Raw genomic sequence first — 56285 nt, forward strand, 5'->3', positions numbered from 1 at the left:
TCCGATCTCTCGTCAGCGGGAGGCGAATTCTACAGCGTTACACGCTGCTGTCAACACCTCTTTTTCAACTTCCTTTTTGGCTTCGATGAACTGAAGCAACTTACCATCAAAACCTACATAACTCATTGTTTACCAAGGAGTTTTCCGTTTCGACTGCGCCGGAAGTGGGGCGAATTATAGACTTCTGAAATCGCCCGTCAACCCTTAATTCAACTTTTCTATCAACCCACACCAAATGTCCGAAAAGCGCCTATATAAAGAGGACACTCAGTATTGCTGAGCAATATATTGCTCAACGCCAAGCAGTTAAGCATCATAGCGGCTTCTGCTCCTCTACCAAGACTTCGGACGAACATCCCCAATGACCACCTCCCCCCGCAGCCTGGCTTCTGCGCTGTTTCCAGTCGGCCTGCTCCTGATCGCCATGGCTTCCATCCAGTCAGGCGCCTCGCTGGCCAAGAGCATGTTCCCTATCGTCGGCGCACAAGGCACCACCACCCTGCGCCTGATATTCGCCAGCGTAATCATGCTGCTTCTATTACGCCCATGGCGCGCCAAGCTGACGGCCAAGTCCCTGCGCACCGTCATCGTTTATGGGATGGCACTGGGCGGGATGAACTTCCTCTTCTATATGTCCTTGCGCACGGTCCCTCTGGGCATCGCCGTAGCGCTGGAATTCACCGGCCCGCTCGCAGTGGCCATCTATGCTTCCCGCCGAGCAGTCGACTTCCTGTGGATTGCCCTCGCAGTCGCAGGCTTGCTTCTATTGATCCCCACAGGCGAAGCCAGCAGCGGTATCGACCTGACAGGTGCTGCCTACGCCCTCGGCGCCGGTGTCTGCTGGGCGCTCTACATCCTGTTTGGCCAAAAGGCTGGCAATGATAATGGCGTCCAGACAGCCGCCCTCGGCGTCATGATCGCCGCACTGTTTGTCGCGCCGATTGGGATCGTGCACGCAGGCACGGCGCTTCTGACACCCGCCTTGATCCCCATCGCCATCGGCGTGGCCATTCTGTCCACCGCCCTCCCCTACACATTGGAGATGGTTGCCCTCACCCGTCTTCCCGCCCGTACCTTCGGCACCCTGATGAGCATCGAACCCGCATTCGGAGCGCTCTCTGGTCTGTTTTTCCTGCAAGAGCACCTGTCTTTCGCACAATGGATGGCCATCACCTGCATCATTCTGGCGTCCGTAGGTGCCACCCTGACCATGCGCAACGAATCCAAACCACTGGTGCCGGCAGATTAATCATCTTTAAAAGTAGCTCTAGTATTTGCCGTTCATTTAGGCCATGTTTATGTCGTAAACGAATGTCATTCATGGAGAATTTCGACAAGGACAGCACGAACGCTACACTCGAGAGCGAGTAGAGCCTGCTTCGAGCCTTTTTGGCGAAGCGGCTATTAAGGATAGGAATGAAGCGAATTTTGATACTGTTAATGGTCGTGGCCATGGCTGGCTGTGCCGCGACCACCAAGACAGAAGTGAAACGGGGCAAAAAAGGGCTGCATATCAACTGTTCCGGCCTGTCCTCATCCTGGGATCAGTGCTACACCAGTGCAACCAATTCATGCGGCGCCAAGGGTTATCGCGTTATCGCTAAGTCCGGTGACAACTCGGAAGAGCCAGGGGACTACCCTTTCGGCCTCAACCCGGCCGGCTACACAAGCCGCAGCATGATTGTCATCTGCAAATAACCGCCTGAGCAGTCCTCTTCTGACTGCTCACATTAATTTCTTCAGACAACCCCGGCATTCGCAACGCGACGTCTAGACTCCTGCTCGATAATCGAGCCTATGGAGTCCCCATGACACACAACAAGAAAATCGTATTGGTAGTGGGTGCCGGTGATGCCACCGGCGGCGCCATTGCCAAACGCTTCGCGCGCGAAGGTTATGTGGCCTGCGTCACCCGTCGCAGCGCTGACAAATTGCAGCCTCTGGTCGACAGCATCCAGTCAGCGGGTGGCGAAGCCCACGGCTTTGCCTGTGATGCGCGCAAGGAAGACGATGTCATCGCGCTCATCGAACAGATCGAGACTCAGCTGGGCCCCATCGAAGCCTTCGTCTTCAACATCGGCGCCAACGTACCGTGCAGCATCCTCGAAGAAACCGCCCGCAAGTATTTCAAGATCTGGGAGATGGCCTGTTTCTCAGGTTTCCTGAATGCGCGGGAAGTGGCCAAGCGCATGGTCACCCGCAACCGCGGCACCATCCTGTTCACCGGCGCCACCGCAGGTTTACGTGGCGGCGCGGGCTTTGCCGCGTTTGCCGGCGCCAAACATGGTATCCGCGCCTTGGCGCAAAGCATGGCGCGGGAGCTTGGGCCCATGAACATCCACGTGGCCCACGTGGTGGTCGACGGCGCCATCGACACCGACTTCATTCGCGACAATTTCCCGCAGAAATACGCCCTTAAAGATCAGGACGGCATCCTCAATCCCGACCACATCGCCGACAACTATTGGTACCTGCACAGTCAGCCACGCGACGCCTGGACCTTTGAATTGGACCTGCGCCCCTGGAACGAGCCCTGGTAAACACCCCATAACAATAAGCAGCGAGCACCGACCATGAGTAAAACCCTGGAATTCTTCTTCGACCTCGGCAGCCCCGCCACCTACCTGGCCTACACCCAATTGCCTGCGCTGTGTGCTGAAACCGGCGCGCAACTGGTCTACCAACCCATGTTATTGGGCGGCGTGTTCAAAGCCACCGGCAATGCCTCTCCCATCACCGTTCCCGCCAAGGGCCGCTACATGTTCGATGACCTGGCGCGCTACGCCCAACGCTACAACGTGCCCCTCACGTTCAACCCGCACTTCCCCATCAACACCTTGGGGCTGATGCGGGCCGTCACCGGCATTCAGATGCACCAACCACAACGCTTCCTCAGTTTTATTGATTGCCTGTTTAAAGCCCTGTGGGTAGAAGGCCGCCATCTGGGCGACCCCGCTGTGGTAGCGCAGGTCCTGACCGAACACGGTTTTGACCCGGAGGAAGTCCTGGCCCTGGCCAACGATGACGCCGTAAAGGCCGCACTCAAGGACAAGACCGAACAAGCCGTGCAGCGCGGCGTGTTCGGCGCCCCCAGCCTGTTTGTAGGCAACCGGCTGTTCTTCGGTCAGGACCGTCTGGATTTTGTGCGCGAAGCCCTGCGCTAGATCTCGATCGCCAAGCGTCCTTGAGCACCGCTTGCGAGCAAATCGTAAGCGGCATTGGCATTCAGCAGATCGAAATGATGCGGGTCCATGATCGGCTTCAGCTTGCCGGCGTCGATCAAGCGGGCCGCCTCGGCCAATATCTGCCCGTGGTGCTCGCGGCCCTTGCCTGTCAACAACGGCAACAATGTAAAGACACCCGAATAGGTCGCCCCGCGAAACGACAAAGGCGCCAGGCTATGCTGCCCCCAACCAAGGCAGCTCACCACATGGCCGTGATAGGTCTTGGCCGCGCGAAACGAGGCATCCAGCGTCGCGCCGCCAACGGTGTCATACACAATGTCGAACCCCTCACCCTCGGTGTAGAGCGCCACATACGCTTCCACCGTGTGTTGCTGATAGTCGATAAAGGTGGCGCCCAACCCTTCAATGGCCGCCCGGTGTTTCGCAGACCCCGTCGCATAAACGTCTGCGCCATAAGCCAGGGCCAATTGCACCGCGATATGCCCCACACCCCCAGCGCCACCTTGAATCAAGACTTTTTGCCCCGGGCCTACATGAGCACGGTCAACCAAGCCTTCCCAGGCCGTGATCAGCACCAGCGGCAATACAGCGGTTTCACGCATGCTCAAGGACGCCGGTTTTCGCGCCAACAAACGCGCATCGACCACCGCGTATTCAGCCAACGCGCCTTGCGCACCGCCAATCCCTGCCCCTAACGCGTAAACCTCATCGCCTACCTGCCATTCACCCGCCAACGCACCCACCGCTTCGACAGTCCCCGTCAGGTCCATGCCCAGGATCGCAGGCAACGGTTGTTGAGCATGTGCCGCCTGGCCTGCGCGAACTTTCGCATCCAAAGGGTTGAGGCCGACGGCGTGTATACGCACCAGCACTTGCCCAGCGCCCGCCACCGGCTTGGCGATGGCCATCAGGCGAAAAGGTGCGTCGACGGAATCCACCACCAGCGCCTGCATTTCAGTCGTATCGGTCATTTCGGTAATCTCGGTTCATTGAAAGTGAGGCCAATGATCCACCCGCAGACTCATGCCGATAAGACGCTAAAACGCTATAGTACCCATGCGCATACGGCATGAATGAGGCACTTCCATGGACAAGCTCCACGCAATGGCGATTTTTGTGCGAGTAATCGAGCGGGGCAGCTTTTCCGCCGTCGCCCGGGAACTGCAGACCACCCAGCCCACCATCAGCAAAGTGTTGCGCGCCCTGGAACAAGAACTGGGCGGCAAACTGATCTCCCGCAGCACCCGCCACCTGTCCCTGACCGACGAAGGTCAGCGGTACTACACCCATTGTCGAGAAATCCTCGCCGCCGTGGATGCTGCGGAACACAGCTTCCAAACCGGCAAGGAAAGCATCGCCGGCCCCCTGCGCATCGGCTCATCAGTAAGTTTTGGCCACCTGCATATCGCCTCACGGCTGAGTGGCTTCCTGCAGCAATACCCCGACGTGCAGGTGGACCTGCAACTCAGCGATCAACTGCAAGACCTGGTCAGCGAAGGCCTGGACGTCACCTTGCGCATTGGCGAGTTGCGCGACAGCGGCCTGATCGCCCGGCAAATCGGCACCACCCATCGCGTCACCCTGGCCAGCCCGACCTACCTGGCCCGACACCCCGCCCCGCAAACTCCAAAGGACCTCGCCCAGCACAACTGCCTGCTCTTCAACCTGCTGAGCAGCCAGAACCAGTGGACCTACGAAAAAGAGGGTACGCGACACACCGTGCGCATCACCGGCAACGCCCAGAGCAATAGCTCCGAAGCGGTGCGGGAGATGGTGTTGACGGGGCTCGGCATTGCGCTGTCGCCCCTGTGGCTGTTCTACGACGACTTGAAAGCTGGCCGCGTGGTAGCGCTGTTGCAGAATTACACCCCGCAGTCACTGCCGATCCATGCGGTGTCGGCCCCCAATCGTCGCCAGTCGGCCCGGGTCAAGGCGTTCGTCGATTACCTCGCCGACGCCCTGGCCCAGGCCCCCGAGCTGCAACCGATCAAATAGCTGCCGTACGCACCTGCAACCACTCAAGCCCCGCGCCACTGAGCAATGGGCTCAGGCGCTCACGCACTTCTGCGTGATAGGCGTTGAACCACTCACGCTCCTCTGCCGTCAGCAACGAAGGCTCCAGGCAACGGGTATCAATCGGGCACAAGGTCAGAGTTTCAAACTTGAGGAACTCCCCAAACTCAGTCTTGCCCGCTTCACGGTTCAGCACCAGGTTTTCGATTCGCACCCCCCAACGACCCGGGCGATAAGTCCCCGGCTCAATCGAAGTGATCATCCCCGCTTGCATCGCGGTTTGTGGCGCGGTCGCCGCCTGGTAGGCAATCACTTGCGGGCCTTCATGCACATTGAGGAAATAACCTACCCCGTGCCCGGTACCGTGGCCGTAGTCCACGCCTTCGGCCCAGATCGGCGCGCGCGCAATCGAATCGAGCAAAGGCGACAGAATGCCTTTGGGGAAATGCGCACGGGACAAGGCAATCACACCTTTCAGCACGCGTGTGCAGTCACGCTTCTGCTCCTCACTCGGCGTACCGATAGGCACCATCCGCGTGATGTCAGTGGTCCCCCCCAAGTACTGGCCACCCGAATCGATCAGCAACAAGCCGTCACCTTCGATCACCGCGTGCTCTTCTTCGGTCGCGTGGTAGTGCGGCATCGCGCCATTGGCGTTATACGCCGCGATAGTGTTGAAACTCAGCGACACGTAACCCGGGCGACGGGTACGGGCGGCGGTCAGGTGCTCATCAATGGTCAGTTCAGTGATGCGTTCACGGCCCAGCGCGCCGTCCAGCCAGGCGAAGAACTCGCACAGGGCTGCGCCGTCTTGCTCCATGGCCTGGCGAATGTGTTCCGCGTCCGCCAGGCTCTTGCGGGATTTAGCCAATGTAGTCGGGTTCAACCCTTCGATCAGCTTGACGCCGGTGTCGAGATTCTCCAGCAAGCCCGCAGTGACGCGAGCCGGGTCAACTTGCAGGCTTACACCCGACGGCACAGCGCGCAACGCTTCGGCCACTTCGCTGTAATCGCGCAGGATGACGCCATCTTGCTCCAGCACGGCGCGCAACTCGGCATCGACCTTGCTCAGCGCCACAAACAAAGTGGCCTGCTGTTGGTTGATCAACGCAAAGGACACGAACACCGGGTTGAACGACACATCACCGCCGCGCAGGTTGAACAGCCAGGCGATGTCATCCAGGGTGGCGATGAAGTGCCAATCGGCGCCCTTCTCTTTCAAACTCGCCCGCAAGGCGGCGAGCTTTTCAGCACGGCTGATGGTGGCCTGGGGCGGCAAGTGCTGATAGATCGGTTGGTTCGGCAACGCCGGGCGGTCCTTCCACACCTCATCGAGCAGGTCGATATCGGTACGCAAGCGTGCACCACGCTCCGCCAGTTTTGCCCCCAAGGTGCGCGCCGACGCCACCGCCATCACCGCGCCGTCCACTGCCACCACACCGCCTTCCGGGGTCTGCTCCGCCAGCCATTCCAGCGGGCCGGGTTGGCCAGGCTGCAATTTCACCAGCTCGATGCCACTGCCCTTGAGTTCCTTGGTCGCCTGTTCCCAATACCGGCTATCGGCCCAGACACCGGCGAAATCGGCGGTGACAATCAATGTCCCCACCGAGCCATGAAACCCCGACAACCATTGGCGCCCCTGCCAGTAACCCGGCAAGTATTCCGACAAGTGCGGGTCCGCCGACGGCACCAGGAGGGCGTGGACGCCCTCGCGGCTCATCAGTTCGCGGGTATGCGCCAGGCGCTGGGGAACCGTTCCATGGGTCAAAGGCTGCGTACTCATTGTGTCTCCTGCTAACCACGAATAATTGTTATGTGTTGCGATTGGAAATTCAGACCGCCCAGAACGCCGGTGCACTGGCCAGGGCCGCCTTGATCAGTTGTACCGCCTGGTCGACGTCCTGCTCGGTGGTAAACCGGCCCAGGCTCAGGCGAATGGTGCGCCCGGCGCTGCGGGCATCGTGGCCCAGGGCCAGAAGCACGTGGGACGGGGCGTTGCTCGCCGAATTGCAGGCCGACGTGGCCGAAAAGGCAATCCCTGCGCTCAACGCAGCGGAGTTGAACTCACCCTCGTCGAACGTAAGACTCAGGGTGTGGGGAATGCGTTGGGTGGGGCTGCCATTCAGGCGCACGCCTGCGACAGACGCCAATTGATCCAACAGACGCTGACGCAGGGCGATAATCGCGGCCTTCTCTGCAGCGAACGACTGTGCCGCCAAGGCAAACGCGGTGCCCATGCCGGCAATCTGGTGAGTCGCCAGGGTGCCGGAGCGCAAGCCGCCCTCGTGGCCACCGCCGTGAATCTGCGCCAACACTTTCTGCTGCGCCCGTGGCCCAACGTACAGCGCGCCGATCCCCTTGGGCCCATACAACTTGTGTGCGGAAAACGACATCAGGTCCACCGGCCACTGGGCCAGGTCGATCGCCACCTTGCCCGCCCCTTGCGCCGCGTCCACATGCAGCAGCGCGCCATGCTCACGCACGCGCGCGCCAATCGCAGGGATGTCGTTCAGGGTGCCCAGCTCGTTGTTGACCAGCATCAGCGACACCAGGAAGGTGTCTTCACGCAACGCTTCGCTCACCGCATCGGCGCTGATCAGGCCCTGGGCATCCGGCACCAGGTAGGTCACGGCCACGCCGGCCTCCTGCAACTGCCGCGCAGTGTCCAGGGTTGCCTTGTGCTCGATCTGGCTGGTGATGATATGCCCACCCGCTATACCGCGCGCCTGGGCGACGCCCTTGATGGCAAGGTTATTCGATTCGGTGGCACCGGAGGTCCAGACGATCTGCTCAGCCTGGGCCCCCACCAACTCGGCCACCTGGCGACGCGCCTGCTCGACCGTTTGCCGGGCCGCCTGGCCAAACGCATGGGAGCTGGACGCAGGGTTGCCGAAATTGGCATTGAAACCCAGGCACTCGACCATCACCTGGATGACCCGCTCATCCACCGGAGTGGTGGCGGCGTAGTCGAAATACAACGGACGTTTATTCATGACATTAAAGACTCGCAGAGCATGTCCCGAGAGTGACGCTCCCAGGGGCATCGACCAGAACAAGGGCCGTCAGGTTTACCCGACTGGATGCCATAAAAGAAAGACCACGTTATTGCAGATAGGCGTAGGAACGCTCCTGATTTTCAGCTTAACAGCCTGAACGATGGGGCCGTTAGAACGATTGGGCCTAAATAAAAAAAGCCGAAAAGTCGATCCCACAGACTTTTCGGCATTTTGTCGTATTGGCGGCGGTTTAAACGTTGGTGAAAATCCCCGTCACCGGTTCCACATTCCCGCCGTATGGCACGGTTGTTCCCGCGGCCCTGGCGATAGTGGCCCAGATGCGCTGCATATCGACCATGGTATTGCCGATCACCGGGTTGCCTTCCTGATGCCGGTCGCCCTGTGCCGTGATATTGAAATAACGCCCTGCGCCGTCCCCACTCTTGAGCAAATTGCTCGCGCCACCCATCAACACCAGCGGCATGTCCTTGGTATGTTCCGGCGCACCATCAGCCATCTCGCTGGTGAACACCACCAGCGTGTGCTTGAGCAAACTGTCACCGGGAACATCAGGATCTGCCTGACGTGCCAGCTCATCCATAAATAGCTTGGCCCGTTGGGTGTACCACTGCCGGGATTTTTTCCACACTTCCAGTCCAGCATAACGGTGCGCACAATCATGGGGGTTGGTCACGTCGCTGACATCCAGGATATTGAGCGACTCCGCCGAACGCCCCACCTGAATCGTGGCAACACGGGTGATGCCGCACGCCAATGCCGTCGCAACCACTTGATGATGACTGCTTTGTACCTGATTACGAAACTGCGCAGACTTGAACGGCACCTCGTCCAACGCCAGCGGTGAACACTCACCAATCGGCGGCAGCGTTTCCTCCATGTCCTTCATGGTTTGCTCTACAGAATCAAGCTGCGTGTCGAGCTTCTGTTTTTGCGCACCGGCGAGCTTGCTTCGAAGTTCGTTGATGTCAGCCAGTACCGGGTCGAACACATGCTTGTTGCGCGTCAGTTGATCGCGCAGGTCACGACTGACGGAGCCAAAGATCTTCTCGTACATCAACACCGGATCCTGCTCAGGCCTGCGCATCGCGCCCCCACTTTCCGGTCCTTCCCACGAGACCTGCCAGGCAGTGCCATCAATCCCCGAGTGCGGCCCGGAAAAAAGACTGCGCTGGGACGGGTCCGTACCCGGCATGTGCCGTCCCAGCAACACATCAATGGAGGCCATTTTCTTCTCACGGTCGCGCAAGGCCCATGTCCAGCCGTTGTGGCCTTCATTGCCCGGCCCAAGAATGATGCCACGCGGATAAAGGGACTGGCTTTTATACGCAGCGAGTTCCTGGCTGACTTCATTGAGCTGAAAGTCGGAGGTATCCAGAGCACTGGCACTGGGATGCCAAAGGCCTCGTCCATCGCTGGAATAAGCCGACGCAGAGTCCACCGCCAAGCCATCCGGCACCACAAAAAACACGACCTTGAGCTTGGCTTGCTGGGTTTGCCCCGCCAAGGCCATGCGTGCCAGGCCACACTGCGTGAGCGGTGCAAACACGCCCATGGCGGCCAGCCCGGCCAGGAAACGACGACGGCTCTTCAAGATATCCATGATCAATCCCTCTGCGTCTTGAATTGGAACGCGTTGGAAGTGCCCAGCGTTCGCAACATCGCGGGCAACGAGCCGGTGCCCTTCAACCCGTCGGTAATCGCCTTGACCGTTGCGGACGTGGACTCGTCGGATTTGTTACCCGAGGCAAAACGGAAGTAGCTGTCTGCCATGCAAAACATCGATGCCGAGTTGTGTGCGATCAACTTGGAGATGTCTCGCACATCCTCGATAGGCACCGTCCCGTCGACGCCAATGAACGGGCCAGACGACTTGATCGGCAACTGCACAGGAAACTGCGCGTAGTTGTAGGCTTGCTCCTGCAGGCGATAGCGCCCAGTGGCGTCGTAGTGCTCCATCGACGAACCGGTGTCGTTCATATACTGATGGCACTGCCAGCAGCGCCCCCCCGAAGCCTGCTCACCGTTCACCAGGTCCCAGCGTTCACGGGTCGTGATGGCGCGCGGCGGATAAGTGGGCTCCGTCGGCTCGGCTTCGACGGGCGCACCAAACTCCCGGCAGAACAGGTTTTCGCGAATCGCGATGCCACGTTTGACCAGCGAGGTGACCTTGTAGTCAGAAGTCGCCGCCTGGAACAGTCCCAAATGCAGCAAGCCACCGCGCTTCTCATCCACGGCCACCTTCTGCATCGCATCGCCCGTGACCCCACTGATACCGTAGTGCTCGGCCAGTGCCCGGTTAAGGAACGTCACACCAGGGTTGAACAACTCATCCAGCGTGCCCCTGCCGTCACGCATGACATGGCGGGTCAACAATGCTTGCTCCTGAGTCATCAGTTGGATCATCGACGCATCCAATCCCGGTTTTTCCTGCACGCCGCGCTGGGTCTTGATGTAGTAACTGATGAACCGATTGAAATGTTCCAGGCCACGTTCGGTGTGCAGCATCCGGTCGATCTCGGCCGCTATTTGCTCCTGGGTCTGCAATTCATTGCGCTCAGCCTTGGCCAACAGTTGCGCATCCGGAGTAGTGCCCTGGTAGGTGTAGGACAACGCCGTCGCCACCTCGTAAGGGGTCAGCTTGTAGACGCCGCCTTGCCCTGCCACTGCCTGACCCAGCTCAGAGCGATACAGGAAGTGGGGGGACAGCAACAATGCCGTGACCAGCGCCGGCTCCCCGTGCTCATCGAGTACAGCCTGATAACGCGCCAGCTCTGCCTCGGTCAGATGGCGACGAAACAGCCTGTAACCCAGCGCCCCCACCGACTGGCTATTGGTGGCGGATTCAAGCCGTTTGACCTGCTCGGGCGACACCCGCTCGGCGATGGAGACGGCCATGTCATACAGTTGCCTGATGTCTTCAGCCTGCAGGAATCCCATGCTGGCTTCACCCGGGTACTTGAAGTCTTTTTCCGATTTATCTGCAGGCAACTTTTCGGTGTTAACCGCCACCGCCAAAACATCCCAGACGCTGTTGGCGTATTCATCACGGGTCAACAGCCGCACCTGCCGCAAGCCATACGCATCGTTCGGGCTCAGGTAGGGCGCCCACACCACGTCAAACAAGTGCTTGCTGATCTCGGTGGCACAGGTGGTATCACAATGCCCGGCGACCGGCATGCTCTGAATCTGCCTTACCAGCGCATCCTGGCCCGCAGCGCTCCACGCAACGGCCATGCGCAGGTTCTTGAAGAACTCCACCGCATGGCATTTGGTGCACGCCTCGGCCAGCACCGTTTCGCCCAGCTTCGGCTCGTGGCGATAGGCAATCGGCGTGAGTTGTTCGTCCTGGCTTTCTTCGTTGATACGCAGGGGCACGCGCTCAGGCTGCGGTTTCTCTTGCGGATAATAGGGGTAGAGGATGTCGTACTCCCCATAGTCGAAAAGCCGGGTGACGTTCTCCCCCCAAGGCACCTCCACCACCTCCGGTGCTGCACCTGCGGGGTCTTTTTTCTGTACGGTGAAGTGCCACTTGGCAGCCGTCACCGAGGCCGGCTTGGGAGGTGCCAACAGCGTAATCTTGATGTCCAGCTTGACCGGCCGTTCACGGTATTGCAGGTTCAGCGTCGGCTTGCTGTTCTCGGCTGACAAGATGACCTGCGTGGTCCGCACTTGGGGAATCCAGTTTTTCACGTCGTTGAGTCGTACCTGATAGGTGCCGTAGGGCAAGCCTTTAAGAATCAAGGCAGCCTCGCTGTCCGCAGGATTGAACGATGCATGGAACTGCCGGGTATTGCCGCCCGGCGAGACCAGCGTGCCACTGAGCATTTCATCTTCCAGTTCAGCCGCAGGCGCCAGCATCGGACGCAAGGTCAGTTGCGTGTCCGGCAGGCCAGCAGGGTCGTAGCTGACGCGGTAGATCACCCCGGCGACATCGTCAGACACCAGCAGGCTTTTGTCCGCCAACTCGAGGAAGTCCGCCGGCCGGCCGACGCAGGAGTCGTCCAGGCAATACACATCAAAACGTTGAGGATCCTGGATAAACCCGTTGATCAGCGGGATCTGATTGACCACCCGCGTGCCGTCCTGGATCGACACGACCCGCACGTCCATGCCCGGCCGCTCTGCCGTACCCGCGCCGTGCACCGCCACCAACATATTCTGGGTGCCCGCGCGCGCCGGGAAGCCATCCCAGAACTTAAGCCCCAGGGGCGCCGTGTTGGTGCCCAGCTCAAAAGCGGCCGGCACATAGTCTTTCGGGTCGATCTGCTGCAAGGATTTATCGGAAACAATCGCCCCCTGCACCAACGGCGGCTGAATGACGCCAGGGTTGCGAAACTCTTCCTCGGTAAACCCCGGCGTCCCTTTGCCAAACAGATAAGGCACGCCAAAGTGCTGGTTGGCGCCGCTGAGGCGATTGATCTCATCGGGGTTGGGGTACCCCTGGCGGTTGTTATCGGTAAACCAGATCTCACCGGTCTTGGGGTTCCAGTCGAACCCCACGGAATTGCGCACGCCCTTAGCCAGGATCTCGGCCTTGCCGGTCACCGTGTCATAGCGCAACAAGGTGCCATAGCGCGGGTCGGCGGGAATCATGCACAGGTTGCACGGTATGCCTATGGCGCTGTACAGCCACTTATCGGTAGGGTCCAGCGGATTGAAATGCAGAGGGTGCTTCATGTGCCAGAAGCGTGTGCTCGAACCCGAACTGACAGGAGGCAACGGGAACACCGAGTCATCGGCTGGGAACTTGAACACCAACTCGGGTGAAGGGTCCTTGTAGTGCGCATCGGCGTCGCGCAGGCGGTAAAGACCACCGGTGGTCGAGTAGTACAAGTCACCGTCGCGATACACCACGCCATGGGGCTCTTCCAGGCCACTGGCAACCACATGGATGCCCGTCGGTTTGCCCGCGCTGTCGAGCGGCAAGGCGTAAATCATGTCGGCGATTTTTCCGTCATAGACGTAAGAAGGAATCGCACTGGAGCCGACGTACAGCACGTTCTTGCCCATCGCCATTTGCCGGGGCTGAATCAGGCCCTGGGCAAACAATTCGATTTTGATGCCCGGCAGGCCACTGAGTTTGTCCGCCCTTACCGGTGGCCGATACTTGAGGGTGACGGCTTGTTCCTCACCCTCCTCGCGCAGAAACGAAACAATGCGTGGCGTGTTCAACGGCACGAACCCATCCACCACGTTCATCACCAATTGGTAATCGCAGGCCTTCAAGTTGTCGAGGTGGAGGGTCTCGCCAGATTTGGCGCTGATGGGGATCTCTTCGGCCTTGCAACGCAATACGCCGGTAACGATTTGATCGGCACGCGCCACGCCAGGTACAGGGTTGCCGATGGGCCCGCGGCCGCTCAACGTGGCGAAACTCAAGGTCAGCCGGTTGCCCTGGAAACCTCCGCATTCGCCCAGGTCTTTCCAGGCGTCCGGCCAGATGACCGCCCCATTACCGGCGGGCAGGCCTGGGTTGTAGCCAGGCTGCTTGCACCATTGCCAGCTGCCGACACCCAGCGGTGCCTCTTCATCCTTCCAGCATTCAAACTGTCGGCCGACATTCTGCACCTGGTCGCCCTGCGCATAAACCTTGCCCGCTTCATAAGCCGGCGCCGTACACGCCTGGGCAGGCACGTCAGGCAATGCCACCCCTGCGGGTTTGTAAAAGAAATAAAGCAGAACGGCCAGTACCGCCAAGCCGATGACGCCGATCGACAAGACGCGGGAAAAGCGCGGAAATAGCTTCATGACTTGCGATCCATTGGCAAGCCAAGTGGTTCTTCCATCCAGGAAGGACTACACATTCACCGTCCTGCTGCGAAACACCCGGCAGGAAACCCATCCAAAACGCTTGTGGGCTTCAGAGCTCCAATTCTGAATGTCTTGCAAAGCTATTCCACTGCGTGACCACGACATGGCGTAAAGCCATAGAGGCAGGAACCAACAGACACTCAACCCAATCATCCACCCAACAGTTCAGGTGCGATGACTTGCTACAGCTAAGTTCTAGTTGGGGGGCAACTCGCCGTCAAACCCTGTCCGTTACCTACCGTCGGATAGGCGTCAGCTCGCACGACCGCCGTGGTGAGCCGATTGCTGTGCATTCATCTCGGCCTGCTGGTCAAAACCAAACGCTTTCTGCGGCTGGCCGGTCAGCGCAGCGCGCTGCTGTTGGTACTCGTCAAACGACAGGCCGCGCCGGCTCAACGCTTCCAACGCCAATTGCTTGCTTTCTTCAGCGGTGTAAGGGCGCAACTCAGGGGAAGGATGGGTCGCACACCCGGCGAAGACAGTGCTGACAACCAACAAGCAAACGGCGAGGAAATGGTTCATGGCGAAGGCCCTGCGAAAGAGGTTTCAAGTCAATGAACACAGGCTACTCCCGGCCCTTGGCAACGAAAAATCAACCGCCGTGATAGTCGCTATCAACCGTTCAGACACCTTCGATAGCGCGCCCTTTATATTTCTTTACGATCTATAAATATGGAAATATGTTCATTTACGGCATAACCGTAACCCTCTATAACTGCCTCACACCCGATCGACACTGTTCGCCACGCAACTGTTGCCCTGGCAACAGCCATTCAACAAAACACCAGGCAGACAACAGCCTCATTTTTCAGCAGTGAGCGTGCAGCCCACGCCAATCAAGGCTTTTCGCCGTTGGTACAGCTCTTGCTCAACACGTTTGACCTCACCTGCTATGCACCACTGTTGAAAAAGGAACTGTTCATGACCCGTCCCCTGAATGTCGTTGCCCTCTCCGGCGGAACCTGGCGTCCGTCCCGTACCCTCGTCCTGACCCACGCCGTGCTGGCTGAACTGGCCACCCTGCTGCCGATCCAGGCCACCGTGATCGAACTGGGCGATATCGCCCGGCCGCTGGGCGGCGCGTTGTCACGCGATGAACTGCCCGCCGAAGTCGAAGCGCAACTGTTGGCCATCGAACAGGCCGACTTGTTGATCGTTGCCGCACCGGTCTATCGCGGCTCCTACCCGGGCCTGCTCAAGCACTTGTTCGACCTGATTGGCCTCAACGCGCTGATCAACACCCCCGTGCTGCTCGCCGCCACCGGTGGCAGCGAGCGTCACGCGCTGGTGCTCGATCACCAGTTGCGCCCGCTGTTCAGCTTCTTCCAGGCCTTGACCTTGCCGATTGGCGTGTACGCCACCGAGGCCGACTTCACCGACTACCAAATCACCAGCGAGTTGTTAAAGGCCCGTATCCAACTGGCGGCCGAACGCGCGGCGCCGTTGTTTGCAGCGCACGCCCCTTCTTTGCTGAAAATCGCCTAAGGATTTGTCATGGATGTTTTCTGGTTTCTGCCGACTCACGGCGACGGGCATTACCTGGGCACCACCCAAGGCGCACGGCCGGTCACCCTCAATTACCTCAAGCAAGTCGCCCAGGCGGCTGACAGCCTGGGTTACCACGGCGTGTTGATTCCTACCGGGCGCTCGTGCGAAGACTCCTGGGTCATCGCCTCGGCGCTGGTGCCACTGACCGAACGCCTGCGTTACCTGGTGGCGATCCGCCCGGGCATCATCTCGCCCACGGTGTCCGCACGCATGGCAGCCACCCTGGACCGTCTGTCCAATGGCCGCCTGCTGATTAACGTGGTGACCGGTGGCGACCCTGACGAAAACCGCGGTGACGGCAGCTTCCTCGACCACAGCGAACGCTATGAGGTCACCGACGAATTCCTGCGCATCTGGCGCCGCGTATTGCAGGGCGAATCAGTCGATTTCGAAGGCAAACACCTGCGCGTACAGAATGCCAAGGCGCTTTACCCACCGGTGCAGAAGCCGTATCCGCCGCTGTACTTCGGCGGTTCTTCCGACGCCGCCCACGACCTCGCCGCCGAGCAGGTGGACGTGTACCTCACCTGGGGCGAGCCGCCCGCTGCCGTCGCACAAAAACTCGCGGATGTGCGTGAGCGCGCCGCACGCCACGGGCACACCGTGAAGTTCGGCATTCGCCTGCACGTGATCGTGCGCGAGACCGAAGAAGAGGCGTGGAAAGCCGCCGACAAACTGATCGAACACATCAGCGACGACACTATCGCCGCCGCGCAAAAATCGTTCTCGCGCTTTGACTCCGAAGGCCAGCGCCGCATGGCCGCGCTGCACGACGGGCGCCGCGACAACCTGCAAATCGCGCCCAACCTGTGGGCCGGCGTCGGCCTGGTGCGTGGCGGTGCCGGCACGGCGCTGGTGGGCAACCCGCAGCAAGTGGCCGAGCGCATCAAGGAATACGCGGACCTGGGGATCGAAAGCTTTATTTTCTCGGGCTACCCGCACCTGGAAGAAGCCTACCGCTTTGCCGAACTGGTGTTCCCGCTGCTGCCCGAGCCGTACGCCAGCCTGGCCGGGCGCGGCATCACCAACCTCACGGGCCCGTTTGGCGAAATGATTGCCAACGATGTGCTGCCCACAAAAGACAAGGCCTGAGAGCGCTGAGATCTGCTTGATGGGGACACTGCTTTTCTGTGGGAGCCGGGCTTGCCCGCGATGCAGGCGACTCGGTGTTTCAGTGATACCGAGGTGATGCCATCGCAGGCAAGCCAGCTCCCACATTAATCGTCATCACCCATCAGATAGTGCCCGAATTTCGATCGTCTTATTGAGGAACACCGCGTGACAGCCAAACCCCACAGCGTCCTGCCATCGCCTGCGCAGACCGCCAAATTGCTCGCCGCCGAATTCGCCCTCACCGCCGTCGAGCGCGATGAGCGCGGCGGCACGCCCAAAGCCGAGCGCGATGCCCTGCGTCAAAGCGGCCTGCTGGCCCTGAGCATCCCCACCCAATACGGCGGCCTCGGCGCGCGCTGGAGTGAAACCCTGGGCATCGTGCGTGAGTTCGCCAAGGTCGACAGTTCCATCGCCCATGTCTTCGGTTTTCATCACTTGATGCTCGCCACCGTGCGCCTGTTTGCACGCCCTGACCAATGGCAACCCTGGTTCGAACAGACCGCTCGCAAGAACTGGTTCTGGGGCAACGCTCTCAACCCGCTGGACACGCGCACGGTGGTCAAGGACTTCGGCGGCTGGCGCGAGTTTTCCGGCAAGAAGAGCTTCTGCTCCGGCGCCAGTGACTCGGAAATGCTGATCGCCTCCGCCGTCGATGAAAGCGCCGGCGGCAAACTGTTGATCGCCGCCATCCCCAGCGGGCGCAGCGGCATCACCTTGCACAATGACTGGAACAACATCGGCCAGCGCCAGACCGACAGCGGCAGCGCCAGCTTCGAGCGGGTGCGCGTCGAGGAGTCGGAACTGCTGCTCGACCCGGGCCCGCTGAGCACGCCCTTTGCCTGCCTGCGCCCGTTGATTGCACAGCTGACGTTCACCCATATGTTCCTCGGCATTGCCGAGGGTGCCTTTGAAGAAGCACGGCACTACACCCTCACCGAAACCCGCTCGTGGCACAAATCCTCGGCCGATGACGTGCGCCACGACCCCTACGTGCTGCATCACTACGGTGAGTTCTGGGTCGCCCTCGAAGGGATACGCCTGATGGTGGAGCGCGCCGCCGAGTTGCTCGATCAAGCCTGGGCCAAAGGCCCGAACCTCAGCGAAACCGAGCGCGGTCAACTGGCCATCGCCATCGCCACCGCCAAGGTCGCCGCCACTCGCCAGGGCCTGGACCTGTGCAGCCGGCTGTTTGAAGTCACCGGCGCACGCTCCACCCACGCCTCACTGCGCCTGGACCGCCACTGGCGCAACCTGCGCACCCAGACCTTGCACGACCCGGTGGACTACAAACTCCACGAGCTGGGGGACTGGGCCTTGAACCAATCCCTGCCAATTCCCACGTTCTACTCCTGAGAGAGGTGCCCATGCAGCTTCTGACCCTACCGCCCTCGCCCGCCCTCGCGACCTCGATCCGCGCCACGGCCCAGGTCTTCGAAGACCCCAAATCCCAGGCGCTGCTCGACCACATCCAGCAGGTGGCACCCAGCGAAGCCAGCGTGCTGATCATCGGCGAAACCGGCACCGGCAAAGAGCTGGTGGCGCGGCATATCCACAACCTCAGCGCACGCCGTAACCGGCCGTTCGTGGCGGTGAACTGCGGGGCGTTCTCTGAATCCCTGGTGGAAGCCGAACTGTTTGGCCATGAAAAAGGTGCCTTTACCGGCGCCCTCAGCGCCAAGGCCGGCTGGTTCGAAGAGGCTGACGGCGGCACCTTGTTCCTCGATGAGATCGGCGACTTGCCCATGGCGATCCAGGTCAAGTTGCTGCGTGTCCTACAGGAACGTGAAGTCGTACGCCTGGGATCACGCAAGAGCATTCCCATTGATGTGCGCGTATTGGCCGCGACCAACGTGCAACTGGAAAAGGCCATCAACGCCGGGCACTTTCGCGAAGACCTCTACTACCGCCTCGATGTGGTCAGCCTGGAACTCAGCCCGCTGCGCGAGCGCCCCGGCGATATCCTGCCGCTGACCCGGCATTTCATCGAGGCCTACAGCCAGCGCCTGGGCTACGGCCCGATCACCATCAGCCGCGAGGCCGAGCACAAGCTCAAGAGCTACAGCTGGCCGGGCAACATCCGCGAGCTGGAAAACGTGATTCACCACACCCTGTTGATCTGCCGTAACGGCGTGATCGAACGGGATGACCTGCGCCTGTCGAACATGCGCATCGAGCGTCAGGACGACAGCCAGCACAGCGCCGACAACAGCGCCGAAGCCCTGCTGGAGCGCGCCTTTCAAAAACTCTTCGAGGAACAGGCCGGCGCCCTGCACGAAAAAGTCGAGGACGCGCTGCTACGGGCAGCCTACCGCTTCAGCCATTACAACCAGGTGCACACCGCCAACTTGCTGGGCCTGAGCCGTAACGTGACGCGCACCCGCCTGATCAAGATCGGCGAGCTGGCGGTGAACAAACGTCGCCCCGGCGAAAACGTGCAAGGCGAGCGCATGTTGCACTTATCCATTTAGGCGGCAGTGCAACGCGTTGTCATGGCTGCGCTCAAAACTGCGCAGCACCTGAAACGAACCGAAGGTCACGGCCGTGGCCTGGTGGGCGCGGATCAGGGTCCAGAAATCTTCCTCGCCCTGTTCAAAGCGCTGGAATGCCGCTTCGCCGTCCTCGCGGGACTGCCACTGCAGGTAATTGAGCACCCGCCGGCCGTCATCACTGACCTGCACGCTTGCACTCAAAAAACCGCCATGGCCCTCGGCCAGGCGCTCGCTCTGAGTGCACAACGCCGCCACCAGGGCGCCTTGCTGCTGAGGCTCGATCTGGAACTCGATCAGTTGAGTGAAACTGCGATTCTTCTCTGATACCTGCATGAACACTCCCCTCTCTCCGTAGGCAGAATCTTGCGATTCGATGCAGCGCAGGGTAAAACCTCTAGTTAAGTCAAGGTCAAGCGTTGTTTCGGAGATTGTCATGCTCAACAAAGAACTCACCGTCGGCCAGTTGGCCGCCCGCAGTGGCGTGGCGGTGACGGCGCTGCACTTCTACGAAACCAAGGGGTTGATCAAGAGCAACCGCAATGCGGGCAACCAGCGGCGTTATCCACGGGATGTGCTGCGGCGGGTGGTGGTAATCAAGATCGCCCAGCGCCTGGGGATTCCGTTGGCGACGATTGGCGAAGCGTTGCAGACGCTGCCGGATGGCCGCACGCCCACCGCCCAGGATTGGGAACGGTTGTCGGCGCAGTGGCGGGAAGACCTGGATGAACGCATCAACAAGCTAATGTTGCTGCGGGACAAGCTCAATGGCTGTATTGGTTGCGGGTGTTTATCGATGGAGGCATGCCCGTTGCGTAACCAGGACGACCAGTTGGGTGAGCGTGGGCCGGGTGCTCAGCTATTGGAACCCACACCCGAAATCTGACCTGAAACCCAATCCCTGTAGGAGCCCGGCTTGCCGGCGATGGCGATTTTGCGGACGCCATCGCAGGCAAGCCAGCTCCCACATTTGATCTGCGCTCGGGTCAGAAACCCGGCGCAATCTGGCCCTTGTAGCGGGTCAGGATGAACTGGCGCACTTCGTCGGAGTTCAAGGCTTTGGCCAACTTTTGGATGCGCGAGTCGTTGATGTTATCCGGCCGGGCCACCAGGTACTCGACGTACAGCGACTTGCCCTTCTCCACGATCAACGCGCTGTTGGTATCGATCCCCGCTTCCAGCGCGTAGTTGGCAAACACGAACGCCAGGTCCACCTGGCTCACCGAGCGGGCCAGCAAGGCGCCTTCCAGTTCACGGATCTTCAGGTGTTTGGGGTTTTGCGCGATATCACGTTGCGTGCTCAAGGTGTTGCTTGGGTCCTTGAGCTTGATCAGGCCGGCTTCATCCAGCAGCACCAAGGCGCGGCCGGTGTTGACCGGGTCGTTGGGGATCGACACGGTGGCGCCGTCCTTGAGCTCAGAGATGTTTTTGATGCGCGTCGAATACGCGCCAAAGGGCTCGATGTGCACGCCCACCACCGGCACCAGGTCGGTGTGGCGAGTCTTGTTGTAGTCATCAAGGAATGGGCGGTACTGGTAGTAGTTGGCGTCGAGGTTCTTCAGGGCCAATTGCTGGTTGGGCTGGATGAAGTCGGTGAAGACCTTGATCTGCAGGTCCACACCTTCCTTGGCCAGCACCGGCTTCACAAACTCGAGGATTTCCGCATGGGGCACCGGGGTGGCGCCCACCACCAGCTTCTCGTTGGCAAACGCATTGAACGACAGGACAGCGGCCAAAATGGCCAGGGACTTTTTCATGAAGGCTCCGAAGGCAGTAGTTTTATAAGTTTCAACGGCGGCTGTAACGCGCCACCAAGCGGTCACCGGTCATCTGCAGGGCCTGCACCAGCACCAGCAAAAGCACCACGGTGACCACCATCACGTCGGTCTGGAACCGTTGGTAGCCGTAGCGAATCGCCAGGTCACCCAGGCCACCGCCCCCGATCACCCCGGCCATGGCGGTGTAGTCCACCAGCACAATCGAAGTCACGGTCACCGCCGCCAGCAGCCCGCCCCGGGCCTCCGGCAGCAGCGTGTGGCGGATCACCTGCCACGTACTGGCGCCCATGGACTGGGTAGCCTCCACCACACCGCGATCGACCTCACGCAGCGCGGTTTCCACCAGCCGTGCAAAGAACGGTGTGCACCCCACCACCAGCGGCGGGATGGTGCCCGGCACGCCCAGGGAAGTGCCCACCAGCAAGGTGGTGAGCGGGATCAACACAATCAGCAAGATGATGAACGGCAGCGAGCGCAGCACGTTGACCACCACCGACAACACGCGGTACACCCCCAGCGCTTCATGCAACTGGCGCTTACCGGTGAGGAACAACACCACGCCCAACGGCAGCCCCAGCAGCACGGTAAAACCCAGGGCGGCAGCGAGCATGCTCAGGGTTTCCAGGCACGCCTGGCCGATGTCGGCCCAGTAGATGTGTTTAAACAATTCGGCCATGGCTTATGACCAATCGTGACGCGGCGGCTTGGCGCCGTTGAGCAGCCAGTTGCCCACCACGTGGTACTTCCAGCGCACCGGGTCATGCAGGGTGTGCACCCGGGCGTTGCGCCAATGGCGATCGAAGTTGTGCTTCTTCAAGGTCGAGCGAGTGCCGCCGAGTTCGAACAGCTTGTTGCTGGCCTCGATGGCGATTTCGGTGGTGAGCACCTTGGCCCGGGCCACCGCCAGGGAGGCGTGGGCGACGTTGTTTTCGTCCGGCGCGGGGCGTGCCGCATCCAGGGCTGCACCTGCACGCTCCAGCAAGGCTTCAGCGGCCTCCAGGCGAATGTCGAGGGCGCCGACCTGGATGATGGTCAACGGGTCTTCGCTGGCTTTTTCCACACCGGCATCGATCCACGGCCGGGCGAACTGCTGCACGAACTGCACCGTGTCACGCAGCGCGGCGCGGGCAATACCGGCGTCGATGGCGGCGGTGGTCAGCTGGGCGAAAGGGCCGGCCAATGTCGGCGAGTCGTAGGATTTGTGCGTCGGGAACAGGTTGAACGCCGGCACCCGCAACTGCTCGGCCAGCACCGTGCCGCTGGAGGTGGTGCGCTGGCCCATGCTGTCCCAGTCATCCACCACCACCAGGCCCTCGGTGCCGCGTTTTACAAAGGCCAGTTGCGCGTTTTGCTGTTCATCCAGCGCCAGCACCGCCAGCCAATGGGCGTACAAAGAGCCGGTGCAATAGCCCTTGCGCCCGTTGATCACGTAGCCATCGCCTTCGCGGCGAATCGTCGCCTGGATGTCCTGCACATGTTTGCCGCCGGTTTCCGACAGCGCATTGGCAAACCGATGGCCTTGCAGCGCCAGGCCGAAGAAATGCGCCTGCTGTTCGGGCGTGCCTTGCAGGCGGATGTCTTCCAGCAGGCAGTAATGGTTCTGCGGGATCTGCCCCAGCGAGGGGTCAGCCGCCGAGATAATCGCAATCACCTGGGCCAGTACCGCGTAGGACACCTGCGCCCCACCAAACTCACGAGGCACACTGATGCCCCACAGGCCGCTGTTGGAATACAGGTCGACCACTTCGGCGGGCACGTGGCGCGTGCGGTCGCGCTCGGCGTCCTGCTCCAGCAATACCGCGGCAACGCGGTGGGCAACGACAAGGGCGTGGGCGTCGTCGCGAATGATTTCGGCATCGGGGGTGTGGATCGGGTAATCGGCAGATACAGGCAGTACAGACATACAACGCTCTCGGGCGAATGGTTTGCCTGAGCTATTGCAGCTTCTGTGCCGAGCCCGGAAACAGGCACTTTGGCCCTGAAAACGCGGGCAACACCCGCTGATGGCGCAGCAATCTGCCCGTTCACTGTTGCCTGGCGAACACCTCGTCGGCTGGCCGCAGCCCGCGCGACACGTGGCCTATAGTTAAACGGCCGTGACTCCCCCACCTCAAACAAGGAGAACGCCATGAGCGTCAAACCCATCCCCGAAGGTTTTCACAGCCTCACGCCTTACCTGGGCGTCGACAAGGCTGCCGAAGCCATCGAGTTCTACAAGAAAGCCTTCAATGCCACCCAGGTCATGCGCCTGGACATGCCCGACGGCAAGGTCGGCCACGCTGAACTGCGTATTGGCGACTCGCCGATCATGCTCGGCTCGCCCTGCGACGAAAGCCCCTTCGGCAGCCCGCGGGACGGCCATACCAGTGTGGGCCTGCATTTGTATGTGGCGGATGTCGACGCCCAGTACAGACAAGCCATCGCTGCCGGTGGCACGCCGATCTCCGAGCCCAAGGACCAGTTCTACGGCGACCGCTCCGGCACGCTGAAGGATCCTTTCGGCCACGTGTGGTTCCTGGCCACCCACAAGGAGGACCTGACCGAAGCGCAGATCCGCCAGCGTGCCATGGAGATGTTCCAGCAAAGCTGACAAGCCATGTCCCCTGTAGGAGCTGGCTTGCCAGCGATGCAGTCAACTCGGTGCATCAGACACACCGCGTTGATGCCATCGCAGGCAAGCCAGCTCCCACAGGGGTGGGTGTTTGTGAGATGGATTACCGCAGCTACACACTTCATGAACAACCCCTCCACGCTTTCCCCCTTGCCCCAAAGGCTGCGTGATTTCAGGATGCAGGCAATCATCACAAGGAGTCATTCCATGTTTGCCGGATTCCAAAAAGACAGCTGCCACGTCAACGGCGTGGACATCAGCTACCGCAAAGGCGGTACAGGTCCCGGTCTGCTCCTGCTGCACGGGCACCCGCAAACCCACGTCATCTGGCACAAAGTCGCCGAACAACTGGCCGAGCACTTCACCGTGGTGGCCGCCGACCTGCGTGGGTATGGCGACAGCAGCAAGCCGCCAGCCAACGAGCGTCACACTAACTATTCAAAACGCGAAATGGCCCGCGACGGCGTCAAGCTGATGAGCGCCCTGGGGTTTGACACGTTCTCGGTGCTGGCCCATGACCGCGGCGCCCGCGTCGCCCATCGCCTGGCCCTGGACCATCCGGCCAGCGTGCAGCGCATGGTGTTGCTGGACATCGCCCCCACCCTGTCGATGTACGCCCAGACCGACGAAGCCTTCGCCCGCGCCTACTGGCACTGGTTCTTCCTGATCCGCCCGGCGCCGTTGCCGGAAGCCTTGATCGAGAGCAACCCTGAGCTGTACCTGCGCAGCGTGATGGGCAGCCGCAGCGCCGGGCTCAAGCCGTTCACCGACGAAGCCTTCGCCGAATACCTGCGCTGCCTGAAACTGCCGGGCAGCGCCACCGGCATCTGCGAAGACTACCGAGCTGCCGCCGGTATTGACCTTGAACACGACCAGGCGGACATCGACGCCGGCCATCACCTGAACCTGCCCTTGCTGGTGATGTGGGGCGCCGAGGGCACGGTCGGGCGCTGTTTCGAACCCCTCAAGGAGTGGCAGAAAGTCGCCACCGACGTGCGTGGCAAGGCCCTGCCGGCCGGCCACTACATTGCCGAAGAAGCCCCCGAGCTGTTGCTGGGCGAAGTCCTGGCCTTCCTCCGATGATGCTGTAACCCAGTGACCTGATGAATCCGCCTCGCAGGCTGCTGTTGGCCTGCGACGGGTTCGCTTTGCCCAAAAAACGATTGAGATAATAACAATGACACTCAAAAAACTGCTGGGAACCCTGTATGTGCAGGTGCTCATCGCTATCGCGCTGGGTGTGTTGATCGGCCATGTGTGGCCGCAAATCGGCGTCGACCTCAAACCCTTGGGCGACGGTTTTATCAAGCTGATCAAGATGATCATCGGCCCGATCATTTTCTGTACGGTGGTGTCCGGCATCACCAGCATGCATGACGTGAAGCAGGTGGGCCGGGTCGGCGGCAAGGCGCTGCTGTACTTCGAGGTGGTGTCGACCATCGCCCTGTTGATCGGCATCCTCGCCGCGCACCTGCTGCACCCGGGCGTGGGCTTCAATATCGACGTGAAGACCCTCGACAGCTCGGCCATCGCCGGCTTTGTCGGCCAGGCCGAACATGGCGAAGGCATCACCGGGTTCCTGCTGCATGTGATCCCCACGACGTTTTTCGATGCGTTCTCCAAGGGTGAAATCCTGCCGGTGCTGTTCGTCTCCGTGCTGTTCGGCGTCGGCCTGGTGATGGTCGGCGAAAAGGGCCGGCCGCTGGTGGGTGTGATCAACCAGGCCAGCGAGGTGTTCTTCCGCATCGTCGGCATCATCAGCCGCGTTGCGCCCATCGGTGCCTTTGGGGCGATTGCCTTCACCATCGGCAAGTACGGCGTGGGTTCGTTGCTGCCGCTGTTGAAGCTGGTGGGCACGTTCTACATCACGGCGTTCTTTTTTATTGCGGTAGTGCTGGGCAGCATCGCCCGCTACGCCGGCTTCAGCATTTTCAAGTTGATGGGCTATATCAAGTCGGAGCTGTTGATCGTATTGGGCACCAGTTCCTCGGAATCGGCGTTGCCGCAGCTGATCCAGAAACTCGAAAGCCTGGGCGCCTCCAAGGGCGTGGTGGGTATCGTGGTGCCGACCGGTTATACCTTTAACCTGGACGGCACCAACATCTATATGACCCTGGCGGTGCTGTTCCTGGCCCAGGCGACCAATATCCACTTGCCGCTTGAGCAGCAATTGACGCTGCTGGCGGTGGCCATGCTGACGTCCAAGGGCGCCGGCGCGGTGGTGGGTGCAGGGTTCGTGGCCTTGGCGGCAAGCCTGGCCGTGGTGCCGACGGTGCCGGTGGCGGCGATGGTGTTGATCCTCGGTGTGGACCGCTTCATGGCCGAATGCCGCTCGCTGACCAATATCATCGGCAACGCCGTGGCCGCGCTGGTGGTCGCCGCGTGGGAAGGTGAACTGGACCGCGAGAAGATGGCACCGATCGCCCTTAAGCGCGGCCGCCATGCCCGGGCGGCTGCCCAGGCCAAAATCGCGGCCGAATAACCCAAGACCGCCCGGTGTGCCGGAAGGCACGCCGATCCGGTGCTATTCTGGCGGCTCATGCCGCCAGCCTCGTTTCTGATGACTCATAAGAAAGATACCGTGCCCCTACCCGAAGACCTGCGGGTGTTCCTGACCGTGATCCGCAAGGCCGGCTTCGCTGCCGCCGCCGATGAGCTGGGGCTGTCGCCGGCGTATGTCAGCAAGCGCATCCAGATCCTCGAAACCACCCTGGCCACCCGCCTGCTGCACCGCACCAGCCGGCGTATCGCCCTGACCGAAGACGGCGAACGGGTGCAGCGCTGGGCGGTGCGTATCCTGGAAGACTTCCAGCAACTGTCCGATGAACTCTCCGACGCCCACGACAGCCCGCGCGGGCACTTGCACCTGTGCAGCAGCTTCGGTTTTGGCCGCAACCATGTGGCCCCTGCCCTGTCATTGCTGGCCGAGCAGTACCCGGACCTGGAAATCCGCCTGGACCTGTTCGACCGCGTGGTGGACATCGTCAGCGAAGGGTTCGACCTGGAGATCCGCGTGGGCGACGACATCCCCGGTCAGCACATTGGCCGGCGGCTGGTGAGCAACCGCCGCGTGCTGTGCGCCGCGCCGGCTTATCTGCAGCGCAAGGGCACGCCGCAACAGTTGGGCGACCTGGAGCAGCACGACTGCCTGGTGCTCAAGGAGCGGGATAACGCATTTGGCATCTGGAACCTGGAACACAACGGCGCCCCCGAAAGCGTGCGCGTGCGCGGGCCACTGTCATCGAACAATGGCGAGATCGTGTTGCAGTGGGCATTGGACGGGCGCGGTGTGCTGCTGCGCTCGATGTGGGATGTGAAGCCGCTGTTGGAGCAAGGCAAGCTGGTGCAGGTGCTGCACAACTACACCCAAAGCGCCAACGTCTGGGCGGTGTACCCGACACGGTTGGCGTATTCAGGGAAGCTGCGGGCGTGTGTGGAGTTTTTGCAGGAGCACTTCAAGGGTCTATCAATATAGAGATGTAAACCCGATCAACTGTGGGAGCTGGCTTGCCTGCGATGGCGGTGTATCAGTGAAAGATGAGTAAGCTGACCCACCGCTTTCGCAGGCAAGCCAGCTCCCACATTTGGACCGAGGTTTGTCAGTTGAGCCAGGGGTTGGCTTGCAGGTGTTGGCGTTCGAACGCTTTGATCTGCTCGCTGCGCTGTAGGGTGCTCCCGATTGCATCCAGTCCCAGCAGCAAGGCGGTTTTGCGCAAGGTGTCGATCTGGAAGGGAATCACCTGGCCATCGGCCAAATGAATGGCCTGGGCCTCCAGGTCCACACTGATCTGCGCCTGCTCGGGCTGGCTCACAACCTGCCCCAGGTTCTGCAACACCGCCTCCTCCAGCGTGATCAACAACACCCCATTACGCTGGCAGTTATCGTAGAAAATCCCGGCAAAACTGCTGCCGATCAGCGCGCGAATCCCGGTCTGTTTCAACCCCCACACCGCGTGTTCACGGCTGGAGCCGCAACCAAAGTTCGGCCCCACCACCAGGAAACTCGCCCCTTGCCAGGCCGGTTGGTTCAGCACGAATGCGGGGTTGGGCTCGCCGGAAGGCAAGAAGCGCAGGTCAAAAAACAAACCACGATCCAGCCCACTGCGGTCGATGCCCTTGAGAAACTGCTTGGGCATGATCACGTCGGTGTCGATATTCGCCGCCAGCATGGGCGCGGCCTTGCCGGTGATGCGGGTAAACGGTTGCAGGCTCATGGGCGGTCTCCAAAGTGACGGATATCGGTGAGGCGGCCGGTGATCGCTGCGGCAGCGACCATCGCCGGGCTCATCAGGTGGGTACGCGCCCCCGCGCCCTGGCGGCCTTCGAAGTTGCGGTTGGTGCTGGAGGCGCAGCGGTCGCCCGGGGCCAGTACGTCATCGTTCATTGCCAGGCACATCGAGCAGCCCGACTGGCGCCATTCGAAACCGGCATCGATAAAGATCGCCGCCAGCCCTTCGGCCTCGGCCTGGTCGCGCACTTCGGTGGAGCCCGGCACGATCATCGCCCGTACATGGTCGGCCACGTGCTTGCCACGCACCACGCTGGCGGCGTCGCGCAAGTCTTCGATACGGGCGTTGGTGCAGGAGCCGATAAACGCATGGCTGATGACGATGTCGCTCAGCGGCATGCCGGCCTCCAGGCCCATGTAGTTGAGGGCGCGGCGCATGTCCTGGCGCAGGATCAGGTCGCTGACGTCCTGCGGGTCCGGGACGCGGGCGCCAATCGGCGCAGCCTGGTCGGGGCTGGTGCCCCAGGTGACCATGGGTTCCAGGGTGCTGGCGTCCAGATGCACTTCCTGGTCGAACACTGCGTCGGCGTCCGAATGCAGTTGGCGCCAGCCCACCAGCGCCTGTTCCCACAGCTCGCCCTTTGGCGCGCGCGGCTTGCCCTTGAGGTAGGCGAAGACTTTTTCGTCCGGCGCCATGAACGCACCGCGCGCCCCGGCTTCCACCGCCATGTTGCAGATGGTCATGCGCGCCTCGACGCTCAACGCGTCGATGGTGGCGCCGCGAAACTCGATGGCATAGCCGGTGGCACCGGAGGCACCGATCTTGCCGATCAGCGCCATGATCACGTCCTTGGAGGTCAAGCCCTTGGCCAACGCCCCGTCGACCGTCACGCGCATGGTTTTAAGGCGCTTGTAGACCAGCGTCTGCGAGGCCAGCAGGTGCTCGATTTCCGAGGTGCCGATGCCAAACCCGAAAGCCCCGAGGGCGCCGTAGGTGGTGGTGTGGCTGTCACCGGCGGCAATCACCATGCCCGGCAGGATAAAGCCCTGTTCCGGGGCAATCACGTGCTCGATGCCTTGGCGTTTGTCGAGGATGTCCAGCAGTTCGATGCCGAAATCCCGGCAGTTCTCCGCCAGGTACGACACCTGCCGCGCGCCGCCCGCATCGGGCATGGCCGCAATGCGCTGTGGCGTGGTGGGGTTCACATGGTCAACCACCGCCAGCGCCGTGCCGGGGCGCCATACGTCACGGCCAGCCTCGCGCAGGCCGCTGAACGCCTGGGGGCTGGTGTATTCGTTGATCACCTGGCGATCGATGTACAGCAGGACATGGCCCTGATCATCCAGGGGGCACACCGTGTGGGAATCGATGTGTTTGTCGTAGAGGGTTCTGGCAGGCATTTTTTCTAGGCTCATTTTTGTAGGCGCTCACACAACGGTATGAGCCCATCCTACCCAGCCGCCCCGCCCCATCAATGGCGCCTGGGTGATGGCTTGGAACATGTTTCGTGTTCGATCGCGGCGGCAAACCACGCTGAATGTGAGCCTGAAACAATTTCTTTCATATCCGGCTTAGGGATTTGCCCCTCTCATCCGTCTTAACTTAGATACAGCCCGTCGCGTCAGCAAAAGCTACGACCGGCCTTTTCCGGGCCTTCTTTGCCCCCCTCCGATCAAGACCCTCATTCACATGTCGAAGAAGTCACGCTCAAAACTCTGGTTTCTCGTACACAGTTGGCTGGCATTGCCCATCTGGTTCTTTGTACTGATCGTCTGCATCACCGGCACCCTGGCGGTGGTCAGCCAGGAAATCGTCTGGCTGGCCAACCCGGACATCCGCGCCAGCAAGCCGTCGGATGACGCCGAGCCACTCAGCTATGACCAGGTGATCAGCGCGATCAAGCGCGCCGAACCCCAGGTCATCGTGCAGTCGATCATTCGCCCGGATGAGTCGCACTTTGCCCTGAGCACCGAACTCAGCTATCCCGACGGGCGCTCCGTAACCGTCTACGTCAACCCGTACACCGGGGCCATCCAGGGCATCAGCCCGTCGTTCGACTTCAAGCAATTTACCCGCGCCTTGCACGGCTGGTGGTTGGTGCCATTCACCAATGGCTACAGCTGGGGCTGGTACCTGGTGTCATTGCTCGGCCTGCCGTTGCTGGCCTCGCTGGTCACCGGGCTGGTGGTGTACAAACGCTTCTGGAAAGGCTTCCTGCGCCCTACCCTGCGCATCCGCCACGGCGCGCGGATCTTCTGGGGCGACTTCCACCGCCTGAGCGGGATCTGGTCGATCTGGTTCATCGCGGTCATTTCCATCACCGGCACCTGGTTCCTGATCCAGGCAATCCTGGGCGACAACCAGATCTCCATCTCCAGCGAGCCCATCGTGCCAGTGATCGCCCGGGAGAAAGTACCAATGTCCGCCCCCGGCGTGCCTTCACCGATGATTCCCCTGGACGAAGCCATCGAAATTGCCAGCCAGCGCATCCCGGGGCTGGAAACCAGCTTTGTGGTCTTGCCACTCAATGCCTACAGCCACCTGCAGATCGGCGGCCGGGGCTGGTACCCGTTGATGTACCAGACCGCACAGATCAACCCCTATAACGGCGAAGTGGCGGTGTCGCACCTGCTGTCCAACCGCTCGACGCTGGAGTTTGTCACCGAGTCCATGCGCCCGCTGCACACCGGCGACTTCGGCGGTTTGTGGGTCAAGCTGATCTGGGCTTTCTTCGGCCTGCTGTTAAGCATGATGGTACTGAGCGGTTTGCTGATCTGGACCAAACGCACGGCCCTGGCCACCCTCAACGCCCTCAAGCGCAGTGCCAAAGCCCCGCGCCAGGCAGCTCCTATACCGGCCATGAGCATTGAAACCACGGAGGGCAACCGATGAGCAAGGTCGCCGCTGCTGTACCCCCTTCGCCACTGCGGGCCTTTTGGCTGAAATGGCGCTTCCATATCAATGTGCTGCTGTTGTTGGTACCGCTGGGCTTCATGCCCAAATACTTTGCCGACGCTGCGTTGTTCCGAGGCGACACCGGCATCGGCGAACGGGTGGCAGGTGAAGTGCAGGTCGGGCCCTGGAGCCTGACCCTCGCCGAATTTCGCAATGAAGGCCCGCGCCCCGACCCGGCCGGCCCGATGAAGTTTTTCAACGCCGCCCTGTGCGCCTCCTGCGCCGAACAGGTCAAGGCCACTTACCTGCGTATCGGCAAGCCCCGCAGCCTGCGGGCAGCCGGGGTGATCTTCTTTGGCACGCCGTACCGCATGGGCGCGATGTTGCCAGTGCCGGAGCGCACCCCGGCCGACGCCGAACTGTGGGTCACCATGGAGGGCTGGGACGGCACGATGCACCAGGGTTCCATCCCGCTGAGCCAGGCTTCGCCTGCCACTATTGCCTGGCTGAACAAGCAAGGAGTCAAACCATGACGTTGAAGCGCCTATCCCGCGTATTGCTAGTGCTGTGCGCCGGGTTCAGTACCGTGGCCCTGGCCCACAACCCGATGTGCGAGTGCAAGGAAATTGCCGGTGAGCAGATCCAGTGCACCGGCGGCTTCTCCGACGGCAGCGGCGCGCCCGGCGTGACCCTGGACGTGATCGGCTACGACGAAACCGTCCTGTTGCCCGGCAAGCTCGGCCAGGACTCGACCCTGACCTTCAAGAAGCCCTCGGCCGAGTTCTATGTGCTGTTCGACGCTGGCCCCGGCCACGTCGTTGAGATCGACCAAGCGGATATCCAGCCGCAATGAGTACTACACAGGTTGTACGCCCCGCCGGGGCCGGCCATGAAACCCTCTATGTGCTGCTGTTGTGCCTGATCATCCTCGCCGTGGCCGGTTCGGTGATTGCCCTGCATGGCGAAAGCCAGGAAGTCGCCGCCGTGCCCAGCCACCAGTTGGACGCGCGCCGCGACCTGAGCGCAGCCGAACAAGGGATCTACGCCGACCTGCGGGTGACCCTGGACGAGATTCAACTGCTGCAACAGGAGCAAAGCGCCCTGCCGACGCCGCAGCAATTGGCCGAAGAAGGGTTTGCGCCCTTTGCACAGGACGCCAGTTCGGTCAGCCGTGGCGATCATCGCTGGCAACTGCTTGCGCCGTCGGCTTACCTGGGCTTGAGCCAGGCGCCCGCCACCAGCGGCTCGCTACTGATGCGCGTGCACGATGGCGAGCCGGATGTGTGGCTCAACCGCCAGGCCAACCTCGCGCCCCCTTCCGACCTGACCGACCCGGCGCTGATCGCGGCCGGCTGGAAGCAGGTGGTCACGCAATTCGATGCCGGCGTGACCCGCCAGCACCGTCACTGAACGAGAAGACCGAGTGCCCATGTCCATTTCATCCCCGTTGTTGCGTCTGTTGCTGGTCGGCCTTATCAGCCTGATGCTCACCCCCCTGGCGAACGCCGAGGCGGCCAAGCGCCTGCGAATCGGTATCACCCTGCACCCTTATTACAGCTACGTGGCCAATATCGTCGGCGACAAGGCCGACGTGGTGCCGCTGATCCCGGCCGGCTTCAACCCCCATGCTTACGAACCGCGCGCCGAAGACATCAAGCGCATCGGCACCCTGGACGTGATCGTGCTCAACGGCGTCGGCCATGACGACTTCGCCGACCGCATGATCGCCACCAGCGAGCGTCCGGACATCCCGGTGATCGAAGCCAACGCCAACGTGCCGTTGCTGGCGGCCACCGGTAACGCGGCGCGTGGCGCAGGCAAGGTGGTCAACCCGCACACCTTTTTGTCGATCAGTGCCTCGATTGCCCAGGTGAACAACATCGCCCGCGAACTGGGCAAGCTCGACCCGGACAACGCCAAGACCTACACCCAGAACGCCCGCACCTACGGCAAACGCCTGCGCCAGATGCGGGCCGATGCACTGGCCAAGTTGACCAGCGCGCCGAACCCGGACCTGCGTGTGGCCACCGTGCACGCGGCCTACGATTACCTGCTGCGCGAGTTTGGCCTGGAAGTGACGGCCGTGGTCGAACCGGCCCACGGCATCGAGCCCAGCCCCAGCCAGCTGAAAAAGACCATCGACGAACTGCGCGCCCTGGATGTGAAGGTGATCTTCTCGGAGATGGATTTCCCGTCCACCTATGTCGACACCATCCAGCGTGAGTCGGGAGTCAAGCTGTACCCGCTTTCGCATATCTCCTACGGCGAATACACCCCTGAAAAATACGAAGTGGAGATGACCGGCAACCTCAACACGGTGGTGCGGGCCATCCAGGAGTCAGGCTCATGACCGCGGCCGAACACCTGAGCGTGGCCAGCGTTGGCCCGACCCTCGACTTCGACGCGGTGTCGCTGACCCTGGGCCGCACCACCATCCTGGACGGCGTGAAATTCCAGGTACAGCCCGGCAGCATCCATGCGTTGGTGGGCCCGAACGGCGGCGGCAAAAGCTCGCTGATCAAGACCCTGCTGGGGCAGACGCCGCATCAGGGCCAACTGCGCCTGCACTGGCCGACTACGCCCGGCACCATCGGCTACGTGCCCCAGGCGCTGGAGTTTGACCGGGGCCTGCCCATGACCGTCGACGACTTCATGGCTGCCATGTGCCAGCGCCGCCCGGCATTTCTCGGGCTATCGCGGCACTACGCCGGGGCGATTGGCGATGCGCTGGAGCGTGTCGGCATGCAGGACAAGCGCAAACGCCGCATGGGCGCGCTGTCTGGCGGTGAACGCCAGCGCGTGCTGCTGGCCCAGGGCTTGATCCCGGCGCCGCAACTGCTGGTACTGGATGAGCCGATGTCGGCGCTCGACGAGGCAGGGATCCAGGTGTTCGAACGCCTGCTCAATGACTGGCGCCTGGCCGGCATCACCGTGTTGTGGATCGAGCATGACCTGGAAGCCGTGGGCCGCCTGGCCGATCGCGTCACCGGCCTGAACCGTCGTGTGCTGTTCGACGCTACGCCGAAGGAAGCGTTGACCCCGGACCGCCTGCTGACCCTGTTCTCCACCCACCCTCGGAGCCCGGTGCAATGAGTTATGAAGCGTTTCGCCTGATGGTCCAGGGCTGGGCTTCTTCCGGATACCTGCCGGAAGCGCTGGCCTATGGTTTTGTGGTCAACGCCCTGCTCGCCGGCCTGCTGATCGGCCCGGTACTGGGCGGCCTGGGTACGTTGGTGGTGGTCAAGCGCTTTGCGTTTTTCTCCGAAGCGGTCGGCCACGCGGCACTCACCGGCGTGGCCGTCGGCATCCTGCTGGGTGAACCCTACACCGGGCCCTATGGCGCCCTGTTCGGGTACTGCCTGCTGTTCGGCATCCTGCTCAACTACCTGCGCAACCGCACCGGGTTGGCGCCCGACACCTTGATCGGCGTGTTCCTCTCGGTGTCCCTGGCCCTGGGCGCCAGCCTGCTGCTGATCCTGGCGGGCAAGATCAACGTGCATATTCTGGAGAACGTACTGTTCGGTTCGGTGTTGACGGTGAATGGCAACGACCTGCTGGTGCTGGCGGTTGTTGGCTCGCTGGTCATGGCGTTGGCGTTGCCGCTGTACAACCGCATCATGCTTGCCAGCTTCAATCCGCAACTGGCGGCGGTGCGCGGGGTGGCGGTAAAGACCCTGGATTATCTGTTTGTGATCCTGGTGACGCTGATCACCGTGGCGGCGGTCAAGGTCATCGGCGCGATCCTGGTGGGCGCCCTGCTGGTCATCCCCGCCGCCGCAGCGCGCCTGCTGAGCCAGTCGCTCAAGGGTTTCTTCTGGGTCTCGGTGATCATTGCCACGGTCAGCACGCTGTGCGGGATCCTGCTGCCGATCATCTTCGACCTGCCCATCCCGTCCGGTGCCGCGATCATCCTCGTGGCCGGTATCGCCTTCGCCTTTGCCGCCATCGCGCGCGGCACCGTGCCCAGCCTCAAAGGGAATCTTGGATAATGCGCTCCGTTCTTCATCCTCTGGCCCTGGCCATCGCTTGCTTGTTCACCACGCCACTGATGGCGGCTGAAGCGGCCAAACCAGTTGCCCAAGCGGCAAAACCGGTCAAGGTGCTGGCCTCCTTGCCGATCACCTACGGCCTGGCTGAAGTGCTGCTCAAAGGCACCTCCGTACAGCTCGAACGCGCCGCCCCGGCCAACCTGCCCGGTTCGCGGCAAGTGTCCTATTTCACCGGCCGTGGCGCGCCGGCTTTGAGCAAGCTGGCACAGGACGCCGACGCCGCCATCGGCCTGCGTTCGCTGTGGGCGGATGACCCGCTGTACCCGGTGGCGCGGCGCAGCAATATCCGCATCGTCGAAGTGGATGCCGCACGCCCGGTGGACGGCGGTTTGCCGGGCATTGCCGTGCAACCCGGCAGCACCGATGGCCTGAACAGCCAGCCGTGGCAATCGAGCAACAACCTGGGGCGTATGGCCGACGTGCTCGCCGCCGACCTCAGCCGCCTGGCGCCCGACGCCAAGCCCACGATCGACGCCAACCTCGCCGCCCTCAAACAGCGTCTCCTCAAGCTCACCGCAGACAGTGAAGCGCGGCTGGCCAAGGCGGATAACCTTACGGTGGTCAGCTTGAGCGATCACTTCGCCTACCTGGTCAGCAGCCTGAACCTGGAAGTAGTGAGCACAGATGCACGGCCGGACGCCGACTGGACGCCCAAGGCCTTGCAAAAGCTCAGTGCCGAATTGAAGGAGAACGACGTGGCGGTGGTGTTGCACCATCGTCAGCCGAGTGAGGCGGTGAAGGCGGCCATCGAGGCAGGCGACTCGCAATTACTGGTCTTGAACGTAGACGGCGCAGACCCGGTGGAGGAACTCACCACCAACACCGACTCACTGATCAAAGCCCTGACACCTTAACCTTGTAGGAGCCGGCTTGCCGGCGATGGCGTCCCTAACATCGCCGCCAAATCTGAAGGCCTCATCGCCGGCAAGCCGGCTCCTACAGGGAATGTGGCGTGATTAAGCGACGTCGACACCGACGTGGATGGCGTCATGCCGCCAGAACTCCAGATCGCAGTCGATCAAGCGCTGATGCTGATCGTAATTGACCCGGGCAATGCGCAAGCCCGGGCTGCCCACCGACACGCGCAACGCGGCGGCGGCTTCCACGGGCAGAGACGTCGGCACAATTTCAAAACGCACCCGCCCGTAGTGCAAGTCATATTGACGGGCATACAACTCAGTCATCGACTGATTCAAGTCGCACTCCAGAATCCCCGGAAAATACTGCGGGTTGAGGTAGTGCTCCACATACAGCACTAAACGCCCATCAATGCGCCGGCCCCGGCACACCTGGATCACGCTGGACAATGCCGGCAACTGCAACCACGCACACACCGCTGCCGACGCCGGCTGCAGCCGCGCGGAAATCACCTCGGTGGACGGCACCCGCCCCTGGTCGCTGACCATCGCGTGAAAGTGGCTGCGCTGCATCAGGTTATAGGCCAGCCGGGGTGGCGAGACAAACCAGCCGCGGCGCTCCTCGCGATAGATCTGCCCCTGGGCCTCCAGCTGTAACAAGGCTTCCCGCACCGTAATGCGAGTGGTACCAAACAACTCGCTGAGCTTGCGCTCGGCGGGCAATTTACTCGCAGGCGGCAACAGGCCGTGGTCGATCTGCTCTTGCAGCGCCAGGCCGATGGATGTCACCGCCTTGATTGCCTCATCACGCATCAATGTTACCTATCTGGACTAGACCAGCACCGCTTCGGTGCACAAACCGCGCTCTATCAGGGCTTGAGCTGTTGCCTGCCAGCCTAGGCACTACAGATGACCGACAGATGACAGCCCCTCTCACGCCCCTGCCCCACACTCTGCAATACATCGGCCAAGTCGAGCGCCTGCGGGCATTTGGGCATGGTCTACGCTCACTCTGCGACGAGCGACATCCGCGATTTAAAAACGACATCGACATGAAACTGTCATCAGGCACGCCTAGATTGGCTCAGGTATTGCTGACCTAGACCAACACCACCGCAAACGTCGACAAAAACGCAGCGTTGAAAACGCCCAAAGGAGCTTCGGATGAAACAGCTTTTCCTGGCATCACTGTTAGGCTCGACCATTGCCATGTGCACCGCCGCCATGGCTGCTGATACCGATTTGAAAACCCTGGAAGCTGCCGCGAAAGCGGAAGGCGCCGTCAACAGCGTCGGCATGCCCGATGACTGGGCCAACTGGAAAGGTACCTGGGAAGACCTGGCCAAGACCTACGGCCTCAAGCACATCGACACCGACATGAGCTCGGCCCAGGAAATCGCCAAGTTCAAGGCTGAAAAAGACAACGCCAGCGCCGACATCGGCGACGTGGGCGCAGCGTTCGGTCCGATTGCGGTGAAGCAAGATGTGACCCAGCCGTACAAACCGTCCACCTGGGCCCAGGTGCCGGATTGGGCAAAAGACAAGGACGGTCACTGGGCGCTGGCCTACACCGGCACCATCGCCTTTATCGTCAACAAGAAGCTGCTGCACGGTTCGGAAGTGCCCACCAGCTGGGCTGACCTGCAAAAAGGCAAATACAAGGTCTCCATCGGTGACGTGAGCACCGCGGCCCAGGCGGCCAACGGCGTACTGGCCGCCGCCATCGCCAATAAAGGCGACGAAAAGAACATCGCCCCTGGTCTGCAGTTCTTCACCAAGATCGCCCAGCAAGGCCGTCTCTCGCTGTCCAACCCGACCATCGCCACCATGGAAAAAGGCGAAGTCGAAGTGGGCGTGGTCTGGGACTTCAACGGCCTGAGCTACAAGGCCAAGATGGCCAACCCGGATGACTACGTGGTGCTGATCCCATCGGACGGTTCGGTGAAGTCCGGCTACACCACCATCATCAACAAATACGCCAAGCACCCGAACGCCGCCAAGCTGACCCGCGAATATATCTTCAGCGATGCCGGCCAACTCAACCTGGCCAAGGGCAATGCGCGTCCTATCCGTGCTGAAACCGACCTGAAACTGCCGGCCGATATCGCCAAGAACCTGATCCCGGGCGAGCAGTACACCAAGGCCAATCCGCAGCCGATCAAGGATGCCGATGCCTGGGAAGCGACTTCCAAGAAGCTGCCTCAGCTGTGGAACGAGCAAGTCATCGTAGAAATGAAGTAATCAGGCTCACTGCCTGAAATGCGGCCGGTGTGGGAGCTGGCTTGCCTGCGATAGCGGTCTGACATTCAGCCTCTATGTCGACTGATACGCCGCTATCGCAGGCAAGCCAGCTCCCACATTTTGACCCGGTTACGCCAGAGAATTTGAGTCAAACCACCTGTTGCGGAGCTCCAGCCCCCATGAAGCACAATGTCATCCTTGTCGTGCTCGACGGCCTGAACTTCGAGGTTGCGCGGCACGCCATGGGGCACTTGCAGGCCTATGTCGGCGCAGGACGCGCAGCGCTCTACAAGCTGGAATGTGAACTGCCCGCCCTGTCCCGCCCGTTGTATGAATGCATCCTGACCGGCGTGCCACCGATCCAGAGCGGTATCGTGCACAACCATGTTTCACGCCTGTCCAACCAACGCAGCATTTTCCATTACGCCACCGACGCCGGCCTCACCACAGCGGCGGCGGCCTACCACTGGGTCAGCGAGTTGTATAACCGCACGCCCTTTATCGCCGCCCGTGATCGTCATACCGACGACAAGGCGCTGGCGATCCAGCACGGGCATTTCTACTGGAATGACCACTACCCCGATTCCCACCTGTTCGCCGACGCCGAAAGCCTGCGCCGCAAACACGCGCCGAACTTCCTGGTGGTGCACCCGATGAACATCGACGACGCCGGGCACAAGCACGGCCTCGACACACCGCAGTACCGCAACAGCGCACGCTCGGCCGATATCATCCTCGCCGACTACCTGCAAGGCTGGCTCGACGCCGGCTACCAGGTGCTGGTGACGGCCGACCATGGCATGAACAACGACCGCTCCCACAACGGCCTGCTGCCGGAAGAGCGCGAAGTGCCGTTGTTCGTCCTTGGCGATGCCTTCAGCCTGGAGGCCAATGCCGCGCCCCGGCAGACCGAACTGTGCGGCACCGTCTGCGAACTACTGGGCGTGCCCCACGACAAACCTGTATGCCGGGAGCTGTTGAAATGACCCGTGGTAAATGGCTGGCGCTGCTGTGCCTGGTGCCGTTCGCGCTGTTCTTTATCGTGTTCGAAATTGCCCCGCTGGTGTGGGTGCTGATCAACAGCCTGCAAACCGAGGAAGCCGGCTGGGGCCTGGAAAACTTCACGCGCATCTTCAGTTCGAAGTTCTACCTGCAAGCCATCCAGTTCAGCCTGGAGATCAGCTTCTATTCCAGTGTCTTCGGCATCATCATCGCCACGCTGGGCAGCTACTCCCTGCGCCGGGTGGATTCGCCGCTGCGCAATTTCGTCACCGCCTTCGCCAACATGACCAGCAACTTTGCCGGCGTGCCCCTGGCGTTCGCGTTCATCATCCTGCTGGGTTTCAACGGCAGCATCACCCTGATGCTCAAGCAGGCCGGGATCATCCAGGACTTCAACCTGTATTCCAAAACCGGCTTGATCATCCTGTACACCTACTTCCAGATTCCCCTCGGTGTGTTGCTGCTCTACCCGGCCTTCGACGCACTGCGTGAAGACTGGCGCGAGTCGGCTGCCCTGCTGGGCGCCAATGGCTGGCAGTTCTGGCGGCATATCGGCCTGCCCGTGCTCACGCCGGCGCTGCTGGGCACCTTCGTGATCCTGCTGGCGAACGCGCTGGGCGCCTACGCCACGGTGTATGCACTGACCACCGGCAATTTCAACGTACTGCCGATCCGCATCGCGGGCCTGGTCTCCGGCGACGTGTCACTGGACCCGAACATGGCCAGCGCCCTGGCCGTGGTGCTGGTGGCGCTGATGACCGTGGTCACCGTGGTCCATCAACTGCTGCTCAAGAGGAGCTACCATGTCTCGCGCTGAAGCCGGCCCGGCCACCCTCTACCATCGGGTCGTGGTGTATCTGTTGTTCCTGATCCTGGTATTGCCGCTGGTGGGCACCTTTGTCTACTCCATTGCGAGCAGTTGGTCGGCCACCGTGCTGCCGGCCGGCTTTACCGTGAAATGGTATGTGCAACTGTGGAGCGACCCGCGCTTCCTGGCCGCCTTCGGCCAGTCGCTGCTGGTGTGCGTGGGTGCGCTGATTCTGTCAGTGGTGTTGATTTTGCCGCTGCTGTTCGTAGTGCATTACCACTTCCCCAGGCTCGACGCCTTGATGAACATCCTGATCCTGCTGCCCTTCGCGGTGCCGCCGGTGGTGTCGTCGGTAGGCCTGCTGCAACTGTACGGCTCCGGGCCGTTAGCGATGGTGGGCACGCCGTGGATATTGATCGGTTGCTACTTCACCGTGGCGCTGCCGTTCATGTACCGCGCGATCACCAACAACCTGCAAGCCATCAACCTGCGTGACCTGATGGACGCCTCCCAACTGCTCGGCGCCAGCACCTGGCAGGCCGCGATCCTGGTGGTGCTGCCCAACCTGCGCAAAGGTCTGATGGTTGCCCTGCTGCTGTCGTTCTCATTCCTGTTCGGCGAATTCGTGTTTGCCAACATCCTGGTAGGCACCCGCTACGAAACCCTGCAGGTGTACCTCAACAATATGCGCAACAGCAGCGGCCACTTCACCAGTGCCGTCGTCATTTCCTATTTCTTCTTTGTGCTGGTGCTGACCTGGGCCGCCAATATCTTGAACAAGGACAAAAGCCAATGAGCTTCGTCAGCGTCCAACATTTGCAAAAAGGCTACGCCGGCACCCCGGTGTTCAGCGACATCAACTGCGAAATCGCCAAGGGCGAATTCGTCACCCTGCTCGGCCCGTCCGGTTGCGGCAAGTCCACCCTGCTGCGTTGCATCGCCGGCCTCACGCCGGTGGACAGCGGCAAAATCCTGCTGGATGGCCAAGACATTGTTCCGCTCAGCCCGCAGAAACGACACATCGGCATGGTGTTCCAGAGCTACGCGCTGTTCCCCAACATGACCGTGGAACAGAACGTCGCCTTCGGCCTGCGCATGCAAAAGGTCAACGCTGACGACAGCCACAAGCGCGTGCAGGAAGTGCTGCAACTGGTCGAACTCAAGGACCTGGCCGGCCGCTACCCGCACCAGATGTCCGGTGGCCAATGCCAGCGCGTGGCCCTGGCCCGCTCGCTGGTCACCCGCCCACGCCTGCTGCTGCTCGATGAACCGCTGTCGGCACTCGATGCACGGATTCGCAAGCACCTGCGCGAACAGATCCGCCACATCCAGCGTGAACTGGGGCTGACCACCATCTTCGTGACCCACGACCAGGAAGAAGCCTTGACCATGTCTGACCGCATCTTCCTGATGAACCAGGGCAAGATCGTGCAGAGCGGCGACGCCGAAACCCTCTACACCGCCCCGGTGGATGTGTTCGCGGCGGGCTTTATCGGCAACTACAACCTGCTGGACGCCGACAAGGCCACCCAACTGCTGCAACGCCCGATCAACAGCCGCATCGCCATTCGCCCGGAAGCCATCGAGCTGAGCCGCAGCGGCGAACTCGACGCGCTGGTGCGCAGCCATAGCCTGCTGGGCAACGTAATCCGCTATCGCATCGAGGCGCGCGGCGTGGAGTTGGTGGTGGACGTGCTCAACCGTTCGGCCGACGACCTGCACCCGGACGGGCAACGCCTGGCACTGTCCATCGACCCAAGTGCCTTGTGTGAAGTAGCCTGATGCAACGATTGATTGAGAGAGCGTGACCGATGGCATTGGTAATTTTTGATCTGGACGACACCCTCATCCACGGTGACTGCGCCACCCTGTGGAGCGAGCAGATGGGCCGCCTGGGCTGGGTCGACCCCGAGTCGTTCATGCGCAAGAACAACGAACTGATGGACGCCTACAGCCAGGGCAAGCTGCTGATGGAAGACTTCATGACCTTCAGCCTGGAGCCGATGATTGGCCGCACACCGGAAGAAATCGAACACCTGGTGGAGCCGTGGGTCGAGGACGTGATCGAGCCGCTGATCTACAGCGATGCCACCAAGACCATCGCCCGCCACCGGGCCAATGGCGACCGGATCCTGGTGATTTCGGCGTCGGGCACGCATTTGGTCAAGCCGATTGCCGCGCGCATCGGCATCGATGAAGTGCTGGGGATCGATCTGGACGTCAGCCATGGCGTGTACAGCGGCCAGACCGTGGGCGTACTGACTTACCGCGAAGGCAAGATCACCCGCTTGCTGGAATGGCTGGAACAGGAAGGCGAGACGTTGGACGGCGCGTATTTCTATTCGGATTCGCGCAATGACCTGCCATTGCTGAGCAAGGTAGAGTACCCGCAGGTGGTGAACCCGGATCCGGTACTGCGCGAGCACGCGGAAAAGGCCGGCTGGCCGGTCCACCACTGGGCCTGAATTGAAACCCTAACCCTGTAGGAGCCGGGTTGCCGGCGATAGCAGTGTGTCAGATGAAACATTCTTCATTGATACACCGCAATCGCCGGCAAGCCGGCTCCTACAGGGGGTGTTTCAGGTGAGGCTTTCGTCGATCACCAACACCAGCTTCCCGGAAATCTGGTTGGTCGCAAGCTCCGCAAACGCCGCCTCGGCGTCCTTGATCGGGAAGGTCTTGGCCAACTGCGGGCTCAAGCGCCCTTCGACAAACAGCGGCCACACGTGCTGGCTGAGGTCACTGAACAGGTCTGCCTTGAACTGATCGCTGCGGCTGCGCAGGGTTGAGCCCAGCAGTTGCACGCGCTTGCCCAGCACCTGGGCCAGGTCCAGCTTGGCCTCGCGGCCGCCCATCAGACCGATCAACACCCAGCGACCGTCCAGAGCCAGCAGCTTGAGGTCCAGCGCCGCATAGTCACCGCCGACCGGGTCGAGGATCACGTCGAACGGCCCGAAATCCCGCAAACCTTCGATGCCGTCGATACGCACCACACCGCCCTGGGCGCCCAGCGCTTCGCAATAGGCCAGGCGCTCTGCCGAGCCGACACTGACCCAGCACGGGCTGCCAAACGCCTTGCACAGCTGGATCGCCGCAGAGCCCACGCCGCTGGCGCCGGCATGCAACAACACCTTCTCACCGGGCTTGAGCCCCGCCAGCTGGAACAGGTTGAGCCACGCGGTGCTGTACACCTCAGGCAGGGCCGCCGCTTCGAGCAGCGACAAGCCCTCTGGCACCGGCAGTACGTGGCGTGCGTCCACCACCACTTCTTCGGCCATGCCGCCACCGGCCAGCAGTGCACACACGCGGTCGCCGACCTGCCAGGACGAGCCCGGGCCGACTTCGCTGATCACCCCGGAACACTCCAGGCCCAGCACGTGACTGGCGCCCGGGGGCGGAGGATAGAGCCCCGCACGCTGTAATAAATCGGCGCGATTGAGGCCCGCAGCCGCTACACGAATGCGAACTTGGCCTACATCGCAGGTAGGACGGGGTTCATCCAACCACTCCACGTGACCGTCAACGCCTTGCAATGCTTTCACAGTGCCTCCATAGTGAGTCTGGACTGAGCCCGTAGCTGTAGCGCCGGGCTTTTTGCATTATGCGACCGGACCATATGGAACCGGCTCCCTCAAAGACGGCCTAATATGCGTTATCAATTGCCCCCGCGTCGAATCAGCATGAAGCATTTGTTCCCAAGCACCGCCCTCGCTCTTTTCATTGGTCTCGGCTTCGCGTCGATGTCGACCAATACGTTCGCAGCCAACAGCTGGGACAACCTTCAGCCGGATCGCGATGAGGTGATTGCCAGCCTTAACGTCGTCGAGTTGCTCAAGCGCCATCACTACAGCAAGCCGCCGCTGGACGACGCTCGCTCGGTGATCATCTACGACAGCTACCTCAAGCTGCTGGACCCGTCGCGCAGCTACTTCCTGGCCAGCGATATCGCTGAGTTCGACAAGTGGAAGACGCAGTTCGACGACTTCCTCAAGAGCGGCGACCTGCAGCCCGGTTTCACCATCTACAAGCGCTACCTGGACCGCGTCAAAGCGCGTCTGGACTTCGCGCTGGCCGAACTCGACAAAGGCGTCGACAAGCTCGACTTCACCCAGAAGGAAACCCTTCTGGTGGACCGCAAGGACGCCCCCTGGCTGACCAGCACCGCCGCCCTCGACGACCTGTGGCGCAAACGCGTCAAGGACGAAGTGCTGCGCCTGAAGATCGCCGGCAAAGAGCCCAAAGCCATCCAGGAACTGCTGACCAAGCGCTACAAGAACCAACTTGCGCGCCTGGACCAGACCCGTGCCGAAGACATCTTCCAGGCCTACATCAACACCTTCGCGATGTCCTACGACCCGCACACCAATTATCTGTCGCCAGATAACGCGGAAAATTTCGATATCAATATGAGTCTGTCGCTGGAAGGCATCGGTGCCGTCCTGCAGAGCGACAACGACCAGGTGAAGATTGTGCGTCTGGTGCCAGCAGGTCCGGCAGACAAGACCAAGCAAGTCGCGCCGGCTGACAAGATCATCGGCGTGGCCCAGGCCGACAAAGAGATGGTCGATGTGGTCGGCTGGCGCCTGGACGAAGTGGTCAAGCTGATCCGTGGGCCGAAAGGCAGCGTGGTGCGCCTTGAGGTGATTCCGCACACCAACGCGCCGAACGACCAGACCAGCAAGATCGTGTCCATCACCCGTGAAGCGGTGAAGCTCGAAGACCAGGCCGTGCAGAAGAAAGTCCTCAACCTCAAGCAGGATGGCAAGGACTACAAGCTGGGCGTGATTGAAATCCCGGCCTTCTACCTGGACTTCAAGGCCTTCCGCGCTGGCGACCCGGACTACAAGTCCACCACCCGCGACGTGAAAAAAATCCTGACTGAGCTGCAGAAGGAAAAAGTCGACGGCGTGGTCATCGACCTGCGCAACAACGGCGGCGGTTCTCTGCAGGAGGCCACCGAGCTGACCAGTCTGTTTATCGACAAGGGCCCGACCGTGTTGGTACGCAACGCTGACGGCCGTGTCGACGTGCTCGAAGACGAAAACCCGGGCGCCTTCTACAAAGGGCCGATGGCGTTGCTGGTCAACCGTCTCTCGGCATCGGCTTCGGAGATTTTCGCCGGCGCCATGCAGGACTACCACCGTGCGCTGATCATCGGTGGCCAGACCTTCGGCAAAGGCACCGTGCAGACCATCCAGCCGCTGAACCATGGCGAGCTTAAGCTGACGCTGGCCAAGTTCTATCGGGTTTCCGGGCAGAGCACCCAGCATCAGGGCGTACTGCCGGATATCGACTTCCCGTCGATCATCGACACCAAGGAAATCGGCGAGAGCGCCCTGCCCGAAGCCATGCCGTGGGACACTATCCGTCCTGCGATCAAGCCGGCGTCGGACCCGTTCAAACCGTTCCTGACGCAGTTGAAGGCTGACCACGATGCGCGTTCCGCCAAGGATGCCGAGTTCGTGTTTATCCGCGACAAACTGGCCCTGGCCAAGAAGCTGATGGAGGAAAAAACCGTCAGCCTCAACGAAGCGGACCGTCGTGCGCAGCACACCTCCATCGAGAATCAGCAGCTTGTGCTGGAAAACACCCGCCGCAAGGCCAAGGGTGAAGACCCGCTCAAAGAGCTGAAGAAAGAAGATGAAGATGCACTGCCGGCCGAGCCGGAAAAAACCAAGCCGGAAGATGACGCCTACCTGGCGGAAACCGGTCGCATCCTGCTGGACTACCTCAAGATCTCCAAGCAGGTTGCAAAGCAGTAAATGATGGCAATTTAATGTGAACACTCCCCAGAGTGTCATCATATAGACATCATTCTGTCGTGAAATGAAGGACCGCAGGCGTTAAGCCTGCGGTCCTTTTTTTTCGATCGAGATCGCCATGACCATGACCGAACAGCTGAATGCCCTGAGCTCAATCCTGGCTCAAGGCAGTTTGCACAGCCTGTTCCAACCGATCATCTGCCTGTCCGAGAGGCGCATCCTCGGCTACGAGGCCTTGAGCCGTGGCCCGTCCAACAGCCCGCTGCACTCCCCCGTCGCGCTGTTCTCGGTGGCCAGCCACGCCGGGCGCCTCAGTGAGTTGGAGATCGCCTGCCGCGAGAGTGCGTGCCGACGCTTCAGCGAGCAGAAATTGCCGGGCAAGCTGTTCCTGAACATCTCGCCGGAATCCTTGATGGAAACGGCCCATCAACCGGGCCGCACGTTGCAATTGCTGCGTGACTTCGGCATTCCACCCAGCCAAGTCGTGATTGAGCTTACCGAGCAGACGCCGACCGACGATTTCGACCTGCTGCAGACTGCCTTGCACCACTACCGTGACATGGGCTTTGCGATTGCTCTGGATGACTTGGGCGCCGGCTATTCCAGCTTGCGGTTATGGTCGGAGCTGCGCCCGGATTATGTGAAGATCGACCGGCACTTTATCGACGGCATCCATCAGGATGCGCTCAAGCGTGAGTTTGTCGGTTCTATCCTGCAGATCGCCAAGGCGTCTCGCGCCCAGGTGATTGCCGAAGGCATCGAGCTACCGGAAGAGTTGGCGGTGCTCACGGAGATGGGCGTCGACCTCGTTCAAGGCTACTTGCTTTGCCGCCCCCAGGAGCACCCGCCGCAGGAGGTGCGGGCCATGCTGCCCAAGCAGGATAACGCCAACATCGCCCTCAACGAGGAAGGCAGCGACCTCAGCGCCCTGCTCAACGAGCAACCTGCGGTCGACCAGGACACTGCCACCGCGCAGGTGCTGGAATCGTTCCGCCGCCAGGCCAACCTCAACTCGCTGGCGGTGCTGGACGGGCGCGGCCACCCGGTGGGTATCGTGCACCGGCATTCGTTGTCTGACGCCCTGCTCAAGCCCTTTGCCACCGACCTGTTCGCACGCAAGCCGATCAGCCGTCTGATGAGCAATGACTTTCTTGCCGTGGAGCTGAGCCAGTCGCTGCAGCAAGTCAGTCGCCTGCTCACCAGCCGTGCGCGACAGCGCATCGAAGAAGATTTCATCATCACCTTGAACGGGGATTACCTGGGCCTGGGCCGGGTGATTGACGTGCTCAAGCTGATCACCGAACTGAAGATCCAGCAAGCGCGCTACGCCAACCCGCTGACCTTGTTGCCCGGCAACGTGCCGATCCAGCAATGCCTCACGCGCTTGCTGCAGCAACAGCGCGAGTCGGTGATCTGCTACGTGGATATCGACAGCTTCAAGCCGTTCAACGACATCTACGGTTATGGGCGTGGGGATGAAGTGTTGTTGTGCCTGGCGCAATGCCTGAATGATCGGGTAGACCCCAGCCGCGACTTTGTCGGGCATATCGGCGGCGATGATTTTCTGCTGGTGCTGGGTCCGCAGGACTGGCGCAAGCGGCTCAACCAACTGCTGGACGATTTCCACACCCAGTGTCGGCGGTTCTACCGTGCCGAACACTTGGATGCCGGTTGCTTCGTGGCATTGAACCGCCAGGGCGTGCGGCAGGAGTTTGCCCTGTTGTCGCTATCGATTGGCGTGGTGCATCTCTATCCACAGGCCTGTGGACAACTCGACGCCAGCCAACTGGCAGAATTGGCCTCCCAGGCCAAGCACCATGCCAAGGACGTGGCCGGCTACAGCATCCATGTGATCGACAGCATGGACATGCTGCCCCAACCGCTTTAGGCCTCGGCCGATTCCGGATACTCGTACTCGAACACCCGCACCACCTCCGAGGCGTGCCAGGACGCAGCGGCCACGCCATCGGATGGCCCGCTGAAGCGCCCCAGGCGCTCCACACACTCAAAGAAGCCGGTACGCGGCAGGCGGCTAGCGCCCTGGCTGATCACCAGCGAGCTGCGCAGCGGCTGCTCGGCCTTGGCATCCAGCGCCGCCAGATGTTCCAGGGCCGCCGCCAGGGTTTGCATGGCCGGCGTGGGAAATTGCAGGCGCTCCAGCAGCGCGCGGTAGGTCAGCAGATGGCGCTGGCGGCGCGCCTGGTCCAGTTCGTTGAGTAACCCATCCCAATGTTGACGGCTGATACGTAGGCTCAAGATTCATCCCTCCAACCTGCAACGCCCAATTCCCAGGCCAGGCTGCGGCGAATAGCGGCATCCGGCTGGCGCTCACCACTTTCAATCAATCCTAGATAAGAGGGGCTGATGCCCACGGTACGGGCCAAGGCCTCGATGGCCAGCCCTTTGGCTTCACGCAGGCCGCGCAGGTCTGCGAGCGGGCGCAGGTCCTGCTCGGGAGCGGGGGTTACAGCAGGGGAAAAAGCCTGGGTGGGTATCGGTTGACCGGCGGCTTTTAGTAGCGCCTGGTATTGATCCCATGGCAACACCGCGTATTCGGGTTCGCCATTGCGTGAAATTATCTGAATATCCATGACTGCCCCGTAGGATAACAACACTTACTAAGTAAGTTCTTTCCTTAGAAGTGTAATCCTAACAGCCACAAAGGTCGCAGGGGGATAGCCGCGTTGTCAGTTTTTTTGCGGGTTTTCCTTTGCCAGCAGTGCCGGGGTCGCGGGCAAGCGCTCAACCACCGCCAGTTTTTCCGGGCGCTGGGCATCGCGCCAGGCGCGAAAGGCGCTCAGCTCGCCGTCCAGGGTCTTCATGAGCCAGGCCAGCACCGCGATGTCGTCGAGCATGCCAAACACCGGAATAAAGTCAGGGATCGCATCAATCGGGCTCAAGAAGTACATCAGCCCGGCCACCACCGAGATCAGCGCCTTGGGACTGATCGCCCGGTACTCGCCGCGCCAGTAGGCCAGGCACAGGGCCTGGAGCAGCTTGAGATCGTCCTTGAGCTTGCCCAGCCGGTTGCCCTGGCTCGAACCTTTGGCGGCGACCGCAAACAGCAGGGTTGGCAGACGCCCCCGCCCCAGCAGGCGCGCGGCCATGGGCAGGAAGCGGGTGAAATTGAAGGGTGCTTTCATCGTCACTCCCGTTCCAGGCGACATAAAATGTTATCCACACAAATTGTGGATAACCTTGTGAACAGAGCCGGTTTTTTCGGCTGAAAGCCACGACCTGCAAGGCTTGCAGTCAGATCGGGCATTTTTTGCGCACATAAAAAAACCCAAGATTTCATTGACTTGGCGCTGATCTGCGACTACCCGTACTCGAGTCTTATATCAGACTCCCACCGGCCCCGGACGTTCGTTTGGATCTGTAGTGAGCGGGCTTGCCCCGCGCCAGGGGCGACACCGATCCAAATCCAGGGCCTGGTCCTTACTGAAACACCGCAGCGGTCACATTAGGGTGGAGTCGCCCCCGGCGCGGGGCAAGCCCGCTCACTACAAATAAGTGAACCGCAGAAACAACAACGCCCCGTCGAAACGGGGCGTTGTGTGTGCTCAGGCGCTGGTTACTTCTTGGCAGCCGGGGCAGCAGGGGCTTCAGGAGCGTCAGCCTTGGCTGGGTCCTTGATGGCCAACAGCTTCAGGTTGAACACCAGTACCGAGTTGGCAGGGATCGCCGGGCTCGGGCTCTGGGCACCGTAGGCCAGGTCAGACGGGATGTACAGTTCGGCTTCTTCACCAACGTGCATCAGTTGCAGGCCTTCGACCCAACCCGGGATCACACCGCTGACCGGCAGGTCAATCGGGCTGCCACGGTCTTCGGAGCTGTCAAAGGTGGTGCCGTTGGTGAGCTTGCCGGTGTAGTGAACAGTCACGACGTCGGTTGGCTTAGGCTGGGCGCCATCGGATTTCTTCACGATCTTGTACTGCAGACCGGAAGCGGTGGTGACGACGCCGTCTTTCTTGGCGTTGTCTTCGAGGAATTTCTTGCCGGCGGCTGCCGACTCTTCACTCATCTTGGTCATGCGTTCTTCAGCACGCTTTTGCAGTGCGGCAAACGCTTCAACCAGTTCTTCGTCTTTCAGCTTCTGTTCTTTCTTGCCAACGGCATCTTCGATGCCTTGGGCTACCGCTTTGGAGTCCAGGTCATCCATGCCTTCTTGAGCAAGGCTTTTGCCCATGTTCAGGCCGATGCCGTAGGAAGCTTTCTGCGCCGGGGTTTTCAGCTCTACGCTGGTCTGCGAATCACAACCCGCAAGTACCAGGCTAACCAGGGCCACCGCCGCCGCCAACCGATGCTGTTTCATGCTATTTCCTTGTTCATGCGCCAATAGGGCATTCGAATAAAGTCGCGAGCTTATCAGGCGGCCACGACCAATGGCTACCGGCATGTGAGCGGGAAACTTCTGATAAGTTCACGTGTTTAAAAGCATTTTCATTCATTATGGAGGCCCGCGACGGATCGCGGGACCACACGCCACCAGGCTCATGGCCACTTGCCGCACCTGTGACGTGATGGCATAACAACGCTACAACTCGACAAGGATAGTTATCTTGCGCATTTTTTCCCGTGTTTTACTCCTGATATTTGCCCTGCTCGGCATCGCCCTGGCCGTGGTGCTCTATTACACCGTGAACCCCAAACTCCCGGATTACACACCCGTGGAGCAGGTGCACTACCAGGATCAATGGAGTGCCGCCGACCGTCAGACCTACTACTTCACGCCCCAGGGCACCCAGGTAAAAGGCCTGCATTACGATTGGTTCACGGCCCTCGAACTGCCATTTTCGGACGCGCGTTTTGCCACGCCGGAGTACCTTGCACGCTTCGGTTTCCTGGTGGACCCCAAACAGGTTCCCACCACGCAAAACCCCGGCAACCTGCCCGTCGGGTTCGCCCGTCATCAGAATGCCGGCAGCAACGTCGAGTACCTGGACATCACCTGCGCCGCCTGCCATACCGGTGAATTGCATTTCAAAGGCCAGGCCCTGCGCATCGACGGCGGCTCGGCCCAGCACGTGCTGCCCTCCAGCGTACCGACCCTGCGCGGCGGCAGCTTCGGCCAGGCCCTTGTCGCCAGCCTCGCTGCCACCTACTACAACCCGTGGAAGTTCGAGCGTTTTGCGCGCACCGTGCTCGGCACACGTTACGACGATGACAGCAAAAAACAGCTGCGCCAGGACTTCAAGCAGTCGCTGAACCAGTTCCTCAAGGTCGCCTGGAACGACACCCACCGCGGCCTCTACCCCACCGAAGAAGGCCCGGGCCGCACCGACGCGTTTGGCCGCATCGCCAACGCCAGCTTCGGCGACGCCATCTCCCCGGACAACTACCGTGTCGCCAACGCGCCAGTGGACTACCCGCATTTGTGGGACATCTGGACCTTCGACTGGGTGCAGTGGAACGGCTCGGCGCAACAGCCCATGGCACGCAATATCGGCGAAGCCCTTGGCGTGGGGGCCACGCTGCAGTTCTTCGACGGCGCCGGTCAACCGCTGCAAGGCGATGCGCGTTACCCCTCCAGCGTTAGGGTACGTGACCTCAACCTGATCGAAGAAACCCTGCAACGCCTCAAGCCACCGACCTGGCCCGAAGACTTGTTCGGTGCCATCGACAAGCCGCTGGCCGCCCAGGGCCGCGCCCTGTTCGCCGAGAACTGCGCCGGCTGCCACGTGCCCAGCGTCACCCAGGAAAATGGCCGTCCGGTGCAGCAACTGAAAATGCTGCCCGTGGACTACATCGGCACCGACCCCGGCACTGCCAGCAACATCGCCGACCAACGCTATGACCTCAGTGCGTTGCAGTGGGACCCGGCCGAATTGGCCAAGCTGAATGTCGAGCTGCACCCCACCCCGACCGAGCCGCTGGACCTGAAAAAAATGTCGGTGGCCAAGGGCCTGGCCTACGTCACCGCCTTCGTCGAAGACCACGCCTACCGCGCCGCCGGCGTAACGCCAGCCGAACGCCCACGCCTGGACGGCTACGGCCTGCCCATCGGCGTGCGTGAACTGCGCGCCTATAAGGCTCGCCCGCTGGCCGGTGTCTGGGCGACCCCGCCGTTCCTGCACAACGGTTCGGTGCCGACGATCTACCAATTGCTCTCGCCTCAGGACGAGCGCAGCACCACGTTCTATAAAGGCACCTTCGACTACGACCCGCGCCACCTGGGCTTCCAGACCGACGCGTTCAAGAACGCCTTCCTGTTCGACACCAAAATCACCGGCAACCACAACAGCGGCCATGAATTCCGCGCCGGCCAACGGGGCAACGGCGTCATCGGCCGTGGCCTGCTACCGCAGGAGCGCTGGGCGCTGCTGGAATACCTCAAAGTGCTGGGCGGCCCGCTGGAGCAACAACTGCCATGATTATCCGATCGCAATACAATGAACGCTCCCTGCTCGCCCGCCTCTGGCTGCGCCTGGGCCGGTTTCTCGGCAAGACCATTCTGTGGCTGGTCGGCCTCGGGCTGCTCGGCTGGCTGGCTGCCACGACCTGGTTTGCCTGGCAACACAGCGGCCCGGTGTCGCCCAACGAGCAGATCCCGGCGGGTGAAGCGGCGATGACCCAGGGCATCATCCAGACCGCCGTACGCATCGTCGACCAGCACCGCGAAGGCACGCGCTACCTGCGCGACGCCCACGCCAAGGCCCACGGTTGCGTGAAGGCTGAAGTCAGCGTACTGGCAAACCTCGACCCCGCATTGCGCCAGGGTGTGTTCGCCGAGCCCGGCAAGACCTGGCAAGCGATGATGCGGCTGTCCAACGGCAACGCCTACCCGCAGTTCGACAGCATCCGCGATGCGCGGGGCATGGCGATCAAGCTGCTCGATGTACCGGGCAAACAGCTGATGGCCGACCAGCAAGCGCGCACGGAGCAGGACTTCGTGATGTTCAGCCACCCGAACTTCTTTGTCAGTGACGTGGCGGAGTACGCGCAAAACATCGGCGCCCAGGCCAACGGCAAGAAGGTCCTGGCGTTCTTCCCCAAACTTGATCCACGCAGCTGGCAGGTGCGGCACCTGTTCATCGCCCTGGCCACACTGGCACCCGCGCCGGCCAGCCCGACGCAGACCACGTACTTTTCGGTTTCGCCCTACAAGTTCGGCACGGCCAATGCCAAGTTCCGTGTCGCGCCCGACCCGCAAAGCTGCCCGGAATACGTGCTGCCCAAACAGAACCAGGACCTGCCGAACTTCCTGCGCAGCGCCCTGAATCAACAGCTCTCCACCGACCGCGTTCCGGCCTGTTTCGTGTTGCAGATCCAGCGCCAGAACCCGCAGAAATTCATGCCGATCGAAGACACCAGCATCGAATGGAAGGAAAGCGACGCGGCGTATGAAACCGTGGCCAAGGTAAAGATCCCGCCGCAGGATTTTGATACGCCAGCGCTGAACCTCGCGTGCGACAACCAGTCGTTCAACCCCTGGTTCGGGGTGGAGGCCCATCGCCCAATCGGCGGGATCAACCGCTTGCGCAAAGCGGTCTACGAAGCGATCAGCGACTACCGCCACAGCCGCAACTTGTAGGAGCCGGCTTGCCGGCGATGACGGTCAGCCAGACATGAACCTGTTGGCTGATACACCGCCATCGCTGGCAAGCCAGCTCCTACAAAGGCCATCCGCGCTCATCGCGTAAAGAATGCGTATAGATCGCCCCACTCGCATAACGATTACGTCGTCGCTATTGAGCCACTAAGCCTGCGCACTCTACCGTCACTTCCTACCCCCAACACCCGTAGGAAGTCATCGTGGAAAGTTCAACTTTAGGCATGGTCGTCCTGACAATGATTGCGCTCTTTGGCACCGCCGCGTTCTGCTTCGAGCACCTCGCCACGCGCGCCGACAAGAAAAAGAAGAGCAAGTAAGCGGGCCAGTCACATCCGCGCAACCCCAGACTTCAAAGGGATACCCCGGCAACGGGCTATCCCTTGTTTGCGTGTGCCCGCCGAACACACGCCTATATACCGTCTTAATGCCGCACCGGGTAATGAGTGCCCGAGCTTGATACGCCAGCCCTTAACCTCCCCGCGTCCGCAGTTGCGGCTTATTCATTCAGGGGAGTTACACCGTGCTCACACTTACCTTCATCTATATCGCCAGTGGCCTGAGTGCCGTCGGGCTGTTCGTTTATTTGGGCTATGCCCTTATTCGCGCCGAAAAGTTCTAGGGAGCCTGCCATGTACGACGTGATGTTTATGGGCCTCACCCTGGTGTTTTTTGTTGCGACTGCCCTGGCCATTGTCGCCATGGGCAAGATTTGAACGGAGCCACGACATGCTAAGCACTTTGCTGGAATTTACGCTGGTCCTGGGGTTGATGACCGGGCTCGCCGTGTTGATGGGCCAGTGGCTGACCCGGGTGTTCACCGGCACCCGCCACGCCCTGCCGGAACGCTGTACTTATCGCCTGCTGGGCATCGACCCACAGGCCGGCATGGGCTGGGCCCGCTATGGCGCGGCGTTGCTGTTGTCGAATGCCGCCATGATGCTGCTGGGCTACCTGGTGCTGCGCTTGCAGGCCGTCATGCCGATCAACCCACTGGGCCTGGCCGCCCAGACGCCGGACCTGGCGTTCAACACCGCCGCGTCCTTTATCACCAACACCAACTGGCAGGCGTACTCGGGTGAAACCAGCCTGTCGAACTTCAGCCAGATGGCGGTGATCACCTTCCTGATGTTCGTCGGCGCCACCTCCGGCGTGGTCGCCGCTGCCGGTTTCATTCGCGGCCTTAGCCGCTCAAGTTCGGCGGATATCGGCAACTTCTGGGTCGACTTCACCCGCACGCTCTACCGCGTGATGCTGCCACTGTGCGTGGCGATGGCGTTGGTTTACGTGTGGCAAGGCATGCCGCAGACCTTTGCCTCGCAAGCCCTCGCCACCACCCTGGAAGGCGCGCAGCAACAGTTGATTGTGGGGGCGGTGGCCAGCTTTGAGTCGATCAAGCACATCGGCACCAACGGCGGCGGCTTCTTCAGCATGAACGCCGCCCACCCGTTCGAAAACCCCACGCCTTTGACCAACGTCCTGCACATCCTCAGCATGCTGCTGATTCCATCGGCACTGACCTACACCTTCGGCAGCATGCTGCTGCAACGCCGCCAGGGCTGGGTGTTCTTCGGCACCTTCCTGGTGATGTTCATCGGCTTTCTCGCGCTGGTGTACGGCGCTGAACAAGCCGGCAACCCGTTGCTGACCCAGGCCGGCGCAGACCAGACGCTGTCCATCGAACAGAGCGGCGGCAACATGGAGGGCAAGGAGCTGCGCTTCGGTATCGCCGACAGCAGCCTGTTCATTGCCACCACCACTGCCGCAACCACCGGCTCGGTCAACGCCATGCATGACTCGCTGACGCCCATGGGCGGCTTCGTGCCCTTGGCGCAGATGATGCTCAACTGTGTGTTCGGCGGTGACGGTGTGGGCTTTATCAACCTGATCCAGTACGCGCTGCTCACGGTGTTTTTGGTCGGCATGATGATCGGCCGCAGCCCGGAATTCCTCGGCAAGAAAATCGAGGCCCGTGAGATCAAGCTGGTGATGCTGTCGGTGCTCGCCCACCCCATCAGCATCCTTGGTTTCACCGCCCTCGCCGCCCTGTGGCCGGACACGATGGCCAGCCTCAACAACCTCGGCCCCCATGGGTTCAGCGAGGTGCTCTACGCCTACACCTCCGGCACCGCCAACAACGGTTCGGCGTTTGCCGGGCTGAACGCCAACACGCCGTTTTTCAACACCACCATTGGCCTGGCGATGTTGATCGGGCGCTTCTTCACCATGCTGCCGATGCTGGCCGTAGCCGGCTCCCTGGCGATGAAAAAAACCGTACCTGCCGGCGCCGGCACCATCCCCACTGCCACCCCGCTGTTCATGTTGCTGGTGGTGTTCGTGGTGCTGGTGGTCGGCGGCCTGACCTTCTTGCCTGCGCTCGCGCTTGGCCCGCTGGTGGAGCAATTGCAACTGCTCTCCGGCCAGACGTACAACTGAGGACACGCAGATGACCACTCAATCGATTTTCAAAGGCCTGCTGCGTCCAGTGCTGGTGTCGGCAGTGTTTTTCATGCTGCTGACCGGCCTGGCGTACCCCGCCTTCACCACGCTGGCTGCACAACTGTTATTCCCGCTACAGGCCAATGGCTCGCTGATCGAACGCGATGGCCAGGTGATCGGCTCCGCGCTGATCGGCCAACCGTTCACAAAACCTGAGTACTTCCAGGGGCGCCCGAGCATGACCCTCGGTGCCGACCCGCAAGACCCGAGCAAGAGCATCTCGCAGCCTTATAACGCAGGCTCGAGCGGCGCCAGCAACCTCGGCCCGACCAGCCAGAAACTGGTTGACCAGGTGACCGCACGCGCCCAGGCCTATCGCCAGGCCAACGCCCTCGCCGCCGATGCGCCAGTGCCGGTCGACGCCGTGACCGCTTCCGCCTCGGGCCTGGACCCGCACATCTCGGTGGCCAACGCACGCCTGCAACTGGCCCGGGTAGCCCGCCTGCGGCACATTCCGGAAGCCGAACTGCTGCAACTGCTCGACGAGCACACCCGCGCGCGCACCTTCGGTTTGCTCGGAGAACCGCGGGTGAATGTGCTGCAACTCAACCTGGCGCTGGACGCCCGTCAGCCCGCCATTGCGGTCAGTGAGTAAGGGATCACCTTTATGAAAAATGCTCGTCTACCCCTGTTTGACCGGCGCATCGTGCTTACGGCCGGCGTCGATGCCCTGAAGAAACTGTTGCCCCAGGCCCAATGGAAAAACCCGGTGATGTTCGTGGTGTACCTGGGCAGCCTGCTCACCACGTTGCTGTGGTTCCAGTCCCTGGGTGGCCAGGGTGAAGCGCCCAGCGGTTTTATCCTCAGCATCACCTTGTGGCTGTGGTTC

General features: G+C 61.4%; 54 protein-coding genes (1 of these 54 running past the window's edge). 36 read left to right on the forward strand and 18 right to left on the reverse strand.

Features of this window, described 5'->3' with window-relative positions:
- Positions 1-361 precede the first annotated feature (361 nt).
- From rhtA to AC07OV_RS25820, 4 genes are all read left to right on the forward strand, one after another.
- Positions 362-1249, forward strand: a complete 888-nt coding sequence (gene rhtA, locus AC07OV_RS25805; protein WP_176996384.1) for a threonine/homoserine exporter RhtA — start codon at positions 362-364, stop codon at positions 1247-1249.
- Positions 1250-1416: 167 nt separating this feature from the next.
- Positions 1417-1698 carry a hypothetical protein gene (locus tag AC07OV_RS25810; protein ID WP_176996385.1) on the forward strand — a complete coding sequence of 94 codons (282 nt, stop codon included), beginning with the start codon at positions 1417-1419 and terminating at the stop codon, positions 1696-1698.
- Positions 1699-1808: 110 nt separating this feature from the next.
- On the forward strand, positions 1809-2540 hold the full coding sequence (locus tag AC07OV_RS25815) for an SDR family oxidoreductase (RefSeq protein WP_176996386.1): 732 nt from the start codon (positions 1809-1811) through the stop codon (positions 2538-2540).
- A gap of 33 nt (positions 2541-2573) precedes the next feature.
- Complete coding sequence (locus tag AC07OV_RS25820) at positions 2574-3164, forward strand: 2-hydroxychromene-2-carboxylate isomerase (protein WP_495093238.1); 591 nt, start codon at positions 2574-2576, stop codon at positions 3162-3164.
- Here the strand turns inward: AC07OV_RS25820 and AC07OV_RS25825 are convergent.
- The gene (locus AC07OV_RS25825; protein ID WP_495093239.1) at positions 3161-4156 is read right to left on the reverse strand and encodes a zinc-dependent alcohol dehydrogenase family protein; all 996 of its coding nucleotides are present in this window, start codon (positions 4154-4156) and stop codon (positions 3161-3163) included. The genes AC07OV_RS25820 and AC07OV_RS25825 overlap by 4 nt on opposite strands.
- 115 nt (positions 4157-4271) lie before the next feature.
- Between AC07OV_RS25825 and AC07OV_RS25830 the strand changes: the two genes are divergently transcribed.
- Positions 4272-5180 carry a LysR family transcriptional regulator gene (locus AC07OV_RS25830; RefSeq protein WP_495093240.1) on the forward strand — a complete coding sequence of 303 codons (909 nt, stop codon included), beginning with the start codon at positions 4272-4274 and terminating at the stop codon, positions 5178-5180.
- On the opposite strand, the gene AC07OV_RS25835 is transcribed toward AC07OV_RS25830, so the two are convergent.
- From AC07OV_RS25835 to AC07OV_RS25855, 5 genes are all read right to left on the reverse strand, one after another.
- Complete coding sequence (locus AC07OV_RS25835) at positions 5173-6981, reverse strand: aminopeptidase P family protein (RefSeq protein WP_495093241.1); 1809 nt, start codon at positions 6979-6981, stop codon at positions 5173-5175. The genes AC07OV_RS25830 and AC07OV_RS25835 overlap by 8 nt on opposite strands.
- A 49-nt stretch (positions 6982-7030) precedes the next feature.
- Positions 7031-8191, reverse strand: coding sequence for a cysteine desulfurase family protein (locus AC07OV_RS25840; RefSeq protein ID WP_495093242.1), 1161 nt, complete (start codon positions 8189-8191; stop codon positions 7031-7033).
- A 253-nt stretch (positions 8192-8444) separates the two neighbouring features.
- A complete protein-coding gene (locus tag AC07OV_RS25845) occupies positions 8445-9815 on the reverse strand; it encodes a DUF1552 domain-containing protein (RefSeq protein WP_494998439.1) in 1371 nt (456 codons plus the stop codon).
- Positions 9816-9817: 2 nt separating this feature from the next.
- Positions 9818-13963, reverse strand: coding sequence for a DUF1592 domain-containing protein (locus tag AC07OV_RS25850; RefSeq protein WP_495093243.1), 4146 nt, complete (start codon positions 13961-13963; stop codon positions 9818-9820).
- A 315-nt stretch (positions 13964-14278) separates the two neighbouring features.
- Positions 14279-14548 carry a hypothetical protein gene (locus tag AC07OV_RS25855; protein ID WP_495093244.1) on the reverse strand — a complete coding sequence of 90 codons (270 nt, stop codon included), beginning with the start codon at positions 14546-14548 and terminating at the stop codon, positions 14279-14281.
- Between the two features lie 399 nt (positions 14549-14947).
- Here AC07OV_RS25855 and msuE point away from each other — a divergent pair, with 399 nt between their 5' ends.
- The 4 genes from msuE to AC07OV_RS25875 all read left to right on the forward strand — a co-directional run bounded on the left by msuE (position 14948) and on the right by AC07OV_RS25875 (position 19155).
- Complete coding sequence (gene msuE, locus AC07OV_RS25860; protein WP_176996395.1) at positions 14948-15511, forward strand: FMN reductase; 564 nt, start codon at positions 14948-14950, stop codon at positions 15509-15511.
- A 9-nt stretch (positions 15512-15520) separates the two neighbouring features.
- Positions 15521-16666 (forward strand): FMNH2-dependent alkanesulfonate monooxygenase, encoded by a 1146-nt coding sequence (gene ssuD / locus AC07OV_RS25865; RefSeq protein WP_495093245.1) that lies wholly within the window; start codon positions 15521-15523, stop codon positions 16664-16666.
- A gap of 186 nt (positions 16667-16852) precedes the next feature.
- Positions 16853-18040: an acyl-CoA dehydrogenase family protein gene (locus tag AC07OV_RS25870; protein WP_495093246.1), complete on the forward strand. Its 1188-nt coding sequence runs from the start codon at positions 16853-16855 to the stop codon at positions 18038-18040.
- A gap of 11 nt (positions 18041-18051) precedes the next feature.
- Complete coding sequence (locus AC07OV_RS25875; RefSeq protein WP_176996398.1) at positions 18052-19155, forward strand: sigma-54 interaction domain-containing protein; 1104 nt, start codon at positions 18052-18054, stop codon at positions 19153-19155.
- Here AC07OV_RS25875 and AC07OV_RS25880 read toward each other — a convergent pair.
- Positions 19144-19509: an antibiotic biosynthesis monooxygenase gene (locus AC07OV_RS25880; protein WP_495093247.1), complete on the reverse strand. Its 366-nt coding sequence runs from the start codon at positions 19507-19509 to the stop codon at positions 19144-19146. The two genes, AC07OV_RS25875 and AC07OV_RS25880, sit on opposite strands and share 12 nt — an antisense overlap.
- Before the next feature lie 100 nt (positions 19510-19609).
- Between AC07OV_RS25880 and soxR the strand changes: the two genes are divergently transcribed.
- Positions 19610-20059, forward strand: coding sequence for a redox-sensitive transcriptional activator SoxR (gene soxR / locus AC07OV_RS25885; RefSeq protein WP_176996400.1), 450 nt, complete (start codon positions 19610-19612; stop codon positions 20057-20059).
- A gap of 100 nt (positions 20060-20159) precedes the next feature.
- On the opposite strand, the gene AC07OV_RS25890 is transcribed toward soxR, so the two are convergent.
- Genes AC07OV_RS25890 through AC07OV_RS25900 form a run of 3 tightly spaced genes read right to left on the reverse strand, consistent with a single transcriptional unit; the run spans position 20160 to position 22854 of the window.
- Positions 20160-20930, reverse strand: a complete 771-nt coding sequence (locus AC07OV_RS25890; RefSeq protein ID WP_495093248.1) for a MetQ/NlpA family ABC transporter substrate-binding protein — start codon at positions 20928-20930, stop codon at positions 20160-20162.
- A 31-nt stretch (positions 20931-20961) separates the two neighbouring features.
- Complete coding sequence (locus AC07OV_RS25895; RefSeq protein ID WP_176996402.1) at positions 20962-21627, reverse strand: methionine ABC transporter permease; 666 nt, start codon at positions 21625-21627, stop codon at positions 20962-20964.
- A gap of 3 nt (positions 21628-21630) precedes the next feature.
- Positions 21631-22854 (reverse strand): SfnB family sulfur acquisition oxidoreductase, encoded by a 1224-nt coding sequence (locus AC07OV_RS25900; RefSeq protein ID WP_495093249.1) that lies wholly within the window; start codon positions 22852-22854, stop codon positions 21631-21633.
- Positions 22855-23079: 225 nt separating this feature from the next.
- Between AC07OV_RS25900 and AC07OV_RS25905 the strand changes: the two genes are divergently transcribed.
- The 4 genes from AC07OV_RS25905 (at position 23080) to AC07OV_RS25920 (ending at position 27037) form a co-directional block, all read left to right on the forward strand.
- Entirely contained in the window at positions 23080-23541 is a 462-nt protein-coding gene (locus AC07OV_RS25905) for a VOC family protein (protein WP_176996404.1), read from the forward strand.
- A gap of 228 nt (positions 23542-23769) precedes the next feature.
- Entirely contained in the window at positions 23770-24645 is an 876-nt protein-coding gene (locus AC07OV_RS25910; protein WP_495093250.1) for an alpha/beta fold hydrolase, read from the forward strand.
- Between the two features lie 94 nt (positions 24646-24739).
- Complete coding sequence (locus AC07OV_RS25915; RefSeq protein ID WP_494998449.1) at positions 24740-26044, forward strand: dicarboxylate/amino acid:cation symporter; 1305 nt, start codon at positions 24740-24742, stop codon at positions 26042-26044.
- A 78-nt stretch (positions 26045-26122) separates the two neighbouring features.
- Positions 26123-27037 carry a LysR substrate-binding domain-containing protein gene (locus AC07OV_RS25920; RefSeq protein ID WP_494998450.1) on the forward strand — a complete coding sequence of 305 codons (915 nt, stop codon included), beginning with the start codon at positions 26123-26125 and terminating at the stop codon, positions 27035-27037.
- Between the two features lie 124 nt (positions 27038-27161).
- Here AC07OV_RS25920 and leuD read toward each other — a convergent pair whose 3' ends face one another.
- Positions 27162-27776 carry a 3-isopropylmalate dehydratase small subunit gene (leuD, locus tag AC07OV_RS25925; RefSeq protein ID WP_495093251.1) on the reverse strand — a complete coding sequence of 205 codons (615 nt, stop codon included), beginning with the start codon at positions 27774-27776 and terminating at the stop codon, positions 27162-27164.
- Complete coding sequence (gene leuC / locus AC07OV_RS25930; RefSeq protein WP_495093252.1) at positions 27773-29191, reverse strand: 3-isopropylmalate dehydratase large subunit; 1419 nt, start codon at positions 29189-29191, stop codon at positions 27773-27775. The genes leuD and leuC overlap by 4 nt, the downstream gene beginning before the upstream one ends.
- A gap of 289 nt (positions 29192-29480) precedes the next feature.
- On the opposite strand from leuC, the gene AC07OV_RS25935 reads away from it, so the two are divergent.
- From AC07OV_RS25935 to AC07OV_RS25970, 8 genes are read left to right on the forward strand one after another with little or no spacing between them, the layout of a single operon-like run.
- Positions 29481-30683, forward strand: coding sequence for a PepSY-associated TM helix domain-containing protein (locus AC07OV_RS25935; RefSeq protein ID WP_494998453.1), 1203 nt, complete (start codon positions 29481-29483; stop codon positions 30681-30683).
- The gene (locus AC07OV_RS25940) at positions 30680-31219 is read left to right on the forward strand and encodes a PA2404 family protein (RefSeq protein WP_494998454.1); all 540 of its coding nucleotides are present in this window, start codon (positions 30680-30682) and stop codon (positions 31217-31219) included. The genes AC07OV_RS25935 and AC07OV_RS25940 overlap by 4 nt, the downstream gene beginning before the upstream one ends.
- On the forward strand, positions 31216-31539 hold the full coding sequence (locus tag AC07OV_RS25945; RefSeq protein ID WP_494998455.1) for a hypothetical protein: 324 nt from the start codon (positions 31216-31218) through the stop codon (positions 31537-31539). The genes AC07OV_RS25940 and AC07OV_RS25945 overlap by 4 nt, the downstream gene beginning before the upstream one ends.
- Complete coding sequence (locus tag AC07OV_RS25950) at positions 31536-32096, forward strand: DUF6162 family protein (protein ID WP_176996413.1); 561 nt, start codon at positions 31536-31538, stop codon at positions 32094-32096. The genes AC07OV_RS25945 and AC07OV_RS25950 overlap by 4 nt, the downstream gene beginning before the upstream one ends.
- 19 nt (positions 32097-32115) lie before the next feature.
- Positions 32116-33036, forward strand: coding sequence for a metal ABC transporter substrate-binding protein (locus AC07OV_RS25955; RefSeq protein WP_494998457.1), 921 nt, complete (start codon positions 32116-32118; stop codon positions 33034-33036).
- On the forward strand, positions 33033-33779 hold the full coding sequence (locus tag AC07OV_RS25960; RefSeq protein WP_176996415.1) for a metal ABC transporter ATP-binding protein: 747 nt from the start codon (positions 33033-33035) through the stop codon (positions 33777-33779). Before AC07OV_RS25955 ends, AC07OV_RS25960 begins: the two co-directional genes overlap by 4 nt.
- Complete coding sequence (locus tag AC07OV_RS25965) at positions 33776-34675, forward strand: metal ABC transporter permease (protein WP_494998458.1); 900 nt, start codon at positions 33776-33778, stop codon at positions 34673-34675. The genes AC07OV_RS25960 and AC07OV_RS25965 overlap by 4 nt, the downstream gene beginning before the upstream one ends.
- Entirely contained in the window at positions 34675-35589 is a 915-nt protein-coding gene (locus tag AC07OV_RS25970) for a metal ABC transporter substrate-binding protein (RefSeq protein WP_495093253.1), read from the forward strand. The genes AC07OV_RS25965 and AC07OV_RS25970 overlap by 1 nt, the downstream gene beginning before the upstream one ends.
- Positions 35590-35691: 102 nt before the next feature.
- On the opposite strand, the gene AC07OV_RS25975 is transcribed toward AC07OV_RS25970, so the two are convergent.
- Positions 35692-36405, reverse strand: coding sequence for a UTRA domain-containing protein (locus AC07OV_RS25975; RefSeq protein ID WP_176996418.1), 714 nt, complete (start codon positions 36403-36405; stop codon positions 35692-35694).
- Between the two features lie 351 nt (positions 36406-36756).
- Here AC07OV_RS25975 and AC07OV_RS25980 point away from each other — a divergent pair, with 351 nt between their 5' ends.
- From AC07OV_RS25980 to AC07OV_RS26005, 6 genes are all read left to right on the forward strand, one after another.
- Positions 36757-37833: an ABC transporter substrate-binding protein gene (locus AC07OV_RS25980; RefSeq protein ID WP_071496158.1), complete on the forward strand. Its 1077-nt coding sequence runs from the start codon at positions 36757-36759 to the stop codon at positions 37831-37833.
- Positions 37834-38012: 179 nt separating this feature from the next.
- Positions 38013-38819, forward strand: a complete 807-nt coding sequence (locus tag AC07OV_RS25985; protein ID WP_494998460.1) for an alkaline phosphatase family protein — start codon at positions 38013-38015, stop codon at positions 38817-38819.
- A complete protein-coding gene (locus AC07OV_RS25990) occupies positions 38816-39652 on the forward strand; it encodes an ABC transporter permease (RefSeq protein WP_371319350.1) in 837 nt (278 codons plus the stop codon). Before AC07OV_RS25985 ends, AC07OV_RS25990 begins: the two co-directional genes overlap by 4 nt.
- Entirely contained in the window at positions 39639-40439 is an 801-nt protein-coding gene (locus AC07OV_RS25995; RefSeq protein WP_176996421.1) for an ABC transporter permease, read from the forward strand. Before AC07OV_RS25990 ends, AC07OV_RS25995 begins: the two co-directional genes overlap by 14 nt.
- Positions 40436-41425: an ABC transporter ATP-binding protein gene (locus tag AC07OV_RS26000; RefSeq protein ID WP_176996422.1), complete on the forward strand. Its 990-nt coding sequence runs from the start codon at positions 40436-40438 to the stop codon at positions 41423-41425. The genes AC07OV_RS25995 and AC07OV_RS26000 overlap by 4 nt, the downstream gene beginning before the upstream one ends.
- A gap of 29 nt (positions 41426-41454) precedes the next feature.
- Positions 41455-42108, forward strand: coding sequence for an HAD family hydrolase (locus AC07OV_RS26005; RefSeq protein WP_495093254.1), 654 nt, complete (start codon positions 41455-41457; stop codon positions 42106-42108).
- A 114-nt stretch (positions 42109-42222) separates the two neighbouring features.
- Here AC07OV_RS26005 and AC07OV_RS26010 read toward each other — a convergent pair whose 3' ends face one another.
- Positions 42223-43185 (reverse strand): zinc-binding dehydrogenase, encoded by a 963-nt coding sequence (locus AC07OV_RS26010; protein ID WP_494998461.1) that lies wholly within the window; start codon positions 43183-43185, stop codon positions 42223-42225.
- A 138-nt stretch (positions 43186-43323) separates the two neighbouring features.
- On the opposite strand from AC07OV_RS26010, the gene AC07OV_RS26015 reads away from it, so the two are divergent.
- Together AC07OV_RS26015 and AC07OV_RS26020 are read left to right on the forward strand one after the other, a co-directional pair.
- The gene (locus AC07OV_RS26015; protein ID WP_176996425.1) at positions 43324-45405 is read left to right on the forward strand and encodes a carboxy terminal-processing peptidase; all 2082 of its coding nucleotides are present in this window, start codon (positions 43324-43326) and stop codon (positions 45403-45405) included.
- Between the two features lie 118 nt (positions 45406-45523).
- Positions 45524-47293 (forward strand): bifunctional diguanylate cyclase/phosphodiesterase, encoded by a 1770-nt coding sequence (locus AC07OV_RS26020; RefSeq protein ID WP_494998462.1) that lies wholly within the window; start codon positions 45524-45526, stop codon positions 47291-47293.
- Here AC07OV_RS26020 and AC07OV_RS26025 read toward each other — a convergent pair.
- The 4 genes from AC07OV_RS26025 to bamJ all read right to left on the reverse strand — a co-directional run bounded on the left by AC07OV_RS26025 (position 47290) and on the right by bamJ (position 49720).
- The gene (locus AC07OV_RS26025) at positions 47290-47661 is read right to left on the reverse strand and encodes a hypothetical protein (RefSeq protein ID WP_005786715.1); all 372 of its coding nucleotides are present in this window, start codon (positions 47659-47661) and stop codon (positions 47290-47292) included. The genes AC07OV_RS26020 and AC07OV_RS26025 overlap by 4 nt on opposite strands.
- A complete protein-coding gene (locus tag AC07OV_RS26030; protein WP_494998463.1) occupies positions 47658-47996 on the reverse strand; it encodes a helix-turn-helix domain-containing protein in 339 nt (112 codons plus the stop codon). Before AC07OV_RS26030 ends, AC07OV_RS26025 begins: the two co-directional genes overlap by 4 nt.
- Before the next feature lie 96 nt (positions 47997-48092).
- Positions 48093-48548: a YkvA family protein gene (locus AC07OV_RS26035; RefSeq protein WP_494998464.1), complete on the reverse strand. Its 456-nt coding sequence runs from the start codon at positions 48546-48548 to the stop codon at positions 48093-48095.
- 431 nt (positions 48549-48979) lie between these two features.
- Positions 48980-49720 (reverse strand): BamJ family beta-barrel-assembly machinery protein, encoded by a 741-nt coding sequence (gene bamJ, locus AC07OV_RS26040; protein ID WP_176996429.1) that lies wholly within the window; start codon positions 49718-49720, stop codon positions 48980-48982.
- A 247-nt stretch (positions 49721-49967) separates the two neighbouring features.
- Between bamJ and AC07OV_RS26045 the strand changes: the two genes are divergently transcribed.
- From AC07OV_RS26045 to kdpB, 6 genes are all read left to right on the forward strand, one after another.
- Positions 49968-51779 carry a di-heme-cytochrome C peroxidase gene (locus tag AC07OV_RS26045; protein ID WP_495093255.1) on the forward strand — a complete coding sequence of 604 codons (1812 nt, stop codon included), beginning with the start codon at positions 49968-49970 and terminating at the stop codon, positions 51777-51779.
- A complete protein-coding gene (locus AC07OV_RS26050) occupies positions 51776-52939 on the forward strand; it encodes a catalase family protein (RefSeq protein ID WP_494998466.1) in 1164 nt (387 codons plus the stop codon). The genes AC07OV_RS26045 and AC07OV_RS26050 overlap by 4 nt, the downstream gene beginning before the upstream one ends.
- Before the next feature lie 541 nt (positions 52940-53480).
- Positions 53481-53579: a K(+)-transporting ATPase subunit F gene (kdpF, locus tag AC07OV_RS26055; protein WP_176996432.1), complete on the forward strand. Its 99-nt coding sequence runs from the start codon at positions 53481-53483 to the stop codon at positions 53577-53579.
- A 107-nt stretch (positions 53580-53686) separates the two neighbouring features.
- Complete coding sequence (gene kdpA, locus AC07OV_RS26060; RefSeq protein ID WP_494998467.1) at positions 53687-55393, forward strand: potassium-transporting ATPase subunit KdpA; 1707 nt, start codon at positions 53687-53689, stop codon at positions 55391-55393.
- Between the two features lie 10 nt (positions 55394-55403).
- Positions 55404-56051, forward strand: a complete 648-nt coding sequence (kdpC, locus tag AC07OV_RS26065; RefSeq protein ID WP_495093256.1) for a potassium-transporting ATPase subunit KdpC — start codon at positions 55404-55406, stop codon at positions 56049-56051.
- 12 nt (positions 56052-56063) lie between these two features.
- Positions 56064-56285, forward strand: partial view of a potassium-transporting ATPase subunit KdpB gene (kdpB, locus tag AC07OV_RS26070; RefSeq protein ID WP_495093257.1) — the beginning only. The gene runs 1848 nt beyond the window's last position; only the first 222 of its 2070 coding nucleotides appear in the window; it begins with the start codon at positions 56064-56066; the stop codon falls past the right edge of the window.

Source organism: Pseudomonas sp. GW821-FHT09A09, assembly GCF_059418405.1.

What these genes read in the sequence shown, in the direction of transcription:
- AC07OV_RS25945 (WP_494998455.1), top strand. Translation starts at nt 31,216, where the DNA reads ATGACGTTGAAGCGCCTATCCCGCGTATTGCTAGTGCTGTGCGCCGGG.
- rhtA (WP_176996384.1), top strand. Translation starts at nt 362, where the DNA reads ATGACCACCTCCCCCCGCAGCCTGGCTTCTGCGCTGTTTCCAGTCGGC.
- AC07OV_RS25895 (WP_176996402.1), bottom strand. Translation starts at nt 21,627, where the DNA reads ATGGCCGAATTGTTTAAACACATCTACTGGGCCGACATCGGCCAGGCG.
- AC07OV_RS25825 (WP_495093239.1), bottom strand. Translation starts at nt 4,156, where the DNA reads ATGACCGATACGACTGAAATGCAGGCGCTGGTGGTGGATTCCGTCGAC.
- AC07OV_RS25915 (WP_494998449.1), top strand. Translation starts at nt 24,740, where the DNA reads ATGACACTCAAAAAACTGCTGGGAACCCTGTATGTGCAGGTGCTCATC.
- AC07OV_RS25840 (WP_495093242.1), bottom strand. Translation starts at nt 8,191, where the DNA reads ATGAATAAACGTCCGTTGTATTTCGACTACGCCGCCACCACTCCGGTG.
- msuE (WP_176996395.1), top strand. Translation starts at nt 14,948, where the DNA reads ATGACCCGTCCCCTGAATGTCGTTGCCCTCTCCGGCGGAACCTGGCGT.
- AC07OV_RS25965 (WP_494998458.1), top strand. Translation starts at nt 33,776, where the DNA reads ATGAGTTATGAAGCGTTTCGCCTGATGGTCCAGGGCTGGGCTTCTTCC.
- AC07OV_RS25980 (WP_071496158.1), top strand. Translation starts at nt 36,757, where the DNA reads ATGAAACAGCTTTTCCTGGCATCACTGTTAGGCTCGACCATTGCCATG.
- AC07OV_RS25855 (WP_495093244.1), bottom strand. Translation starts at nt 14,548, where the DNA reads ATGAACCATTTCCTCGCCGTTTGCTTGTTGGTTGTCAGCACTGTCTTC.
- AC07OV_RS25905 (WP_176996404.1), top strand. Translation starts at nt 23,080, where the DNA reads ATGAGCGTCAAACCCATCCCCGAAGGTTTTCACAGCCTCACGCCTTAC.
- bamJ (WP_176996429.1), bottom strand. Translation starts at nt 49,720, where the DNA reads ATGAAACAGCATCGGTTGGCGGCGGCGGTGGCCCTGGTTAGCCTGGTA.
- AC07OV_RS25990 (WP_371319350.1), top strand. Translation starts at nt 38,816, where the DNA reads ATGACCCGTGGTAAATGGCTGGCGCTGCTGTGCCTGGTGCCGTTCGCG.
- AC07OV_RS25890 (WP_495093248.1), bottom strand. Translation starts at nt 20,930, where the DNA reads ATGAAAAAGTCCCTGGCCATTTTGGCCGCTGTCCTGTCGTTCAATGCG.
- AC07OV_RS25955 (WP_494998457.1), top strand. Translation starts at nt 32,116, where the DNA reads ATGTCCATTTCATCCCCGTTGTTGCGTCTGTTGCTGGTCGGCCTTATC.
- AC07OV_RS25970 (WP_495093253.1), top strand. Translation starts at nt 34,675, where the DNA reads ATGCGCTCCGTTCTTCATCCTCTGGCCCTGGCCATCGCTTGCTTGTTC.
- AC07OV_RS25820 (WP_495093238.1), top strand. Translation starts at nt 2,574, where the DNA reads ATGAGTAAAACCCTGGAATTCTTCTTCGACCTCGGCAGCCCCGCCACC.
- AC07OV_RS25900 (WP_495093249.1), bottom strand. Translation starts at nt 22,854, where the DNA reads ATGTCTGTACTGCCTGTATCTGCCGATTACCCGATCCACACCCCCGAT.
- AC07OV_RS26030 (WP_494998463.1), bottom strand. Translation starts at nt 47,996, where the DNA reads ATGGATATTCAGATAATTTCACGCAATGGCGAACCCGAATACGCGGTG.
- AC07OV_RS25985 (WP_494998460.1), top strand. Translation starts at nt 38,013, where the DNA reads ATGAAGCACAATGTCATCCTTGTCGTGCTCGACGGCCTGAACTTCGAG.
- AC07OV_RS25935 (WP_494998453.1), top strand. Translation starts at nt 29,481, where the DNA reads ATGTCGAAGAAGTCACGCTCAAAACTCTGGTTTCTCGTACACAGTTGG.
- AC07OV_RS25880 (WP_495093247.1), bottom strand. Translation starts at nt 19,509, where the DNA reads ATGCAGGTATCAGAGAAGAATCGCAGTTTCACTCAACTGATCGAGTTC.
- AC07OV_RS25875 (WP_176996398.1), top strand. Translation starts at nt 18,052, where the DNA reads ATGCAGCTTCTGACCCTACCGCCCTCGCCCGCCCTCGCGACCTCGATC.
- AC07OV_RS26020 (WP_494998462.1), top strand. Translation starts at nt 45,524, where the DNA reads ATGACCATGACCGAACAGCTGAATGCCCTGAGCTCAATCCTGGCTCAA.
- leuD (WP_495093251.1), bottom strand. Translation starts at nt 27,776, where the DNA reads ATGAGCCTGCAACCGTTTACCCGCATCACCGGCAAGGCCGCGCCCATG.
- kdpA (WP_494998467.1), top strand. Translation starts at nt 53,687, where the DNA reads ATGCTAAGCACTTTGCTGGAATTTACGCTGGTCCTGGGGTTGATGACC.
- AC07OV_RS26005 (WP_495093254.1), top strand. Translation starts at nt 41,455, where the DNA reads ATGGCATTGGTAATTTTTGATCTGGACGACACCCTCATCCACGGTGAC.
- kdpC (WP_495093256.1), top strand. Translation starts at nt 55,404, where the DNA reads ATGACCACTCAATCGATTTTCAAAGGCCTGCTGCGTCCAGTGCTGGTG.
- AC07OV_RS26015 (WP_176996425.1), top strand. Translation starts at nt 43,324, where the DNA reads ATGAAGCATTTGTTCCCAAGCACCGCCCTCGCTCTTTTCATTGGTCTC.
- AC07OV_RS25995 (WP_176996421.1), top strand. Translation starts at nt 39,639, where the DNA reads ATGTCTCGCGCTGAAGCCGGCCCGGCCACCCTCTACCATCGGGTCGTG.
- AC07OV_RS26050 (WP_494998466.1), top strand. Translation starts at nt 51,776, where the DNA reads ATGATTATCCGATCGCAATACAATGAACGCTCCCTGCTCGCCCGCCTC.
- AC07OV_RS25960 (WP_176996415.1), top strand. Translation starts at nt 33,033, where the DNA reads ATGACCGCGGCCGAACACCTGAGCGTGGCCAGCGTTGGCCCGACCCTC.
- AC07OV_RS25850 (WP_495093243.1), bottom strand. Translation starts at nt 13,963, where the DNA reads ATGAAGCTATTTCCGCGCTTTTCCCGCGTCTTGTCGATCGGCGTCATC.
- AC07OV_RS25845 (WP_494998439.1), bottom strand. Translation starts at nt 9,815, where the DNA reads ATGGATATCTTGAAGAGCCGTCGTCGTTTCCTGGCCGGGCTGGCCGCC.
- AC07OV_RS26035 (WP_494998464.1), bottom strand. Translation starts at nt 48,548, where the DNA reads ATGAAAGCACCCTTCAATTTCACCCGCTTCCTGCCCATGGCCGCGCGC.
- AC07OV_RS25950 (WP_176996413.1), top strand. Translation starts at nt 31,536, where the DNA reads ATGAGTACTACACAGGTTGTACGCCCCGCCGGGGCCGGCCATGAAACC.
- AC07OV_RS25835 (WP_495093241.1), bottom strand. Translation starts at nt 6,981, where the DNA reads ATGAGTACGCAGCCTTTGACCCATGGAACGGTTCCCCAGCGCCTGGCG.
- leuC (WP_495093252.1), bottom strand. Translation starts at nt 29,191, where the DNA reads ATGCCTGCCAGAACCCTCTACGACAAACACATCGATTCCCACACGGTG.
- soxR (WP_176996400.1), top strand. Translation starts at nt 19,610, where the DNA reads ATGCTCAACAAAGAACTCACCGTCGGCCAGTTGGCCGCCCGCAGTGGC.
- AC07OV_RS25975 (WP_176996418.1), bottom strand. Translation starts at nt 36,405, where the DNA reads ATGCGTGATGAGGCAATCAAGGCGGTGACATCCATCGGCCTGGCGCTG.
- AC07OV_RS25940 (WP_494998454.1), top strand. Translation starts at nt 30,680, where the DNA reads ATGAGCAAGGTCGCCGCTGCTGTACCCCCTTCGCCACTGCGGGCCTTT.
- AC07OV_RS25810 (WP_176996385.1), top strand. Translation starts at nt 1,417, where the DNA reads ATGAAGCGAATTTTGATACTGTTAATGGTCGTGGCCATGGCTGGCTGT.
- AC07OV_RS26000 (WP_176996422.1), top strand. Translation starts at nt 40,436, where the DNA reads ATGAGCTTCGTCAGCGTCCAACATTTGCAAAAAGGCTACGCCGGCACC.
- ssuD (WP_495093245.1), top strand. Translation starts at nt 15,521, where the DNA reads ATGGATGTTTTCTGGTTTCTGCCGACTCACGGCGACGGGCATTACCTG.
- AC07OV_RS25815 (WP_176996386.1), top strand. Translation starts at nt 1,809, where the DNA reads ATGACACACAACAAGAAAATCGTATTGGTAGTGGGTGCCGGTGATGCC.
- AC07OV_RS25830 (WP_495093240.1), top strand. Translation starts at nt 4,272, where the DNA reads ATGGACAAGCTCCACGCAATGGCGATTTTTGTGCGAGTAATCGAGCGG.
- AC07OV_RS25910 (WP_495093250.1), top strand. Translation starts at nt 23,770, where the DNA reads ATGTTTGCCGGATTCCAAAAAGACAGCTGCCACGTCAACGGCGTGGAC.
- AC07OV_RS25920 (WP_494998450.1), top strand. Translation starts at nt 26,123, where the DNA reads ATGACTCATAAGAAAGATACCGTGCCCCTACCCGAAGACCTGCGGGTG.